Annotated in this window: 52 protein-coding genes (1 of these 52 cut by a window edge); 32 read left to right on the top strand and 20 right to left on the bottom strand. The window is 72.3% G+C overall.

Going from position 1 to position 55,138, the window contains the following annotated elements:
* The 4 genes from ACFO3Q_RS04530 to ACFO3Q_RS04515 form a co-directional block, all read left to right on the top strand.
* Positions 1–53: the end of a rhodanese-like domain-containing protein gene (locus tag ACFO3Q_RS04530; RefSeq protein ID WP_377003445.1), read on the top strand. It extends 385 nt beyond the left edge of the window; 53 of the gene's 438 nt are visible here — the last part of the coding sequence; its start codon lies beyond the left edge, outside the window; it ends in the stop codon at positions 51–53.
* Between the two features lie 87 nt (positions 54–140).
* The gene (gene secB, locus ACFO3Q_RS04525; RefSeq protein ID WP_377003444.1) at positions 141–668 is read left to right on the top strand and encodes a protein-export chaperone SecB; all 528 of its coding nucleotides are present in this window, start codon (positions 141–143) and stop codon (positions 666–668) included.
* Positions 669–701: 33 nt separating this feature from the next.
* On the top strand, positions 702–1,730 hold the full coding sequence (locus ACFO3Q_RS04520) for an NAD(P)H-dependent glycerol-3-phosphate dehydrogenase (protein WP_377003483.1): 1,029 nt from the start codon (positions 702–704) through the stop codon (positions 1,728–1,730).
* A 275-nt stretch (positions 1,731–2,005) separates the two neighbouring features.
* A complete protein-coding gene (locus ACFO3Q_RS04515; protein ID WP_377003443.1) occupies positions 2,006–2,551 on the top strand; it encodes a porin family protein in 546 nt (181 codons plus the stop codon).
* 79 nt (positions 2,552–2,630) lie between these two features.
* Here the strand turns inward: ACFO3Q_RS04515 and ACFO3Q_RS04510 are convergent, their stop codons facing one another.
* From ACFO3Q_RS04510 to ACFO3Q_RS04495, 4 genes are all read right to left on the bottom strand, one after another.
* Positions 2,631–3,233 carry an outer membrane beta-barrel protein gene (locus ACFO3Q_RS04510; protein WP_377003442.1) on the bottom strand — a complete coding sequence of 201 codons (603 nt, stop codon included), beginning with the start codon at positions 3,231–3,233 and terminating at the stop codon, positions 2,631–2,633.
* 372 nt (positions 3,234–3,605) lie between these two features.
* On the bottom strand, positions 3,606–4,070 hold the full coding sequence (locus ACFO3Q_RS04505; protein ID WP_377003441.1) for a tRNA (cytidine(34)-2'-O)-methyltransferase: 465 nt from the start codon (positions 4,068–4,070) through the stop codon (positions 3,606–3,608).
* 119 nt (positions 4,071–4,189) lie between these two features.
* Positions 4,190–4,486, bottom strand: a complete 297-nt coding sequence (locus ACFO3Q_RS04500) for a hypothetical protein (protein ID WP_377003440.1) — start codon at positions 4,484–4,486, stop codon at positions 4,190–4,192.
* Positions 4,487–4,939: 453 nt separating this feature from the next.
* Positions 4,940–5,629 (bottom strand): SDR family oxidoreductase, encoded by a 690-nt coding sequence (locus ACFO3Q_RS04495; RefSeq protein WP_377003439.1) that lies wholly within the window; start codon positions 5,627–5,629, stop codon positions 4,940–4,942.
* 114 nt (positions 5,630–5,743) lie between these two features.
* On the opposite strand from ACFO3Q_RS04495, the gene ACFO3Q_RS04490 reads away from it, so the two are divergent.
* The 8 genes from ACFO3Q_RS04490 (at position 5,744) to ACFO3Q_RS04455 (ending at position 15,989) form a co-directional block, all read left to right on the top strand.
* Positions 5,744–8,578: a M16 family metallopeptidase gene (locus ACFO3Q_RS04490; protein ID WP_377003438.1), complete on the top strand. Its 2,835-nt coding sequence runs from the start codon at positions 5,744–5,746 to the stop codon at positions 8,576–8,578.
* Positions 8,579–8,687: 109 nt separating this feature from the next.
* Positions 8,688–9,020 (top strand): DUF4156 domain-containing protein, encoded by a 333-nt coding sequence (locus tag ACFO3Q_RS04485; RefSeq protein WP_377003437.1) that lies wholly within the window; start codon positions 8,688–8,690, stop codon positions 9,018–9,020.
* Between the two features lie 154 nt (positions 9,021–9,174).
* The gene (locus tag ACFO3Q_RS04480; RefSeq protein WP_377003436.1) at positions 9,175–10,191 is read left to right on the top strand and encodes a 3-oxoacyl-ACP synthase III; all 1,017 of its coding nucleotides are present in this window, start codon (positions 9,175–9,177) and stop codon (positions 10,189–10,191) included.
* Positions 10,192–10,409: 218 nt separating this feature from the next.
* The gene (locus ACFO3Q_RS04475) at positions 10,410–10,802 is read left to right on the top strand and encodes a Fic/DOC family N-terminal domain-containing protein (protein ID WP_377003435.1); all 393 of its coding nucleotides are present in this window, start codon (positions 10,410–10,412) and stop codon (positions 10,800–10,802) included.
* Complete coding sequence (locus tag ACFO3Q_RS04470; protein ID WP_377003434.1) at positions 10,799–11,713, top strand: alpha/beta fold hydrolase; 915 nt, start codon at positions 10,799–10,801, stop codon at positions 11,711–11,713. Before ACFO3Q_RS04475 ends, ACFO3Q_RS04470 begins: the two co-directional genes overlap by 4 nt.
* A 79-nt stretch (positions 11,714–11,792) precedes the next feature.
* Positions 11,793–12,746, top strand: a complete 954-nt coding sequence (tal, locus tag ACFO3Q_RS04465) for a transaldolase (protein ID WP_377003482.1) — start codon at positions 11,793–11,795, stop codon at positions 12,744–12,746.
* A gap of 68 nt (positions 12,747–12,814) precedes the next feature.
* Positions 12,815–14,428, top strand: coding sequence for an olefin beta-lactone synthetase (gene oleC, locus ACFO3Q_RS04460; RefSeq protein ID WP_377003481.1), 1,614 nt, complete (start codon positions 12,815–12,817; stop codon positions 14,426–14,428).
* A gap of 10 nt (positions 14,429–14,438) precedes the next feature.
* Positions 14,439–15,989 (top strand): winged helix-turn-helix domain-containing protein, encoded by a 1,551-nt coding sequence (locus ACFO3Q_RS04455; RefSeq protein ID WP_377003433.1) that lies wholly within the window; start codon positions 14,439–14,441, stop codon positions 15,987–15,989.
* On the opposite strand, the gene ACFO3Q_RS04450 is transcribed toward ACFO3Q_RS04455, so the two are convergent.
* Positions 15,973–17,079 (bottom strand): serine hydrolase domain-containing protein, encoded by a 1,107-nt coding sequence (locus ACFO3Q_RS04450; RefSeq protein ID WP_377003432.1) that lies wholly within the window; start codon positions 17,077–17,079, stop codon positions 15,973–15,975. The two genes, ACFO3Q_RS04455 and ACFO3Q_RS04450, sit on opposite strands and share 17 nt — an antisense overlap.
* A gap of 207 nt (positions 17,080–17,286) precedes the next feature.
* Here ACFO3Q_RS04450 and oleD point away from each other — a divergent pair, with 207 nt between their 5' ends.
* The 6 genes from oleD to ACFO3Q_RS04420 all read left to right on the top strand — a co-directional run bounded on the left by oleD (position 17,287) and on the right by ACFO3Q_RS04420 (position 22,523).
* Complete coding sequence (oleD, locus tag ACFO3Q_RS04445) at positions 17,287–18,279, top strand: 2-alkyl-3-oxoalkanoate reductase (protein WP_377003431.1); 993 nt, start codon at positions 17,287–17,289, stop codon at positions 18,277–18,279.
* Between the two features lie 85 nt (positions 18,280–18,364).
* On the top strand, positions 18,365–19,021 hold the full coding sequence (locus ACFO3Q_RS04440; protein ID WP_377003430.1) for a ubiquinone biosynthesis accessory factor UbiJ: 657 nt from the start codon (positions 18,365–18,367) through the stop codon (positions 19,019–19,021).
* A gap of 5 nt (positions 19,022–19,026) precedes the next feature.
* Positions 19,027–20,703: a ubiquinone biosynthesis regulatory protein kinase UbiB gene (ubiB, locus tag ACFO3Q_RS04435; RefSeq protein WP_377003480.1), complete on the top strand. Its 1,677-nt coding sequence runs from the start codon at positions 19,027–19,029 to the stop codon at positions 20,701–20,703.
* Entirely contained in the window at positions 20,703–21,464 is a 762-nt protein-coding gene (locus tag ACFO3Q_RS04430; protein ID WP_377003429.1) for a pseudouridine synthase, read from the top strand. Before ubiB ends, ACFO3Q_RS04430 begins: the two co-directional genes overlap by 1 nt.
* Before the next feature lie 40 nt (positions 21,465–21,504).
* Positions 21,505–21,930 (top strand): alternative ribosome rescue aminoacyl-tRNA hydrolase ArfB, encoded by a 426-nt coding sequence (gene arfB / locus ACFO3Q_RS04425; protein ID WP_377003479.1) that lies wholly within the window; start codon positions 21,505–21,507, stop codon positions 21,928–21,930.
* On the top strand, positions 21,927–22,523 hold the full coding sequence (locus ACFO3Q_RS04420; protein WP_377003428.1) for a lysophospholipid acyltransferase family protein: 597 nt from the start codon (positions 21,927–21,929) through the stop codon (positions 22,521–22,523). The genes arfB and ACFO3Q_RS04420 overlap by 4 nt, the downstream gene beginning before the upstream one ends.
* A gap of 120 nt (positions 22,524–22,643) precedes the next feature.
* On the opposite strand, the gene ACFO3Q_RS04415 is transcribed toward ACFO3Q_RS04420, so the two are convergent.
* On the bottom strand, positions 22,644–23,597 hold the full coding sequence (locus ACFO3Q_RS04415; protein ID WP_377003427.1) for a LysR family transcriptional regulator: 954 nt from the start codon (positions 23,595–23,597) through the stop codon (positions 22,644–22,646).
* A gap of 133 nt (positions 23,598–23,730) precedes the next feature.
* On the opposite strand from ACFO3Q_RS04415, the gene aceA reads away from it, so the two are divergent.
* The 3 genes from aceA (at position 23,731) to ACFO3Q_RS04400 (ending at position 28,789) form a co-directional block, all read left to right on the top strand.
* Positions 23,731–25,017 carry an isocitrate lyase gene (gene aceA, locus ACFO3Q_RS04410; protein ID WP_377003426.1) on the top strand — a complete coding sequence of 429 codons (1,287 nt, stop codon included), beginning with the start codon at positions 23,731–23,733 and terminating at the stop codon, positions 25,015–25,017.
* 99 nt (positions 25,018–25,116) lie between these two features.
* Complete coding sequence (locus tag ACFO3Q_RS04405) at positions 25,117–26,127, top strand: GGDEF domain-containing protein (RefSeq protein ID WP_377003425.1); 1,011 nt, start codon at positions 25,117–25,119, stop codon at positions 26,125–26,127.
* Between the two features lie 67 nt (positions 26,128–26,194).
* Positions 26,195–28,789 (top strand): putative peptide modification system cyclase, encoded by a 2,595-nt coding sequence (locus ACFO3Q_RS04400; protein ID WP_377003424.1) that lies wholly within the window; start codon positions 26,195–26,197, stop codon positions 28,787–28,789.
* On the opposite strand, the gene ACFO3Q_RS04395 is transcribed toward ACFO3Q_RS04400, so the two are convergent.
* From ACFO3Q_RS04395 to ubiK, 5 genes are all read right to left on the bottom strand, one after another.
* Complete coding sequence (locus tag ACFO3Q_RS04395) at positions 28,779–29,021, bottom strand: NHLP-related RiPP peptide (protein ID WP_377003423.1); 243 nt, start codon at positions 29,019–29,021, stop codon at positions 28,779–28,781. The genes ACFO3Q_RS04400 and ACFO3Q_RS04395 overlap by 11 nt on opposite strands.
* Positions 29,018–30,253: a putative peptide maturation dehydrogenase gene (locus ACFO3Q_RS04390; protein WP_377003422.1), complete on the bottom strand. Its 1,236-nt coding sequence runs from the start codon at positions 30,251–30,253 to the stop codon at positions 29,018–29,020. The genes ACFO3Q_RS04395 and ACFO3Q_RS04390 overlap by 4 nt, the downstream gene beginning before the upstream one ends.
* A 100-nt stretch (positions 30,254–30,353) precedes the next feature.
* Positions 30,354–32,411 (bottom strand): S9 family peptidase, encoded by a 2,058-nt coding sequence (locus ACFO3Q_RS04385; protein WP_377003421.1) that lies wholly within the window; start codon positions 32,409–32,411, stop codon positions 30,354–30,356.
* Between the two features lie 131 nt (positions 32,412–32,542).
* Positions 32,543–34,051, bottom strand: a complete 1,509-nt coding sequence (locus ACFO3Q_RS04380; protein WP_377003420.1) for a YifB family Mg chelatase-like AAA ATPase — start codon at positions 34,049–34,051, stop codon at positions 32,543–32,545.
* A gap of 53 nt (positions 34,052–34,104) precedes the next feature.
* Positions 34,105–34,371, bottom strand: a complete 267-nt coding sequence (ubiK, locus tag ACFO3Q_RS04375; protein ID WP_377003419.1) for a ubiquinone biosynthesis accessory factor UbiK — start codon at positions 34,369–34,371, stop codon at positions 34,105–34,107.
* A 215-nt stretch (positions 34,372–34,586) separates the two neighbouring features.
* On the opposite strand from ubiK, the gene ACFO3Q_RS04370 reads away from it, so the two are divergent.
* Both ACFO3Q_RS04370 and ACFO3Q_RS04365 read left to right on the top strand, forming a co-directional pair.
* A complete protein-coding gene (locus ACFO3Q_RS04370; protein WP_377003418.1) occupies positions 34,587–34,925 on the top strand; it encodes a P-II family nitrogen regulator in 339 nt (112 codons plus the stop codon).
* A gap of 59 nt (positions 34,926–34,984) precedes the next feature.
* Positions 34,985–35,470 carry a hypothetical protein gene (locus tag ACFO3Q_RS04365; protein ID WP_377003417.1) on the top strand — a complete coding sequence of 162 codons (486 nt, stop codon included), beginning with the start codon at positions 34,985–34,987 and terminating at the stop codon, positions 35,468–35,470.
* Positions 35,471–35,493: 23 nt separating this feature from the next.
* Here ACFO3Q_RS04365 and speE read toward each other — a convergent pair whose 3' ends face one another.
* Entirely contained in the window at positions 35,494–36,342 is an 849-nt protein-coding gene (speE, locus tag ACFO3Q_RS04360) for a polyamine aminopropyltransferase (protein WP_377003416.1), read from the bottom strand.
* 231 nt (positions 36,343–36,573) lie between these two features.
* Here speE and speA point away from each other — a divergent pair, with 231 nt between their 5' ends.
* Positions 36,574–38,481, top strand: coding sequence for a biosynthetic arginine decarboxylase (gene speA, locus ACFO3Q_RS04355; RefSeq protein WP_377003415.1), 1,908 nt, complete (start codon positions 36,574–36,576; stop codon positions 38,479–38,481).
* Positions 38,478–38,753, top strand: a complete 276-nt coding sequence (locus ACFO3Q_RS04350; protein WP_377003414.1) for a YciI family protein — start codon at positions 38,478–38,480, stop codon at positions 38,751–38,753. The genes speA and ACFO3Q_RS04350 overlap by 4 nt, the downstream gene beginning before the upstream one ends.
* A gap of 15 nt (positions 38,754–38,768) precedes the next feature.
* On the opposite strand, the gene ACFO3Q_RS04345 is transcribed toward ACFO3Q_RS04350, so the two are convergent.
* From ACFO3Q_RS04345 to radC, 4 genes are all read right to left on the bottom strand, one after another.
* Positions 38,769–39,530: an SDR family NAD(P)-dependent oxidoreductase gene (locus tag ACFO3Q_RS04345; RefSeq protein WP_377003413.1), complete on the bottom strand. Its 762-nt coding sequence runs from the start codon at positions 39,528–39,530 to the stop codon at positions 38,769–38,771.
* 119 nt (positions 39,531–39,649) lie between these two features.
* Positions 39,650–40,330 carry an SPOR domain-containing protein gene (locus ACFO3Q_RS04340; protein WP_377003412.1) on the bottom strand — a complete coding sequence of 227 codons (681 nt, stop codon included), beginning with the start codon at positions 40,328–40,330 and terminating at the stop codon, positions 39,650–39,652.
* Complete coding sequence (gene argS, locus ACFO3Q_RS04335) at positions 40,330–42,018, bottom strand: arginine--tRNA ligase (protein ID WP_377003411.1); 1,689 nt, start codon at positions 42,016–42,018, stop codon at positions 40,330–40,332. The genes ACFO3Q_RS04340 and argS overlap by 1 nt, the downstream gene beginning before the upstream one ends.
* 252 nt (positions 42,019–42,270) lie before the next feature.
* Positions 42,271–42,945 carry a RadC family protein gene (radC, locus tag ACFO3Q_RS04330; protein WP_377003410.1) on the bottom strand — a complete coding sequence of 225 codons (675 nt, stop codon included), beginning with the start codon at positions 42,943–42,945 and terminating at the stop codon, positions 42,271–42,273.
* A 99-nt stretch (positions 42,946–43,044) separates the two neighbouring features.
* On the opposite strand from radC, the gene coaBC reads away from it, so the two are divergent.
* From coaBC to ACFO3Q_RS04315, 3 genes are all read left to right on the top strand, one after another.
* The gene (coaBC, locus tag ACFO3Q_RS04325; RefSeq protein ID WP_377003409.1) at positions 43,045–44,271 is read left to right on the top strand and encodes a bifunctional phosphopantothenoylcysteine decarboxylase/phosphopantothenate--cysteine ligase CoaBC; all 1,227 of its coding nucleotides are present in this window, start codon (positions 43,045–43,047) and stop codon (positions 44,269–44,271) included.
* Positions 44,268–44,729, top strand: a complete 462-nt coding sequence (gene dut, locus ACFO3Q_RS04320) for a dUTP diphosphatase (RefSeq protein ID WP_377003408.1) — start codon at positions 44,268–44,270, stop codon at positions 44,727–44,729. Before coaBC ends, dut begins: the two co-directional genes overlap by 4 nt.
* Before the next feature lie 64 nt (positions 44,730–44,793).
* Entirely contained in the window at positions 44,794–47,052 is a 2,259-nt protein-coding gene (locus ACFO3Q_RS04315) for a phosphomannomutase/phosphoglucomutase (RefSeq protein WP_377003407.1), read from the top strand.
* Positions 47,053–47,074: 22 nt separating this feature from the next.
* On the opposite strand, the gene ACFO3Q_RS04310 is transcribed toward ACFO3Q_RS04315, so the two are convergent.
* Entirely contained in the window at positions 47,075–47,695 is a 621-nt protein-coding gene (locus tag ACFO3Q_RS04310) for a DUF4124 domain-containing protein (protein WP_377003406.1), read from the bottom strand.
* Positions 47,696–47,723: 28 nt separating this feature from the next.
* A complete protein-coding gene (gene pyrE, locus ACFO3Q_RS04305; RefSeq protein ID WP_377003405.1) occupies positions 47,724–48,371 on the bottom strand; it encodes an orotate phosphoribosyltransferase in 648 nt (215 codons plus the stop codon).
* Positions 48,372–48,489: 118 nt separating this feature from the next.
* On the opposite strand from pyrE, the gene ACFO3Q_RS04300 reads away from it, so the two are divergent.
* Genes ACFO3Q_RS04300 through ACFO3Q_RS04290 form a run of 3 tightly spaced genes read left to right on the top strand, consistent with a single transcriptional unit; the run spans position 48,490 to position 50,817 of the window.
* Complete coding sequence (locus ACFO3Q_RS04300) at positions 48,490–49,263, top strand: exodeoxyribonuclease III (RefSeq protein ID WP_377003404.1); 774 nt, start codon at positions 48,490–48,492, stop codon at positions 49,261–49,263.
* Positions 49,260–50,555: an AmpG family muropeptide MFS transporter gene (locus tag ACFO3Q_RS04295; RefSeq protein ID WP_377003403.1), complete on the top strand. Its 1,296-nt coding sequence runs from the start codon at positions 49,260–49,262 to the stop codon at positions 50,553–50,555. The genes ACFO3Q_RS04300 and ACFO3Q_RS04295 overlap by 4 nt, the downstream gene beginning before the upstream one ends.
* Positions 50,556–50,565: 10 nt before the next feature.
* On the top strand, positions 50,566–50,817 hold the full coding sequence (locus ACFO3Q_RS04290) for a hypothetical protein (RefSeq protein WP_377003402.1): 252 nt from the start codon (positions 50,566–50,568) through the stop codon (positions 50,815–50,817).
* 34 nt (positions 50,818–50,851) lie between these two features.
* Here the strand turns inward: ACFO3Q_RS04290 and ACFO3Q_RS04285 are convergent, their stop codons facing one another.
* Positions 50,852–51,982, bottom strand: a complete 1,131-nt coding sequence (locus ACFO3Q_RS04285) for an anhydro-N-acetylmuramic acid kinase (protein WP_377003401.1) — start codon at positions 51,980–51,982, stop codon at positions 50,852–50,854.
* A gap of 76 nt (positions 51,983–52,058) precedes the next feature.
* The gene (locus tag ACFO3Q_RS04280) at positions 52,059–53,414 is read right to left on the bottom strand and encodes a peptidoglycan DD-metalloendopeptidase family protein (protein WP_377003400.1); all 1,356 of its coding nucleotides are present in this window, start codon (positions 53,412–53,414) and stop codon (positions 52,059–52,061) included.
* A gap of 224 nt (positions 53,415–53,638) precedes the next feature.
* Between ACFO3Q_RS04280 and tyrS the strand changes: the two genes are divergently transcribed.
* Entirely contained in the window at positions 53,639–54,850 is a 1,212-nt protein-coding gene (gene tyrS / locus ACFO3Q_RS04275; RefSeq protein WP_377003399.1) for a tyrosine--tRNA ligase, read from the top strand.
* Positions 54,851–55,138 lie beyond the last annotated feature (288 nt).

Genomic DNA, 55,138 nt, shown 5'->3' with positions numbered 1-55,138 from the left:
GGATCGCAGCCTGGCGCGCGGCGAACTTCCCGGTGGCCAAGGGCCGCGCCTGATCCCTTGCCGCCGGCGGCGGCTGTCATGGGGGCGTGGGATACTCCAGCCCCTCACCGTTCCAGAACATCTTTCCCGGAGAACCATCCATGGCCGACGAGACCACCAACGGCGCAGCCGCAGCCACCGACAACGCCCAGCAGCAGGGCGCCCAGTTCGCGGTGCAGAAGATCTACCTGAAGGACGTGTCCTTCGAGGCGCCGAACGCGCCGCAGATCTTCAACGAGCAGGGCCAGCCCAACCTGCAGCTCAACCTGTCGCAGGCGGTCAACAGCCCCGGCCAGGACGTCTACGAGGTCAGCCTGACCCTGACCCTGACCTGCACCGTCGGAGAGAAGAACGCCTACCTCGTCGAGGTGACCCAGGCCGGCATCTTCACCCTCGCGGGCTTCGAGCCGCGCGTGCTGGACGCGATGCTCGGCACGCAGTGCCCGGGCATCCTGTTCCCGTACGCGCGCCAGGCCATCACCGACCTGGTCCAGGGCGGCGGCTTCCCGCCGTTCTTCCTGCAGCCGATCAACTTCGACGCGCTCTACGCCGAGAGCCTGCGCCGCCGCGCCGAGCAGCAGCAGGCCCAGGGCGAGAGCGCGCAGCAGCCGCCGGCCGGCAACGCCTGATCGATGGCGGCAGTGGACACCCCGGGCGCCGGCATGGCCGCGGGCGATCACGTCGCGGTGGTGGGCGCGGGCTCCTGGGGCACCGCGCTCGCCGCGCTGATCGCGCGCAACGGGCGCCCGGTGCTGATGTGGGGCCGCAACCCGGCGCAGGTCGAGGACATCAACGTCCGGCACGAGAACGTCCGCTACATCCCGGGCGTGCCGCTGCCGGCGAACCTGCGCGCCACCACCGACCTCGCCGAGGCGGTGCGCGGCGCGCAGCTGGTGCTGGTCGTGGTGCCGAGCCACGCCTTCACCGAGACGCTGCGGGCCATCGTGCCCTTGCGTCCGGCGGCCGCCGGCGTGGCCTGGGCCACCAAGGGCTTCGAGCCCGGCTCCGGCCGCTTCCTGCACGAGGTCGCGCAGGACCTGCTGGGCACCGGCGTGCCCGTCGCGGCGGTCACCGGCCCCTCGTTCGCACGCGAGGTGGCGCAGGGGCTGCCGACGGCGGTGACCGTGCATTCGGACGCGGCCGCGTTCGCGCAGTCGGTGGCCGACGTGCTGCACGGGCCGGACTTCCGCGCCTACACCGGCGACGACATCCTCGGCGCCGAGCTGGGCGGTGCGATGAAGAACGTGCTCGCGGTCGCCACCGGCGTCGCCGACGGCATGGAGATGGGCACCAACGCCCGCGCCGGCCTGGTGACGCGCGGCCTCAACGAGATGCTGCGGCTCAACGTCGCGCTCGGTGGCCGGCCGGAGACGCTGATGGGCCTCGCCGGCCTCGGCGACCTGGTGCTCACCTGCACCGGCGATCTCTCGCGCAACCGCCGTCTCGGCCTTGCGCTGGGGCGCGGCAAGTCGATCGAGGAGGCGGTGGCGGAGATCGGCCAGGTGGTCGAGTCCGTGCAGACCGCCAACGAGGTCATGCGCCTGGGCTCGCGGCACGGCGTCGAACTGCCGATCTCGGCCCTGGTCCAGCGCGTGCTGCACCAGGAGATCACGCCGGCCGAAGGCGCCCGGCTGCTGCTCGCGCGCGAGCAGAAGCCGGAGTACGCCGAACCGCTCGTCCGCGACGCGTGACCCACCGCGGCCCGGGATCCCCGGGCCGTTCCTCTGCGTGGCATTGCCGCCTAGCGCTCCCGGCCTGCATCCCGGCTGAAGCGCGCCTCGCGCGCTTCGGCGTCGCGTCAGGTGCATGAATCGGCGCTGTCGCGCGCCTTCACATCCACGTTTAGCACGGTCTTAACGCCTGTAAGGTTCGCTCCGACCCGCGGGACGAACCCCTTCGTCATGCGGTCGCTCCCCCTCGTGCGGCGCCCCTGGCGCCGCCGGAAAACGCAGTACGGAGAACAAGCATGAAGATGACCAAGGCCCTGATTCCCGCGATCGCGATCGCACTCGCGCTGCCCGTGGCGGCGAACGCCGCCGACCGCGGCTTCTACCTGGGCGGCAAGGTCGGTGCGGCGTCCTACGAGGACCGCTGGATCGACGAGAACGACACCAGCTTCGGCGTGTACGGTGGCTTCCGGTTCAACCCCTACTTCGCGGTCGAGGGCATGTACACCGACTTCGGCAACATCCGCGGCAGCCTGACCCCGCCGGAACTCGGCCGCGGCAGCGTGGAGCCCCGCTCCTTCGGCGTCTCGGCGGTCGGCTTCCTGCCGATCGGCAACCAGTTCTCGCTGTTCGCGAACGCCGGCCTGCACTCCTGGGAGGCGGATCCGGACGAGCGCCTGCGCGAGGTGATCGGCAAGCGCTCGAGCACCGACCCGTTCTACGGCGTCGGCGCGCAGTTCGACTTCAACAGCAACTGGAGCATGCGCGCGCACTACCAGCGCTTCGAGTTCGGCGACGCCGACAACGACGAGATCAGCCTGGGCCTGCACTACACCTTCCGCTGATCGCCGGCGTCACGTCCGGAAACGAAAAAAGCGCCGGCAGCGATGCCGGCGCTTTTCTTCGTTGCGAGGGAGCGCGACGTCAGAAGCTGTATCGCACGCCCAGCATGTACTCGGTGCTGTCGCCGCCGAGTTCGACCTCGCCGGTGAGGCCCCAGTTCGGCGCGAAGCGCACGTGCGCGCCCACGGTCGCCGAGAAGTTGCCGTCGCCGTCCCAGTCGGAGTACAGGTCGCCGTCGGTGTAGTTCACCTTGACGAGGCCCTCGAACCACTCGGCCAGGGTGCCGCGCACGCCCACCGAGGCGCGCGTGTCGTAGCCGTGGGCGCGGCCCAGGTCCTCGACCTTCGCGCGGGTGCGGATGCGGGAGACTTCGGCGATGAGGTCGGCGCGCTCGGAGAGGAACAGGCGGTAGCCGCCGCCGAGCTGGTACTGGGTCACGTCGATGTCGAGGCCGAAGTCGTCGTTGCTGCCGCGGCGGACGCCGCCGAAGGCATAGAACGACTGGCCGATCGCGACGGAGCCGCGCAGCGCGGGGCCGTCGAAGTCGACGTCGCCGACGTTGTCGAGCTCCGCGTTCGCGTACTGCAGTTCGACGTAGGTGTAGCTGCGCGAGAAGTCCTGGGCCTGGACGGCTGCGCACGGCAGCGCCGCCAGCAGGAGGGCCGGCAGGATGGAACGATGCATGGTGTGTTTCTCCCTGTTTGTCCGTTTCTTCCCTGTCCACCGCGGCGAATCGCGGGGCGTAGAACGGCCGGCGATTCTAGAGCGTGTTGTGCGCTTTGGGGTGAGATGCGTGGGCCGTCAGCGGTGCGGAGCGGGTGTTGCAGGGCGCAGCCTTGGCTGGCCGCCAGGGCAAGCCCTGCGGCGCCGGCTCCGTGCCGCTGACGGCCCACCCGGAGGGAAGCGGCCTGGGGCACGCCGATACGGCGTTGCGCGCCTTGCCCAGGCTCCCGGCCTGCGCTGCGGCGCGCGCCTTGTCTCGGCGCACCCCAGGCCGCTTCGCATTCACCCAAAGCGCACAACACGCCCTAATGGCGGCGGCGGGAAATGAAAGGACTAGCGCCCGCCGGCGAAACCGTGCTGGCGCCAGGCCTCGAACACGGTGACCGCCACGGCGTTGGACAGGTTGAGGCTGCGGTTGTCCGGCCGCATCGGCAGCCGGATGCGCTGCTCGGCGGGCAGGGCTGCGATGAGTTCGTCCGGCAGGCCGCGCGTCTCGGGGCCGAACAGGAAGCTGTCGTTCTCGCGGTAGGCCGGCAGATCGTGGCGCACGCGGCCGCGGGTGGAGAGCGCGAACACGCGCGTCTCGCCGAGCGCGGCGACGCAGGCGGCATAGCTGGGATGCACCGCGATGCGGGCGAACTCGTGGTAGTCGAGGCCGGCGCGGCGCATGCGCGCATCGTCGAGCGCGAAGCCGAGCGGTTCGATCAGGTGCAGGCGGGCGCCGGTGTTGGCGCAGAGCCGGATCACGTTGCCGGTGTTGGGCGGGATCTCGGGCGAGAAGAGCAGGACGTTGAACATCCCGCGAGTCTAGGCAAACGGCGTGGTCGCGTGCGCCCTGCCGTCGATGCCGGCGTCAGGGCGCGCGGGAGGTGGACGTGACGGCCGCGACCGGCCGGGTCGGCGTGGGCACGTCCGGCTCAGCGGGCCGCGATGCGGCCGGCCTCGTCGATGACGATGAGGGCGAAGGCCGCGGCGAGCTCCGCCTCGGTCGGGCGCACCTGGATGGTCTCGAGCACCGGGATGTTCTGGGCGCGGGCACGGGCGACCCACTCGAGGTCGGCCGGGTCCGGCGTCACGGTGACGGTCGGGAGGGTGCGGACCGGCTGCGTCGCGGGGGCGGTCGCGGTGGACTCGGACTGGAAGTGGCCGCCGACGGCGGCGATGGCGGTGCCCAGGACGATGCTGGCGGCGACGATGGCGATCTTGGTGTTCATGGCGTGCTCCGGTGTCGTGGTGATGTGCTTGGCGGGTGTTGTAGTGAAGTATTACACCTAGGCTGGGGGTCGGCAATCCAGGGAGCGGCGCTCCGTTCAACTGATGTTAAGAATCAGGCTTGCGCTCACGGCCGAACCGTGAAGCAAGAGATGCGGGACGGCCCCGGAAGGTTGCATGGGCCGTCCTGCGGGGCGCGCAGAAACAGGAGCAGAGAACACAGGGCGCGGCCCCTATGTACGGTGCCTGCGCCCTAAGCCCCAAGCCCTAAGCCCTAAGCCCGATGCCCTGAGCCCGGTGCCCGGTGCCCGGTGCCCGGGCACGAGGCACGAGGCACGAGGCACGGGGCACGGGGCACGGGGCAGAGCATGGGGCAGGCACGCGAGCACAGGGGCATAGGACACACCGGGCACCGGCGCGGCCGCCGCGGGGCCTGCCGCTGCCCTTTGGCGCCGCTACCAGTCGATCGCCGCGCCGGTCCAGTCGCGGAACCGGCCGCTGTCTTCCTGCGGGGCTTCCGCGGCGAGGCGCAGCAGGCCGGCCACCGCATCGCGCGGATCGACCTCCGCGGTGGTGCCGCCCATGTCGGTGCGGACCCAGCCGGGGCTCACCGGGAACACCCGCACGCCGGCATCGGCCAGGGCGTGGGCGAGGAGGACGCTGACCATGTTCAGCGCGGCCTTCGACACCGAGTAGGTCGGGGTCAGGAAACCGTCCTTCAGCGCCATCGCGCCGAGGCGGGAGGACATGTTGACGACGCAGCCGCCCCGCGCGAGGCGCGGCGCCAGCGCCTGCGTGAGCAGGAAGGGGCCCATGGCGTTGATGCGGAAGCTGTCCTCGAACGCCGCCGCGCCGATGTCGCCAAAGCGCTCGTCGCGGTGCAGGATGCCGGCGTTGTTCACCAGCAGGTCGATGCCGTCCAGCAGGGCGCCCGCGCGCTCGGCGAAGGCCGCGATGCTCTCGGGCGCGCCGACGTCCAGCGGCAGCACGTGCAGGGCGTCCGGCTGCGCGGCCGCCAGCGCGTGGAGCGCGTCGCCCGCCGTGGGGCGACGGACGCCGGCGACCACGCGGTCGCCGCGGGCCAGCAGCTGGCGGACGAATTCGAGGCCGATGCCGCGGTTGGCGCCGGTGACGATGGCTCGCATGGGGATTCTCCTCGTGGTGGCTGTGCCGTTCGGCCCGGGTCGCGGCGCCGACGGCCCGCTAGCATGCCTGCCGCACATGCCGTGCGACGTGACCAGACGAAGGAATCGATCCGAATGAAGCTCTTTCCGCGCGCGCCCCGGACGGGCGCCCTGGCCCTCGCCCTCGGCGCCCTGCTCGGCAGCGCGCAGGCGGCCGAGGTCGACATCGCCTACGACGCCTTCACCCTGCCGAACGGCCTGCGGGTCATCGTCCATACCGACCGCAAGGCGCCGATCGTCGCCGTCAACGTCTGGTACCACGTCGGCGCCAAGAACGAGTACGCGGGCAAGACCGGCTTCGCCCACCTGTTCGAGCACCTGATGTTCCAGGGCAGCGAGAACTACCGCGGCGAGTTCTTCGAGCCCTTCGAGCTGGTCGGCGCGACCAACCAGAACGGCACCACCAACGCCGACCGCACCAACTACTTCCAGAACGTGCCCACCACGGCGGTGGACCTCGCGCTGTGGATGGAGTCCGACCGCATGGGCCACTTCGTCGGCGCGATCGACCAGGCCCTGCTCGACGAGCAGCGCGGCGTGGTCCAGAACGAGAAGCGCCAGGGCGAGAACCAGCCCTACGGGCGGGTGTGGGAGACGCTGGCCAGGGCACGCTACCCGGCGGGGCATCCCTATTCCTGGACCACCATCGGCTCGATGGCCGACCTCGACGCCGCGTCGCTGGACGACGTCAGGAACTGGTTCCACACCTGGTACGGCCCCAACAACGCGGTCCTCGTGCTCGCCGGCGACATCGACACCGACACGGCGCGCGCGAAGGTGGAGCGCTACTTCGGCGACATCCCCGCGGGACCGAGCATGGCGCAGCCGCCGGTGGACGTGGCCCGCCGCGACGCCTCGACCCGCGAGACCATGACCGACCGCGTCGCCCAGCCGCGCATCTACCGGGTCTGGAACACGGCGCAGTACGGCGAACCCGACGTGGCGCGCCTGCAGCTGTTCGCGCGGGTGCTCGGCGGCGGCGCCGCGTCGCGCCTGGACCGCCGGCTGGTGCACGAGCTCAAGCTCGCCGACGGCGTCTCCGCCTCGGCGTCCGCCGGCGAGCTGGCCGGCACCTTCATGGTGTACGCCGACGTCAAGCAGGGCGTGGAGCCGGAGCGCGTCGAGGCCGTCATCGAGGAGGAGCTCCAGCGCCTGCTCGCCGACGGCCCGACCGAGGACGAACTCGCCCAGGCCAGGACGGTGTACGAGGCGGCCTTCGTGCGCGGCGTGGAGCGCATCGGTGGCTTCGGCGGCAAGGCCGACCGGCTGGCGGAGTGCGCGGTGTTCACGGGCGACCCGGGCTGCTTCCGCGCCGTCCAGGCGACCATCCGCAGCGCGACGGCCGAGGAGGTGCGGGCGACCGCACGGGCCTGGCTCGACGGAGGCGACCACACGCTGGTCGTGGTCCCGGGCGAGCGTCCGCCGGCGCCGGTGGACGGCAGCACCGCCGACGATCCGGCCATGCCGCGGGGCCCCGACGGCGTACCGCCGCCGGATCCCCGCTACCGCACCATCGCCACCGACGTGGACCGCAGCAAGGGCCCGCCGGTGACCGATGCCTTCCCCGATCTGCGCTTCCCCGAGCTCGAGCGCGCCACCCTGTCCAACGGCATCCCGGTGATCCTGGCGCGCCGCCACGACGTCCCGGTGGTGCAGGTCAGCGCCGAGTTCGCCGGCGGCTACGCGGCCGACGCCGGGCGCAAGCTCGGCACCGCGAGCTTCACCATGGCGATGATGGACGAGGGCGCGGGCGAACTGGGCGCGCTCGATTTCGCCGCGCGCGCCGAGTCGCTGGGCGCCAGCATCGGCTCCGGCGCCGCGCTCGACGGCGCCAACGTCTATCTGTCCGCGCTCAAGGAGCGGCTCGACGAGTCGATGGCGCTGTTCGCGGACGTGGTGCGCCGCCCGCGCTTCGACGACAGCGAGATCGAGCGCGTGCGCGCAACCTGGATCGCCGGCATCGCGCAGGAGAAGACCCGCCCCAACAGCGTCGCGATGCGCCTGCTGCCGCCGCTGCTGTACGGCGACGGCCATCCCTACGCCATCCCGTTCACCGGCAGCGGGCACGAGGACTCGATCCGCGCGCTGGAGCGCGACGACCTCGTCGCCTTCCACCGCGACACGGTGCGCCCGGACAACGCGACCCTGATCGTCGTCGGCGACACCACGCGCGAGGAGATCCTCCCGCTGCTCGAGAAGCACTTCGCCGACTGGCGCGCCGAAGGCGATGGGCACGTCCGCGTCGACGTGCCGCAGGTCGGCGCGCCGCCCGCGCCGCGCGTGTTCCTGGTCGATCAGCCCGGTGCGATCCAGGCCACCATCCTGGTCGGCCAGCTCGTGCCCTCGACCATGGACCCGCAGGCGCTGGACTTCGACATCGCCAACGGCGTGCTCGGCGGACAGTTCTCGTCGCGTCTCAACATGAACCTGCGCGAGGACAAGAACTGGGCCTACGGCGCGTACAGCTTCGCCTCCGGCGCCCGCGGGCAGCGGCCGTGGATCGCCTTCGCCCCGGTGCAGATCGACCGCACGGCGGACGCCATCGCCGAGCTCCGCCGCGAGATCGCCGCCTACGCGAGCGGCGAGGCGCCGGCCGGCACGGCCGAGATCGAGCGGGTGAAGGCGGCGAACGTGCGCGGCATGCCGGGCTCGTACGAGACCGCCTCGTCGGTGCTGAGCGCGATCGGCGGCATCGTCCGCTTCGAGCGCCCGGACGACTACGTGACCACCCTGAAGACGCGCACCGAGAGCCTGCCGGAGGAGGCGGTCCACGCAGCCGCGCGCCGGCTGACGCCGGACGCGCTCACCTGGGTGATCGTGGGCGATCTCGACGAGATCGAGGCGCCCGTGCGCGAACTCGGCCTGGGCGAGGTCAGCGTGCTCGACGCCGACGGCCGGCGCATCCGCTGAGGACGATCGGGGGGCGGCGCGCGCCTGCGCCGCTCCCGTCCACCTCATTGCCGATTCAGCGGCGCCGGCGCCACAATCCGGCGCCTTCACGCAGTCACCGGAGAAAGCCATGCGTCCTGCTCTCGTCGCCGTCCTCCTCGTCGCGACCGCTGCCGGCGGCTGCGCCTGGGTGAAGATGGACCCCGCCGCCGCCAGCGTGCGGGTCGCGCGCGCGGAGCAGGACCTGAGCTACTGCCAGCGGCGCGGGGAGATCGGCGTGTCCGTGCGCGACCAGGTCGCCTTCTACGAGCGCAACGCCATCAAGGTGCGCGAGGAGCTGGAGACGCTGGCGCGCAACGAGGCGGTCGGCCTGCAGGCCGACACCATGCAGCCGCTCGGCGAGCCGGTGAACGGTGAGCAGCGCTTCGCCGCCTACGCCTGCGCCGGCGGCTCACCTCGCTGAACCGGCGCCCCGCAGGGGCAGGGAAGCGGGTTGTCGGCAACGGCCGCGGACCGCACTTCGACGGGATCGCCCGCCGCGCATGGCCTCCGCGCCATGCGACGCGCGCCCATATCCGCTAGGATTCCGCCTCTTTTTGCCCCACGGTGCCCCAGCCATGCTGTTCCAGCACGTCGCCATCGCCGGTCTCGCCCATGTGGACGCGCCGCATCGCCTCACCTCCGACGAGATCAACGCGCGGCTGAAGCCGACGCTCGACCGCCTCGGCATCCGGACGGACGTCCTGCAGGACGTGGCCGGCATCCATGCCCGCCGCCTGTGGGACGACGAGGTGAAGGCCTCCGACGCGGCGACCCTCGCCGGCGTGAAGGCGCTGGCGGACGCCGGCATCGATCCCGACCGCGTCGGCCTGCTGGTCAACACCTCGGTCAGCCGCGACTTCCTCGAGCCGTCCACGGCCAGCATCGTCGCCGGCAACCTCAAGCTGCCCGACACCTGCCAGAACTTCGACCTCGCCAACGCCTGCCTGGCCTTCGTCAACGGCATGGACGTGGCGGCGCGCATGATCGACCGCGGCGAGATCGACTACGCCCTGATCGTGGACGGCGAGACCGCCAACCTGGCCTACGAGAAGACCCTCGAGCGCCTGACCCGCGAGGACGCCACGGCCGAGGAGTTCCGCAACGAACTCGCGACCCTGACCCTGGGCTGCGGTGCCGCCGGCATGGTGCTCGCCCGCGCCGAGCTGGCGCCGAACGCGCCGCGCTACAAGGGCGGCGTGACCCGCTCCGCGACCGAGTGGAACGGCCTGTGCCGCGGCAACCTCGACCGCATGGTGACCGACACCCGGCTGCTGCTGATCGAGGGCCTGAAGCTGGCCCAGAAGACCTTCGTCGCCGCGAAGTCGGCGCTGGGCTGGGCGGTGGACGAGCTCGACGAGTTCGTCATCCACCAGGTCAGCCGCGCCCACACCAAGGCCTTCGTGGACGCCTTCGGCATCGACCCGAAGAAGGTCATGACCATCTTCGGCGAGCACGGCAACATCGGCCCGGCGTCGGTGCCGATCGTGCTGAGCAAGCTGCGCGAGATGGGCCGCCTGAAGAAGGGCAACCGCGTCGCCCTGCTGGGCATCGGCTCCGGCCTCAACTGCACCATGGCCGAGGTGGAGTGGTGACGGTCCACGAGCGGGGCCATCCCGCTCGATGTGCATAGAATCCTCCGGAAGACACGCACGTCAGGACCGACGTGTCGCTAGAATCCGGCGCTCCTTTATGGGAGGCCGCGGGATGCCGATCCCTCCTCTGCAGGACTTGGATCCGTGCGGCTTCGAGCGCCCGAGATTCCCGGAGCGCCCGAACGCCGCCGGCCGCGCGCTGGCGGAACCCGGGGGGCGTGGCAGCGACCATTCCGAACCAGGACATCCTGATCGGCACGCCGACCCTGCAGGAAGCAGGGGTCAACCCGGCCACCGAGAACATCGTCACGACGCGGGACGACCTCGGCCGCGAGGACGGTCCTGCCGACGCGGCCGGTACGGCGATCAGGGAGGTGCTGCGCCATCGGCACGCCCTGCGCGCGCGCTTCGAGCAGGTCCGCAGGGCCGGCCTGCCGACGCTGGACAGCATCCATCCCTTCGGCGACGGCACCGGCCGCATCGTGAACGCGCTCTACCTGGCGAAGGAGGCGCTGCTGGAGATCCCGGTGCCGCTGCAGCGCGACGCCTCCCCCGGCCGCCCGGGCCGAGCGACGATACCCGACACTGCACGAGCCACCCTGGTCCGATGACACCCACCGAACTCCCCGACTACCCCTTCACTCCCCAGCGCTTCGCGGTGCGTCCGGGCATCGCGATGTCCTACCTCGACGAGGGCCCGCGCGACGGCGAGGTGGTGCTGATGGTCCACGGCAATCCGTCGTGGAGCTATCTGTGGCGCAAGGCCGTGCTGGGCCTGCGCGACCGCTACCGGGTGATCGTGCCCGACCACGTCGGCATGGGGCTGTCGGACAAGCCCGACGACGGCGACCGGGCCGTGCCGCGCTACGACTACACGCTGGCCTCGCGCGTCGCCGATCTGGGCGCGCTGGTCGAGCACCTGGACCTCGGCGACCGCCTCACCCTCGCCGTGCACGACTGGGGCGGGATGATCGGCTTCGGCTGGGCGCAGGCGCAGCGCCACCGGGTGCGGCGGCTGGTGATCACCAACACCGCGGCCTTCCCGCTGCCCGCCGCCAAGCCGATGCCGTGGCAGCTGACCCTGGGGCGCGACTACAACCTGGGCGAGATCGCGGTGCGCGGATTCAACGCCTTCGCCGTCGGCGCCGCCCGCCTGGGCAGCGTCTCGCGGATCCCGCCGGCGGTGCGCAAGGCGTTCACCGCGCCCTACGATTCCTGGGCCAACCGCATCGCCGTGATCCGCTTCATGCAGGACATCCCGCTGTCGCCGAAGGACCGCGCCTTCGCGCTGGTCGAGGAGGTCGGCCGCACGCTGCCCGAGTACGCAGACCGCCCGGCCTTCATCGGCTGGGGGCTCAAGGACTTCGTGTTCGACCACCACTTCCTCGCCGGCTTCCGCGCCGCCCTGCCGCAGGCCGAGGTGCATGCCTTCGAGGACGCCGGCCACTACGTGCTGGAGGACAAGGCCGCGCAGCTGGTGCCGGCGATGCGCGCCTTCCTCGACCGCCACCCGCTGCCCTGACGCCGGCCCCGGCCCCGGGGCGCTATGCTCCGGGGTCCCGCCCATGCGGTGCGCCCACATGACCACCTCGCTCGCCTCCATGCTCAAGACCAAGAACCAGCTCGACCAGTTGCGTGACCTGACCACGGTGGTCGCCGACACCGGCGACATCGACGCCATCGCCCGGGTCCGCCCGGTGGACGCCACCACCAATCCCTCGCTGCTGCTGAAGGCCGCGGCGCTGCCGGCCTACGCCCCGCTGGTGGACGCGGCCCTGGCCCAGGCGCAGGGCGCGGACCGCGCGGCACGCGTGGCGGACGCCTGCGACCGGCTCTCCGTCGCGATCGGCAAGCGCATCCTCGAGATCGTGCCCGGCCGGGTCTCGACCGAGGTCGACGCGCGGCTGTCCTTCGACACCGATGCCACCGTGCGCAAGGCCGAGCACCTCGTCGCGCTGTACGCCGACGCGGGCGTGATGCCCGACCGCATCCTGATCAAGATCGCCTCCACCTGGGAGGGGATCCGCGCCGCCGAGCGTCTCGAGCGCGCCGGCATCCAGACCAACCTCACCCTGCTGTTCGCCTTCGAGCAGGCGGTCGCGGCGGCCGAGGCCGGCGCCTTCCTGATCTCGCCCTTCGTCGGCCGCATCACCGACTGGTACAAGGCACGCGGCGAGGTGCCGGCCACCCCGGACGAGGACCGCGGCGTGCAGTCCGTGCGGCGCATCTACGCCTGGTACAAGCGCCACGGCTTCCAGACCGTGGTGATGGGCGCGAGCTTCCGCAACATCGACCAGGTGCGTGCACTGGCCGGCTGCGACCGCCTGACGGTCAGCCCCGACCTGCTCGAGGCGCTGGCGAAGGAAACCGGCGAGCTGCCGCGCGCCCTGCACGACGACGGCGAACGCGCCGCGGCGCCGTCGCGGATCGGCGAGGCCGCGTTCCGCTGGGGCCTCAACGAGGACGCCATGGCGACCGAGAAGCTCGCCGACGGCATCCGCAACTTCGCCGCCGACCAGGTGAAGCTGGAGGCGGTGCTGGGCGCGCGTCTGTGACGGCGACCGGCGCGGGGGCCGCGCCGGAGACCGCGGGGCCCTGCAACATCGCGGCGGTGCTGCCGCGCATGGCCGCCGCCGATCCGGCGCGCATCGCCATGCGCTGCCCGGGCCGGCGCGACGTGCGCGGCTTCGCGCGCTACGACGTGGTGCTGACCTACGGCGATCTCGACCGCCGCTCCGACGCCATCGCCGCGGGCCTGGCGCGCTGCGGCCTGCGCCGCGGCATGCGCACCGTGGTGATGGTGCGGCCGGGACCCGAGTTCTTCCTGCTGATGTTCGCCCTGTTCAAGGCGGGCATCGTGCCGGTGCTGGTCGATCCCGGCATCGACAAGCGCGCGCTGAAGCAGTGCCTCGACGAGGCCGAGGCGCACGCCTTCATCGGCATTCCGCTCGCGCAGGTGGCGCGGGTCGTGCTGCGCTGGGCGCGCAGCGCGACGCTGACGGTCACCGTCGGCGCGCGGCTGCCCTGGGGCGGGCCGACCCTGGAGCAGGTGGAGCGCGCCGGCACCGGCGCGCCGCCGCAACTGGTGGCGACCGAGCCCGACGAGGTCGCCGCGATCCTGTTCACCTCGGGCTCCACCGGCGTGCCCAAGGGCGTCGTCTACCGCCACCGGCACTTCGTCGCCCAGATCGACATGCTGCGCGAGGCCTTCGGCATGCAGCCGGGCGGCGTGGACCTGCCGACCTTCCCGCCGTTCGCCCTGTTCGATCCGGCCCTGGGACTCACCAGCGTCATTCCCGACATGGACCCGACGCGGCCCGCCCAGGCCGATCCGCGGCGGCTGCTCGACGCGATCGCGCGCTTCGGCGCGGACCAGCTCTTCGGCTCGCCCGCCCTGATCAAGGTGCTCGCGGCCCACGGCCAGCCGCTGCCGACGATCCGGCGGGTGACCTCCGCCGGCGCGCCGGTGCCGCCCGACACGGTGGCCGCCATGCGCGCGCTGCTGCCGCCGGACGCGCAGCTGTGGACGCCCTACGGCGCGACCGAGTGCCTCCCGGTGGCGGTGATCGAGAGCCGCGAGCTGGCCGGCACACGCGCGATGACCGAGAACGGATTCGGCACCTGCATCGGGCATCCGGTCGCCGGCAACGTCGTGCGACTGATCCCCGTGGAGGATGCGGCCATCCTCGACTGGTCGGACACCCGCGAGGTGCCCGACGGCGAGATCGGCGAGATCACCGTGGCCGGCCCGGTCGCCACCGACACCTACTTCAACCGCCCCGAGGCGACGCGACTCGGCAAGATCCCCGAACTGCTGCCCGACGGCAGCACGCGCATCGTGCACCGCATGGGCGATCTGGCCTGGCGCGACGAGGAGGGCCGGCTGTGGTTCTGCGGGCGCAAGTCGCACCGCGTGGAGACTCCGGCCGGACCGCTCTACACCGAGCAGGTCGAGCCGGTGTTCAACCAGCACCCCGAGGTGCGGCGCACCGCCCTGGTCGGCGTGGGGCCGCGCGGCGCGCAGACCCCGGTGCTGTGCGTGGAGCTCGAACGCGGCGTGGACGGCGTCCGCCACTGGCGGCGCATCGAGGAGGAGCTGCTCCGGCTCGGCGGGCGGCATGCCGGGACCGCGTCGGTGCAGCGTTTCCTGCGCCATCCCCGATTCCCGGTGGACATCCGCCACAACGCCAAGATCGGGCGCGAGTCGCTCGCCGCCTGGGCGGCCAAGCGGGCCTGAATCCGTGGCTGTGTCGCCTGCGCACTATCGTCTCGACGATCTGCGCATCGATGTGGCTGCGCAGCGCGTGGTCCGGGATGGCGGCCAGGTGCTGGATGTGTCCGGACTCAGCTTCCGCCTGCTGCACTACCTGCTGGCGCAGGGCACGCGGGTGGTCGGCTTCGATGAGCTGATCGAGCAGGTCTGGGCGCCGGCGCTTGTCGGCGAGGACACCGTCACCCAGCGCGTGCGCCTGCTGCGTCAGGCGCTCGGCGACGACGGGCGTCGACCGCGCTATCTACGGTCCGTGCGCGGCAAGGGCTACCAGCTTTGCAGTGCCCCGCGGCCGGTCGATGCGCGCGCCCCCGACCGAGTGCGCTTTGCCGCGCTCGCTGCGCTGCCGCTGTTGGCCGTACTGGCGGCGGGCGTCTGGTGGGCATGGCCCCGGGAGGGAGCGTCGGATGCTTCGCCGCTGCTGCAGCGCCCCGACTACTATGCCGGCATCGGCCAGCGCGACGACAACGAGCGCGCGCTCGTGCTGTACCGGCAGCGGCTGCAGGAAGCGCCCGACGACGTACGGGCCATGCTTGGCCTGGCTCGGGTTCACGCCGCACGGTTGTGCCTGTACGGCGGCAGCATCGGCGATGCCGACCAGGCGCAGGCCTTCGCCGAGACGGTTGTCGCGCGGCAACCTCGCCTGGCCGCCGCGCACGCAGCGCTCGCGTACGCGCACGACTGCCGTGGCGAGGTGGCCACGGCGCTGGCCGGCTACGAGCGCGCGGTGGCACTGGATGCGGCCGCCGATGCCAGCCGCGCCTCGGCCGCGTACCTGTACGCGCGCCAAGGGCGGCTGGCCGAAGCGCTGACGGCCAACCTGGCCGTGCGGCGCCCCGAAGACGTGCGCTTCCTGGAGCTGCAGATCGCCTCGAACCTCGACCTGCTTGGCTACGTGGCCGCGGCGGAGGCGCGCTACAGGCGCAGTTTCCAGCTCTATCCGGACAACGTGTTCTCCAATCTCGCCTTGCCGACCTTTCTGTACCGGCATGGGCGCGTTGCCGAGGCGCAGGCAGCGCTGGACGAGGCGCTCGCGCGCGGCACCGATCACGCGGGGCTTCATCTGCTGAACGCTGAGCTGGCGTTGGGGCGAGGCGACGTGGTGGAGGCGCGCAGCGCTGTGCAGCACGCGCGTGCGCTCAAGCCGCATGCCAGCCTGCCGGCGACGCTGGCCTGGATCGTGGGGGCAGAGCCCCCACCGCCGATCCCGTTGGTGCGCGAACGCGCCGCCGCGCTGCGTGCGGGACTGGAGGACGGAGATCCGCTGGACGGGCTCGATGCGGCGCTGCTCGCTCTGCTTGCCGGCGACCGCGGTGCTGCGGTCGATGCGCTGGCTGCCGCGGTGGCGGCCGGGCATCGCGATGCGGGCTACCTGCTGGTGTCGCCGCTGTTCGCGGACCTGCACGGGGATCCCGGTTTCGCCCGGGTACTTGCACGGATCGATGCAGCCGTCGCGACGGACCGCGAACGCCTCCGCGTCGCCGGTCGCCTGCCGGCCGATGCGATCGCGATCACGGCAACGCGCTGAGAACGTAGTCCGAGAGCAACGCCCGGGTCTGTTCGTGCATGCCACGCTGGTTGTAGTGCGTGCGGGTCACGACGACGACCAGCTTTTCCTCCGGCACCAGGAAGACGGCGTTGCCGCCATTGCCCGACATGGCCCAGGCGTGCAGCCGCCGCGTGCCGGCGACGAGCGGGAAGCGCCACAGCTGGTAGCCGTAGTCGGCATCGAACGGAGTCTGCGCCCGGACCTGCGTCATCGCCCGTGTCCAGTCGCCGGACAGCACGCGGCGGCCCTGCCACTGCCCGTCGTCGACGATCAGCTGGCCCAGCCTGGCAAGGTCGCGGCTGCGATACTCGGTGCCGCCGCCACCCATGCCCGTGCCCTCGGACGCGCGCTTCCAGAGCGCATCCCGGATCCCCAGCGGCCGTTCCAGGACTTCTCTCGCGAATCGGGCCAGCGACATGCCGCTCACCCGTTCGAGGATGGCACCCAGCATGAAGCTGTTGGCCGTGCAGTAGGCGAAGGCGCGCCCGTGCGGACTGTCGGCCGGACGCGTCTGCCAGGGCGCATAGCCGCGCTCGGGCAGATCGAGCGCGAAGCCGACCCAGTCGGCGCTGAGGTACATGCGCTCCTCGTGGCCCGCCGAGTACGTGTTGTTGTCGTCGCACTCCCATTGCGCGCTCATCGTCAGCAGGTCCTCGACGGTGATCGCGTCCTTGAACGCACCTGGATGTGCGGGTCGGCGGTCGGGGAAGAACGCGAGAACCGGCGCCTCGACGCCATCGATCAGCCCGCGCTCGATCGCCGCACCGACCAGCAGCGCGGTCACGCTCTTGGTGAGCGAGCGGGTGTCGTGCGGCGTCGTGGGGTCCGCGCCATTGAAGTAGGCCTCGTGGACCAGCGCTCCGCGGTGGACGATCAGCACGCTGGTGGTGTTCGGTGCGGCTCCGCCGTCGATCGCCGCATCCAGCGCCGCGAGCCTGTCGGTGTCCCAGCCGAGGCGGGCGGGATCGGCGACGGGCCAGCCGTCGTCGAGCGGCGGGGGTGTCGCCATCGTGGCAGGCGCGGCGAACGCGAGGGTGGCGAGCAGGGCAAGGTGCGCGAGGCTGGGCATCGGGGACTACTCCGGACGGGGAGCGACCAGCCCACCAGAGCGCCGGATGAAGTGCCCGGAAGAGGCAATGAAGATTTCTGAAGTTCCCGAACATCAATATGTTGCGACGGGGCGTCCGGTCCGCTTTTCGCGTGGGGGATGTGGCTCCGCGTCGCCAGCCCGGCGTGTGCCGGCTATCGTGTGTGCTCCCGAGGATGTGGAGGTGGTATGCGGATACTCGTGACCGGCGGCGGCGGCTTTCTCGGCCAGGCGCTGTGCCGCGGCCTGGCGGAGCGCGGCCACACGGTGGTGAGCTTCAACCGCGGGCACTATCCCGCGCTCGATGCCCTGGGCGTGGTCCAGGTGCAGGGCGATCTCGCCGACGCGGACGCGGTCCGGGCCGCGGCGGCGGGCTGCGAGGCGGTCTTCCACAACGCCGCGAAGGCCGGCGCCTGGGGCAGCTACGCCAGCTACCACCGGCCGAACGTGCTCGGCACCGACAACGTGATCGCGGCCTGCCGCGCGCACGGCATCGGGCGGCTGGTGTACACCTCCTCGCCCAGCGTCACCCATCGCGCCACGCATCCCGTGGAGGGCGGCACGGCGGAGACCGTGCCCTACGGCGAGGGCCTCAAGGCCCCCTACGCCGCCACCAAGCGCATCGCCGAGGAGCGCGTGCTGGCCGCCAACGACGCCGGCCTCGCCACCGTCGCGCTGCGTCCGCGCCTGATCTGGGGGCCCGGCGACAACCAGCTGCTGCCGCGCCTGGTCGAGCGCGCCCGCGCCGGCCGGCTGCGCTTCGTCGGCGGCGGGCACAACCGCATCGACACCACCTACATCGACAACGCGGCGCAGGCGCACTTCGACGCGTTCGAGCGCCTGGCGCCCGGCGCCGCCTGCGCGGGACGCGCCTACTTCATCTCCAACGGCGAGCCGCGCAGCGTGCGCGACATCGTCAACGCGCTGCTCGCCGCGGCGGGCGCGCCCACGGTCGAGGCGAGCGTGCCCTTCGGGGTCGCCTACGCCGCCGGCGCGGTGATGGAGGGCGCGTGGGCGCTGCTGCCGCTCAAGGGCGAACCGCCGATGACGCGCTTCCTCGCCGAACAGCTGGCGACCACGCACTGGTACGACATGGCGCCGGCCACCCGCGACTTCGGCTACGTGCCGCGGGTGTCCATCGAGGAGGGGCTGCGCCGGCTCGCGGCGGCCTGGGCGCGCTGAGGAGGTCCCGCGGCGGCGCGTCGCCGCAGGCGCCCGGGACCTCCTTCACCCGGGCAGACGCACCGACAGGCCCTAGAATGCGGGCATGACCCGATCCCGCCCCGGTTTCACCCTGCCGTTCGCCTGGAAGCCGCTCGCCGGCCGCGCGCTGGAACGCGCGCTCGACCGCCTGGTCGACCTCGACCCGGACACGCGTGCCGCGCTGCCCGCGCTCGATGGCCGCCGGGTGACCCTGCGCCTGGAGTCGCCGGACATCGCCCTCGCGATCACCGTGCGCGGCGACCGCCTGGTCGTCGGGCCCGTGCGCGACAGCGATGCGGAGCCGGATCTGGCCGTGCGCACCACCCTCGCCGCGCTGCTGTCGCGGTTGGCGCCGACGGGCGGGGGGACGGCGGACGCCCGCCATCGCGTCCGCATCGCCGGCGACGCCGAACTCGCGCGGCGCCTGCAGCGGCTGGCCGCGAACTTCGATCCGGACTGGGCGCGTCCGTTCGCGCAGGTGTTCGGCGAGGTGCTGGGCCACCAGATCGCGCGCGCCGTGCAGGGGGCCCTGCGGCACGGCCTCGCCACCGCGAGGACGCTCGCGCGCGACGGCGCCGAGTTCGTGGTGGAGGAGTCGCGCGACGTGGTCGGGCGTGCGGAGCTCGCGGCCTTCAACGACGACGTCGACGCGCTGCGCGACCGCAGCGAGCGGCTGGCCGCGCGCGTGGCGCGCCTGGCGCGCGCCGGAGGCGGCGCATGAGGCGCCTGCAGCCGTGGCTGCGCGTGCTGCGCATCCTCCGCGTCCTGGTCCGCTACCGGCTCGATGCCCTGCTCGAAGGCACGCCGCTGGACCGCGGGTTCGCCCTGCTGCGCCCGTTCGTGCCGCGCGCTTCGGCGGAGGTGCAGGCGCTCTCGCGCGGGGCGCGCCTGCGCATGGCGCTGCAGGAACTGGGGCCGATCTTCGTCAAGTTCGGGCAGATCCTCTCGACCCGGCGCGACATCGTGCCGCCCGACCTCGCCGACGAGCTCGCCCTGCTGCAGGACCGGGTGGCGCCGTTTCCGGGGGAGGCGGCGCAGGCGCTGGTCGAGCGCGCGCTCGGTGCGCCCGTCGCGACCTTGTACGCCGAGTTCGACGTGCAGCCGCTGGCCTCGGCCTCGATCGCCCAGGTGCATGCCGCGCGGCTGCACGGCGTCGACGGCCAGCCCGGGCGCGAGGTGGTGGTCAAGGTGGTGCGGCCGACCATCGCACGCCAGATCGCGGGCGACATCGCCCTGCTGCGCGGCCTGGCGACGATCGCGGACCGCCACCACCCGAACGCGGACAAGATCCGCCCGCTGGAGGTGGTCGCCGAGATCGAGACCACGCTCGCGGCCGAGCTCGATCTGCAGCGCGAGGGCGCGAACGCCAGCGTGCTGCGCCGCAAGTGGCTGGGCTCGGACGACCTCTACGTGCCCGAGGTGTTCTGGACCCACACCGCCGAGACCGTGCTGACCCTGGAGCGGGTGCGCGGCATCCCCTCGGACGACATCGCCGCGCTGGACGCGGCGGGCATCGACCGCAGGGTGCTCGCCGCCAAGGGCGTGCGCGTGTTCTACACCCAGGTGTTCCGCGACAACTTCTTCCATGCCGATGCGCACGCCGGGAACATCTGGGTCGATGCCGATCCCGCGCGGCGCGCGGACCCGCGCTTCATCGCGCTCGACTTCGGGATCATGGGCCAGCTCTCGCCCGAGGATCAGTACTACCTCGCCGAGAACTTCTCCGCGATCTTCCGGCAGGACTACCGCCGCATCGCGGAGCTGCACGTCGAGGCGGGCTGGATGCCGGGGCACATCCGCATCGACGAGCTGGAAGCCGCGACCCGCGCGGTGTGCGAGCCCTACTTCACCCGGCCGCTGTCGGAGATCTCGCTGGGCGAGGTGCTGATGAAGCTCTTCCGCACCGCGCGCCGCTACGAACTCACCATCCAGCCCCAGCTCATCCTGCTGCAGAAGACCCTGCTCAACATCGAGGGGGTGGGGCGCCTGCTCGACCCGAAGCTCGACATCTGGGCCGAGGCCGAGCCGGTGCTCGCGCGCATCCTGCGCGAGCGCTACAGCCCGCGCCAGCTGCTGAAGGACCTGCGCCGGCGCATGCCGGAGCTGGTCACGCGCGGGCCGGAGATCCCGCACCTGCTCAACCAGTGGCTCACCCAGCAGGTCGAGGGGCGCCACGAGCTGCGCATGCGCTCGGTGGACCTGCAGCGGATCGCCAGCATGGCCGAGGTAGCCCAGCGCCACGTGGTCTACTCGATCGTGGGCGCGGGCCTGCTCATCACCGGCGCGGTGCTGCTCGGTTTCGAGGCCGGCGGGCCGCGCTGGTTCGGCGTGCCGCTGGTGAGCTGGCTGTGCGCGGGCGGCGCCTTCGCCGCCTTCTTCGCGGCCTGGCCGCGGCGGCGCTGATGCGGCAGGTCGCCGAGCCGGACGCGCCCTGGGCGCTGCCGGTGCTCCACGAGGACGCGGTCCTGGCCGTGGTCGACAAGCCGGCCGGCCTGATGGCCCATGCCAGTCCCATGGCGCGCGGCGAGAGCGACTTCGCGCTCGACCGCCTGCGCCGCCAGTTCGGGCGCGACGTGGTGCTCGCGCACCGGCTCGACCGGGCCACCAGCGGCTGCCTGCTGGTCGGCTTCGACCGCGCGGTCGCGGCCGAGCTGGGCCGCGCCTTCATGTCGCGCACCGTCGACAAGACCTATCTCGCGGTCTGCCGCGGCTGGCCGGAGGCGCGCTTCACCGTGGACCACCCGCTCGACGGCGGCCCCGGCAAGCCGGAAAAGAAGCCGGCCCTCACCCGCTTCGTGCGGCTGGCGACGGCGGAACTGCCGGTACCTTCGGGCGGCTTCGAGACCAGCCGCTTCGCCCTGCTGGCCTGCATGCCGGAGACCGGCCGCTGGCGGCAGATCCGCCGCCACCTCAAGCACGCCATGCACCACCTCGTCGGCGACAGCAGCCATGGCGACGGCCGCCGCAATCGCATCGCGCGCATGGAGCTGGGCGTGCACCGCATGCTGCTGCACGCCTGGACGCTGGGCTTCGTCCATCCGTCGAGCGGCGAGCGGGTCGAGGTGGTCGCACCGCCCGACGCCGAGTGGATGCGCCTGTTCGCGCGCCTCGGCTGGGCGCCGCCGCTGCCGCCGCAGGTCACCGCGTTCACGGGAGGTGCCTAGAATGCACGGCCACGTCCCGGCAGGACCCTGCACGCCCACCATGCTCGTCGTCGCCGACCGCCTGCGCATCCCCGACGAGGAACTGGTCGAGCGCTTCGTGCGCGCGAGCGGTCCGGGGGGCCAGAACGTCAACAAGGTCGCGACCGCGGTGGAGCTTCGCTTCGACGTCGCGGGGTCGGCGGCGCTGCCCGAGGCGGTGCGTGCGCGCCTGCTGGCCCGCCGCGACCGCCGCCTGACCGATGCGGGCGTGTTCGTGGTCAGCGCGCAGCGCTTCCGCACGCAGGAGCGCAACCGCGAGGACGCCCGCGCGCGCCTGGCGGCATTCATCGAGACCGGACTGCACGTGCCCAAGGTGCGCGTCGCCACCCGGCCGACGCGCGGCGCGAAGGAGCGCCGCCTCGCCGAGAAGAAGGGCCGCGCCCAGGTGAAGCGCGGCAGGACCGCAAGCTGGAGCAGTGAAGGATGAAGGTCGAGCCGCACATGATCCCGGTGCCGCCGCAGGTGCCGCAGAGCCGGTCGCGTTTCTGGCGCTGGGTCGGCGTGCGCGGGCTGGCGCTGATGGGCTGGCGCTTCGAGGGCGAGATTCCCGACATCCCGAAGGCGGTCGTGATCGTCGCGCCGCATTCCTCGAACTGGGACGGGCTGATCGGCTTCTTCGGCAAGCTGGCGCTGGGGCTGCGCATCACCTTCGTCGCCAAGCGGGAACTGTTCTTCTGGCCGGTGGGCGGCCTGCTCCGGCGCATGGGCTTCCTGCCGGTGGACCGGCGCGCGGCGGGCTCGCTGGTGCACCAGGTCGCCTCCCGGCTGCGCGCGGCCGACAGCATGTGGTTCGGCCTGACGCCGGAGGGCACGCGCAGCCGCGTGGAGAAGTGGAAGTCCGGCTTCTGGCACATCGCGCACGCCTCCGGCGTGCCCATCGTCTGCGCCTACTTCCACTATCCCGCGCGCACCATGGGCTTCGGGCCCGTGGTGCACACCAGCGACGATCCGGCGGCGGACATGGCGCGCATCCGCGCCTTCTACGTGCCCTGGATGGGCAAGCGCCGCGGCACGGTCTAGGGGCGGGCGGCGCCGTCGGGGCGTTCTCGCGGCCGGGTGCCCGCCGGAACGGCTTCGGCCGCGACCGCCCGCGGCACGGGGCGCTGCGTCCCCGGCTGACGCCTCTCCTGCGGAGGCCGCTCAGCGCTCCGAATCGCCGGGTTCGTCGTAGGCGCGGGTGAACAGTCCCGGCTTGACGATGTCGAGGAAGGCTCGCGCCGCCGGGCTCAGGTAGCGGCCCTTGCGCATCGCAACACCGTAGCTGCGCGCGGGGAAGTGCTCGCCCAGCGGGCGCACCGCGAGCCGTGCGGCGTCGGCCTCGCCGATGCAGATGGCGCTGACGATGCTGATGCCCTGGCCCATCGCCACGTACTGCTTGATGACCTCCCAGCCGCCGCCCACCTCCATGCCGACGGTGTAGGGCACGCGCGCGCGCCGGAACACGTCCTCCACCAGGCGCGGCGTGGTCAGGTGCTGGTGCGGGAGGATCAGGGGATGGGGCGAGAAGTCCTCGAGCCGGAGACGCGGGCGCTCCGCCAGCGGATGACCGAGCGGCGCGATGAGCACCGCCTCGTAGCTGTGCACCGGGGCGTAGGCGATGTCGCCGGGCACGTCGGGCACCGCGCCGACCGCGATGTCCACGGCGTCCTCGCGCAGCATCGCCAGCGCCTCGGGGCCGGTGACGGTGTGCAGGCGCAGCGCCACGTCCGGGCGGGCGGCGCGGAAGGCGGCCACCAGCGGCGGCATCAGGTAGAGCAGGGTGGAGTTGCCGCAGGCGATGTCCAGGCTGCCCGCGCTCATGTCGCGCAGCCGCGAGCGGAAGGTCTCCTCCAGTCCGTCGAGCCCGTCCACCAGGGGCCGCGCCAGCTCGTACAGGAGCTGGCCCTCGGCGGTGAGGTTCAGGCGCCGGCCGCTGCGCGCGAACAGCGGGACCCGGTAGCGCCGCTCCAGCGCCCGCAGCTGCAGGCTCACCGCCGGTTGGCTCAGGAAGAGCGCGTCCGCCGCCCGGCTCACGGAGCCCAGACGCGCCACCTGACAGAACGCACGCAGCGGTTTCAGGCGGTCGGACTTGTAGTAGTGGCGTGAATCGTTCATCCGGCGCGGCGCCAAGCCGATGATGGAAAAGGACTATAAGCCCTGCTGATGAAATCCATTCATACATTTGCTTTGTAAGCGCGTGGCGCCGGCGCGAGGCTCGCTGCGTTGCCATTCCAAAGAGGAGAGCACCATGACCCTGCAGACCGCCGAGCAGCTGGAGAAGGCCTGGAACGAGGACCCGCGCTGGGCCGGGATCCGCCGCAACTACACCGCCGCCGACGTCGTCCGCCTGCGCGGGACGGTGCACGTCGAGCACTCGCTGGCCCGCCTCGGCGCCGAGAAGCTCTGGAAGCACCTGCACACCGAGGACTTCGTCAACGCGCTCGGCGCCCTGACCGGCAACCAGGCGATGCAGCAGGTCAAGGCGGGGCTCAAGGCGATCTACCTGTCGGGCTGGCAGGTGGCGGCCGACGCGAACCTGGCCGGGCAGATGTACCCGGACCAGTCGCTGTACCCGGCCGATTCGGTGCCGGCCGTGGTCAGGCGCATCAACAACACCCTGCTGCGCGCCGACCAGCTGCAGCACGCCGAGGGCAAGGACGAGGTGGACTTCCTGCAGCCCATCGTCGCCGACGCCGAGGCCGGTTTCGGCGGCGTGCTCAACGCGTTCGAGCTGATGAAGGCGATGATCGAGGCCGGCGCCGCCGGCGTGCACTTCGAGGACCAGCTCGCCTCGGTGAAGAAGTGCGGCCACATGGGCGGCAAGGTGCTGGTGCCGACCCGCGAGGCCGTGGAGAAGCTCAATGCCGCGCGCCTCGCCGCGGACGTCATGGGCGTGCCGACCCTGCTGATCGCCCGCACCGACGCCGAGGCCGCCGACCTGCTCACGTCCGACATCGACGAGAACGACAGGCCCTTCTGCACCGGCGAGCGCACGGTGGAGGGCTTCTACAAGACCCGCAAAGGCCTGGACCAGGCCATCAGCCGCGGCCTCGCCTACGCGCCCTACGCCGACCTGGTGTGGTGCGAGACGGGCAAGCCGGACCTGGAGTTCGCGCGGAAGTTCGCCGAGGCCATCCACGCGAAGTTCCCCGGCAAGATGCTGGCCTACAACTGCTCGCCCAGCTTCAACTGGAAGAAGAACCTCGATGACGCCACCATCGCCAGGTTCCAGCGCGAGATCGCGAGCTACGGCTACCGGTTCCAGTTCATCACCCTGGCCGGCTTCCACGCGCTCAACTACTCCATGTTCCACCTCGCCCACGGCTACGCCCGCGAGCAGATGAAGGCCTTCGTCGAGCTGCAGGAAGCGGAGTTCGCCGCCGCCGAACGCGGCTTCACCGCGGTCAAGCACCAGCGCGAGGTCGGCACCGGCTACTTCGACGCCGTCACCCAGACGATCCAGCAGGGCCAGTCCTCGACGACCGCCCTGACCGGTTCCACCGAGGAGGAACAGTTCCATTCCAGCGCGGCCTGAGCCCCTCGCCCGCGGGCGGTGGCGTCCGGAGACGGAAGGTCGGGCGCTGCCGCCGGTTCGTCGTACACTCCGCGCACCTACGCCCGGGGGCAGTGCGCGGTGTCCGAGGACGCATCCATCGTCGATACGGCCGAACAGGCGGCGCGGCTGGCGCGTCCGCGGGTGCTGGAGCACGACGAGCGCGCGCTGTTCGGGGGCGCCGGGACGGAAGTCGCCTTCCTCGCGGGGGACGTGGTGTTCCGCCGCGGCGAGCACGGGCGCAGCATGTTCATCGTGGCCGCGGGCGAGGTCCGGCTCTGCTTCGGCGACGACTTCGCGGACAAGCTCCTGGAGCCGGGGCAGTACTTCGGCGAACTCGCCGTCTTCCTCGGCGACCACTACCGCACCGCGACCGTCATCGCCGAGACCGACTGCCGCCTGCGCGAGATCGACGCGGCCGCCTTCGACGCCCTGCTGGCCCGCGAGCCGGTGCGCGTCGCGCAGTTCATGCGCGCCAGCTTCTCCTACCTCGTCGCCGGCGAGAACCAGCTCCTGCACGGCCTGCGCCGCCGCAACGAGGACCTGATGCGCGCCCTCGACGCGCTCCGCCAGACCCGCAGCGAGCTGACCCTCGCGCAGCAGATGGTGCGCAGCGACGAGCTGACCGGGTTGGCCAACCGGCGCGGCCTGTACGCCTTCCTCGACGAGATCGCGGACCAGCAGCTGCCCGACCTGCGGCGCGCCCTGCTGCTGATCGACATCGACAACTTCAAGGCGATCAACGATCGCCGCGGCCACCTGGCGGGCGACAGCGCGCTGCGCGCCGTGGCCGAGGCGGTGCGCGCCCAGGCCGGTCCCTTCGACCTGCCGTGCCGCCTGGGCGGCGACGAGTTCGCGCTGGTGCTGGCGGTCGCCGACGAGGGCGATCTCGCCAACCGGGCGATCGGCCTGTGCGCCGCGGTACGCAACCTGCGCCTGCCGGCGCTGGGCGACATGCGGCTGACGGTGAGCGTCGGCGCGGTGTTCTGCCGGAACGACACCGGCTGGTCGGGCTGGTACAGCGAGGCCGACGCGGTGCTGCTGCGGGCGAAGGGCATGCGCGCCCCGGGCGGCGGCTGGCGCCTGGGCTGACGCGGGACGCGGGTGCGGTGCCTGCGCCGGGCGACGGCGCGAACGGAACCAGGATGGGCAGGGGGCGATGGACACGGGCTCGGTCATCGAGGAACGGCCTCCGGAGGCGGACGCGCCGAGCGCGCGGCTGTGCGTGGTCCTGGTCTGCGACCTCGTCGATTCCACGGCGCTGATCGAGCGCCTCGGCGACCTGCGCGGCGCGGCGCTGCTGCGTCGGCACGACCAGCTGGCGCGCGACCTCCTGGACCGGCACGGCGGCCAGGTCATCGACAAGAGCGACGGCTACCTCGCCCTGTTCGAGCGCCCGGTGCAGGCGGTGGCCTTCGCGCTGGACTACCAGCGCGCCCTGCACGAGTTCCAGACCGGCACCGAGCTGCCCCTGCGCGCGCGGGTCGGCATCCATGTCGGCGACATGGTGGTCTGGAGCAACCGCGCGGACGTGGTCGCCGCCGGCGGCAAGCCGGTGGAGGTGGAGGGGCTGGCCAAGCCCGTCGCGGCACGTCTGATGACGCTCGCGCTCCCCGGGCAGATCCTGCTGTCGGGCATGGCCTTCAACCTCGCGCAGCGCGCGGCCGCGGAACTGGAGACCGCGGTGACCTGGCGCACCCACGGCCGCTACCGCTTCAAGGGCACGCGCATGCCGATGCTGGTGCACGAGGTCGGGGAACCCGGGCTGGCGCCCCTGCGGGTGCCTCCCTCGCAGGACAAGGCGCGGCGCGAGGTGCCGCTCTGGCGCCGGCCGGCGACCTTCGCGCTGGAGGCCGTGGCCGCCGCGGTCCTGTTGACGGTGCTGTTCGTGACCCTCCACAGCACGCCCGCGATCGCCTTCCGCGAACGCGACTGGGTGGTGCTCGCCGACGTCCAGAACCTGACCGGCGACCCGCGTTTCGAGGACGCCCTGCAGACCGCCTTGCGCGTCAGTCTGGAGCAGTCGAACTACGTCAACGTCCTGCCCGACCTGCGCGTGCGCGACGCGTTGCAGCGGATGCAGCGTCCGCCCGACACCGCGCTCGACCGCAGCGTCGCCGCGGAGATCGCGCAGCGCGAGGGGGCCAGGGCGGTGGTGTTGCCGGTGGTGGCGGAAGTGGGCGGGCGGCTCGAGATGAGTCTGCAGGTCGTGCATCCGCAGACGGGCGCGGTGGTGCACACCGAAGTGCGCAGGGGCGATGGCGCGGATGCGCTCGTTGCCGCGCTCGGAGGCAGCGCCGATGCGCTTCGTGCCTATCTGGGCGAGCCGGGGGCCGCAGCCGAGCGCCTCATGCGCCTGGAGCAGATCACGACCGGCAACCTGGAAGCCTTGCGCGCGTACTCCCTCGCGCAGAAGGCCGCCGGGCGGGGTCTGGTCGAGGAGGCGGATGTGCACTTCCGTCAGGCCTTGACGCTGGATCCGGACTTCGCGATGGCGAAGATCGGGCTGGCGCGCCTGCTGCAGCTTCGTGGCGAAGTCGGGCAGGCGGCCGAGTGGTACGCGGACGCACTGCGTCACGAAGGCCGCCTGTCGCAGCGCGAGCGGCTGTACGCGGAGGCCCACGTTGGCACAATCCGGCACGAGGCGGGCTTCGCCGAGCGGTGGAAGGGGCTGGCAGAGCTCTATCCGGACTTCGAGGCGGCGGCGCTCAATGCGGCGCTGTACGCCCATGTGCAGGGGCGCTATGAAGACGTCCGCGAGTTCGGCCGCCGGACAGCAGCCCTCGGGCAGCGTGGCGTGGCCTTCGGGCTCTATCTGGAAGGACTTGCCACGGCGATCCTGGAGGGGCCGGAGGCGGCCGCAGAGCCATTCCAGCGCGCGGCGGCTCATGGGCTGCGGGGCTTCGAGCATTATCCCGCCGCGCTACAGGCGCTTCTCGGCGAGCACGAGGCAGCGGTCGCGCTGCTCGAGAAGAGCGCACCGGCGGGCGAGTACAAGGAGGCGGAGCATCTCTCGACCCTGTATGCCGTGCAGCTCAGCGCCGGCGCCGCCGATGAGGCACGTGCACTGCGCGAGCGCGTCGCGATGCTGCTTTCAGCCTCGGCCCACGCCTCCACGGAGACCGCACGGCGTACCGCCATGCTGCTGCTGATGACCCTGCACGCTACGGAGCGTCAGCGCGGCTCGACGCCTTCGGATGAGCCCGCGTGGCGCAGAATGCAGCAGCTTGCGCGTGTGATGGGCGCAGAGACCTACGAAGGCACGACGCATCGCGTCTACGCGGCCTATGCCGCGGCGAGCGTGGGGGAGCACGGCCTGGCGGCCGAGCTGATGGGGGAGGCAGAGCCCGGGATCGTCGACGCCCTGGCGTTCCTCAGGGATCTGCGCGCGGTCGTCGAGGCGTCGGCGGCGCGTGCCCGCGGTGATCTGGTCGCGGCGTCCGAGGCTCTCGCGTCGACGAGGACGCGGAGCACGCCGGTGCTTCGCGCGGAGCGCGCCGAACTGCTGCGGGCAGAAGGCGACGCCGCGGCGGCGTCCGCCGAGCTTGCTGCCCTGGCTCGCGATCCCGCCCGTGCCTGGTACGACTGGGGCGGCGAAGGCGTGTTCAGGGTCGAGAACGTGCTTCTTTGGCAGAACGCCGCGCACGGCGATGCCATCCCGTCGGGAGATGGCACCGGCCCGGAGCCTTCGACGTCGCCCGTGCTGGACGAGGAAGCTCAGCTGCCCGTCGGCACGCGCGAGGTCAGCATTTGAAGGGCAGGAACGACATCGTCACCGTCATGTCCTGAGCCATGGCATCGAGATTGGCGAGGATGTCGGCCTTCGACGGAAGCTCGACGCCGCCCGTGCGGGCCTGACGGGTGCCCGGATCGACCTGGATCCCGAGGCTGTCGAGGACAGCATAGGGGTCGGCCGCGAAGCGGTCGCGGAAGGCATCATCGGTAGCCAGCTTCTCGAGGAGTTCGCGGGCGGCGTCGGTCTTCATGCGGTCGGTTCCTGCAGTGGTTGTGAGGGCGGGTTCGGAGCCGGCGACCACGCGACCGCCGGTAGATGCAGCCAGGACGCATCCGCATGCGGAACGCCGATGCCGTTGATGCCGAGTGCGAACGCGCGCGTGGGCATGAGCTCCAGCGCACGGGCGATGTTCCCGTCGTTGATCGCTGCGGTGTAGAACGCCCCGAGCCCCGACTGGGCGGCCAGCAGATGGAGCGTCTGGCTCAGGTGTCCCGAATCCAGCAGCAGGACCTTGTAGGCCTTCGCGTGGCGCCGGTACTTCCAGAAGGTGCGCTCGGCCCGCGCGACATGCACCACGAGCGCGTGCGCATCGGCGAAGTAGTGCTGGCCGCTGGTGAAGCTGATGGCGAGTGCAGTCGCCTCCTCGTCCGACAGGCGGCGCAGGAGCGCGAGGCGGTGAGTGTCACCCTCGTAGTGGTAGAGACCGGGCGCCAGCCCCGCGACCCGCAGTGCGAGCACGTATGGCTCGATGGGGTGGAGGCTGCCGCCGGACGGACTGCTCTTGCGCACGCCGACGACGCCCGGGAGAAACTCGGCAACGCCAAGGACGCCGAAGGTGCCGTAGAGGATCTGCGCCAACGCATCGAGGCGCAGCGTCGCGGCGCGGTCGAAGTGCCGTGTCGTCGCGCGCCGTGCGAGGAGCGGCGCGAGTGCCCCTTCGAGAGCGGCATCGGGCAGCCTCACCCGCTCGGCGGTTTCGTCCACCGCACGGAAGAAGTGCTCGGGCGGGATCCCGTTGCGGCGGACCATGTCCTCGAACTGCTGCAGACGGTCGGCCGGCGTCTCGGCGTCGCCACCTTCCCCCTCCGCATCGGTCCACTCGCTCAGTGCATGGAAGACCGCCGCCTGCGGATGCCAGCCGACCCGGCGCAGGCTTTCCTCCCCCTCGCGCAGCGCCTGCGCGCCCGGCGTCCCGGCGTCGCTCAGCAGGCCGCCACGGTCGGCGAGCGCGCGGATCGCGGCGGCATCCAGCGGGCCGCGTTCGGCGAGCGCATCGACCTCCACCCAGGCGCGCGCGTCGAGCCCGGCGACGAGGGCGAGTTCGTCCCGGGACAGCGGAATGCGCCGGCCGGTCACGGCGCAGAGGAGATGGCAGTGCACCTCCGCGTCCAGCCGGACCTCGCCGCGCAGCAGCGCGCCGACGTCCGGCGTCAGCCGGTCGGCCACTTCGATCTGGCAGGGTTCCCGCCTGCGTACGCGCATGCAGGGCCCCCTACCCGGCGTTGCGACGCGCGAAGACTACGCGAGTTTCCGCACGCCGCGATGACCGCGCGGCCGGGACGGCGCTCCGCCCCGGCCCCGACTACCTGCGGATGCTCTGCCGGTGCGCCCGCAGCGCGTCCTCCAGCCCCGGCACGCCGTCGGCGCCGGCCGGTACGCTGATGCTCGAGCCGGAGAAGTCGTCGCCGATGGGCTGGGCGCGGCCGCCCAGGCATTCGGCGAGGAAGCCTTCCGTCACCGCGTTGAAGGCCTTGCTGTTCTCGGGCCGCGCGAAACCGTGGCCCTCGTCCGGGAACAGCACGTAGGTGACCGGGATCTCCTTGCTCTGCATCGCCTGCACGATCTGGTCGCTCTCGGCCTGCTTCACGCGTGGATCGTTGGCGCCCTGGCCGATCAGGAGCGGGCGCCTGATGCGGTCGACGTGGGTGAGCGGCGAGCGCTCGGTCAGCAGCGCGCGGCCTTCCTCGGTCCGCGGATCGCCCACGCGTCGCGCGAGCTGCTCGAAGAAGCTCGCCCAGTACGGCGGCACCGTCGCCAGCAGCGTGTTGAGGTTCGACGGGCCGACGATGTCCACGCCGCAGCGGAAGACGTCGGGCGTGAAGGCGAGGCCGGCGAGCGTCGCGTAGCCGCCGTAGCTGCCGCCCATGATCGCCACCCGGTCGCGCTCGGTCACGCCGTTGTCGACCGCCCACTGCACCGCGTCGATGAGGTCGTCGTGCATCTTCCGGCCCCACTCCCGGTCGCCGGCGGCGATGAAGTCCTTGCCGAAGCCCGCGGAGCCGCGGAAGTTGACCGACAGCACCGCGTAGCCGCGGTTGGCCAGCCACTGGTCGTAGCTGCTGTAGCCGTATTCGTCGCGCGCCCAGGGCCCGCCGTGCACCAGCAGCACCATGGGGACGGGGCGGTCGGCGCGGCCGTCGCGGTCGAGGTCGGCGCCCGGCGGCAGGGTCAGATAGCTCACCAGGGTGAGGCCGTCGCGCGCACGGATCTCCTTCGGCCACATCGGGACCAGCGGCTTGCCGTCGAGGGCGGGTCGGGCGGAGAACAGCCGGGTGAGTTCGCCGCTGGGGCGGTCGTAGCGGTAGTAGACCAGCGGCGCCTCGGCCGCCGAATAGGCGACGATCCAGGTGCGGTCGTCGAGGGTCCGGGTGTTGATCGAGGCCTCGCCCGGGCCCAGCGCCTCCAGGCGCTCCAGGTCGGCGGCGATGGCCGGGTCGAGCACCTTCCATTCCTCGCGCAGGTAGTTGACCGACGCGGCCTGCACGCGCCCGGTCCGCGGGTCGGTCAGGGCCTGCCCGATGTCCGCGCGCGGGTCCTCGGCGACCAGGGTGCGCCGGCCGCTGCCCATGTCGATGGCGAACAGCGCGGAGGTGTTGCGCTCGCGCGAATCGACGAGATACAGGGTGCCGCCGTCGGTGGTGAAGCGGGTCGGCTGGGTGGTCAGCGCGTCCTCGAAGGGGATGGTGTCGCTGCGCGACCATCCGCCGCGTCCGTCCGGCACGAGGATGTCGTTGCCGCCGTCCGGACGCGCCTTGATCGCCAGGCGCACGGCGTACTCCGCATCGGCGAGGTAGCTGGCGAACTCCATGGTGTTGCGCTCGACCAGGGTGCGCGCGCCGCTGGCCAGGTCCACGCGGTAGAGGTCGTGCCAGCGCGGGTCGCGGTCGTTCATGCCGACCAGGATCTCGTCCGGCCGGAGGTGGCTGACCCCCACGACCTGCGCGGTGGTGTTCTCGTAGGGCGTCAGGTCGCGCGCCTGTCCGCTGGCGATGTCGACCGCGTAGAGATGGAAGTCCTCGTCGCCGCCGGTGTCGCGCAGGTAGAGCAGCACGTCCGGGCGGTAGGTCCAGAAGTAGTTGCGGATGCCGCGGGCGTCGTCGCGGGTGACGGGCCGCGCACGCGCGGGATCGTCCGCCGGCGCCACCCACACGTTCATGACGCCGTCGAGCGGCGCGATCCAGCTCAGCGTCCTGCCGTCCGGACTGAGCTGCACGCCCGCGCGCTCCGGATTGCCGAACAGCGCGTCGCGCGGGATGAGCTCCACGTCGCCGTGGCCGGGAGCGACCTCGTGCGCGTGGGCGGCGGGCAGGGCGAGCAGGAATGCCGCGCAGAGCGGCGCGAGACGGAGACGCAGGCGCATGGGTGGAGCCTCCAGGTGTGGGTTGGGCGCGGGTCCGCGTTCCTTGCGGCGGCGGTCGCAGGATCCTTATGCCGCAAGGACCGGCATGCCGCCCAGTCCCGGCGCCATGCCCGGTGCGGACGTCGTCGCGCTCATCCCGGTCCGCGGTCGAGCCGACGGTAGCCGATGGCCTCGGACAGGTGGGCGGTGCCGATGTCCCCGGCCTCTGCGAGGTCCGCGATGGTGCGCGCCATGCGCAGGATGCGGTGGGTGGCGCGCGCCGACAGGCGCAGGCTGTCGAGCGCCCGCTCCAGCAGGGCCTGGTCGCGTGGCGCCAGGCGGCACGCCAGCTCCGTCTCGCGCTGGCCGAGGGCTGCGTTGAGCCTGCCGGCGCGTGCGAGCTGGCGCGCGCGCGCCGCCGCCACGCGCGCCGCGACCACCGCCGATGCCTCGCCCGGCGGCGCGTCCGTCCGCAGTTCCGAGGGACGCAGGCGCGGCACTTCCACGTGCAGGTCGATGCGGTCGAGCAGCGGGCCCGAGAGCCGCGCGCGGTACCGGGCGATCTGGTCCGGGCTGCAGCGGCAGCGCCCCGACGGGTCGCCGGCGTGACCGCAGGGGCAGGGGTTCATGGCCGCGACGAGCTGGAAGCGGGCCGGGAACTCGGCCTGCCGCGCCGCGCGCGAGATCGTGACGCGGCCCGATTCGAGCGGTTCGCGCAGCACCTCCAGCGCACTGCGCTGCCATTCCGCGAGCTCGTCCAGGAACAGCACGCCGTTGTGGGCGAGGGAGATCTCGCCGGGCCGCGGCTGCGCACCGCCACCGACCAGCGCGACCGCGCTGGCCGTGTGGTGCGGCGCCCGGAACGGGCGTTGGCGCCAGCGCGCCGGATCGAGTCCGTGCCCGCTGACCGAGGCCACCGCGGCGGTCTCCAGCGCTTCGGATTCCGACGCGGGCGGCAGCAGGCCGGGCAGGCGCGAGGCCAGCAGGGTCTTGCCGCAGCCCGGCGGGCCGATGAGCAGCAGGTGGTGGCCTCCGGCCGCGGCCACCTCCAGGGCGCGCCGCGCATGCGCCTGCCCGCGCACGTCGGCCAGGTCCGGATGCTGCGCCGGGACGGCTGCCGCGGCTTCCCGGGCGACCGGTGCCAGCGTCCTGCGCGCCTGCAGGTGGGCGCAGACCTCGAGCAGGGTCCGGGCGCCGTAGACGCACGCGCCGCCCACCAGGGCGGCTTCCGCGGCGCTGGCCTGCGGCAGCACGATGGCCCGCGCCTCGGCGGTCGCGGCGATGGCGGCGGGCAGCACGCCCTCGACGTGGCGAAGCTCGCCGGTCAGCGCCAGTTCGCCGACGAACTCCAGCTCGCGCAGCGCCTCGTTCGGGATCTGGCCGCTGGCTGCGAGGATGCCCAGCGCGATGGGCAGGTCGAAGCGGCCGCCTTCCTTGGGCAGGTCGGCGGGCGCCAGGTTGACGGTGATCCTGCGCGCCGGGAATTCGAGCTGGGCGCACTGGATGGCGGCGCGGACGCGGTCCTTGCTCTCGCGGACCGCGGCCTCGGGCAGGCCGACGATGGACAGGTTGGGCAGCCCGCCGGCGAGATGCACCTCCACGCGGACCGCGGGTGCCTGCACGCCGCGGCGTGCGCGGCTGTGCACGAGGGCGAGACTCATGCGCGAACTCCGTTTCTGCCTCCGCATGCCGTCCGTGGCATGCGGGCGCTGGATCAGGGGCGGGGGGCGGTGCCGTCGCCGAGGCGCGCCTCGAGCGCGGCCACGGCCTGTTCGAGCGCCTCCACCTTCTCGCGGGTGCGCAGCAGGACGGCGCGCTGCACCTCGTACTCCTCGCGGGTCACCAGGTCCAGCCTGGACAGGCCCGCCTGCAGGGTCGCCTTGAAGTTCTGCTGCAGCCCGTCGCCGGCCTCGCGCAGGCCGGGCGGTACCGCCTCGCTGAGGCGGCGGGCGAGGTCGTCGAGGGTCTTGAGGTCGATCATGGCGTGCGTCTGCGGGAGAGGGGGCAACGGTGCCGGAGCGGGCGCCGCCGCGGCATCGGAGGCCATCGCCGGGCGGGGTAGGAAAACCATGCGTCCGGGCGCGGGCGTCACCGGGCCCGGAGAACCCGCGATTCGAGCACGCGCGCGCGCGCCGATGCAATCGCGGGCCGCGCGGGCCCATACTCTCGCCCGGTCCTGCAGCGAGGTGCTCCACGATGAAGATGGTCATGGCGGTCATCAAGCCGTTCAAGCTCGACGACGTGCGCGAGGCGCTCTCCGACGTCGGCGTCACCGGCATCACGGTGACCGAGGTGAAGGGCTTCGGTCGCCAGAAGGGCCACACCGAGCTCTACCGCGGCGCGGAATACGTGGTCGACTTCCTGCCCAAGATCAAGCTGGAGGTCGCGGTCACCGACGACCAGGCCGAACGGGTGGTCGACGCCATCCTGCAGTCGGCCAGCAGCGGCAAGATCGGCGACGGCAAGGTCTTCGTCTACGACCTCGAGCGCGCGGTCCGCATCCGCACGGGCGAGCTGGATGCGGATGCGCTATAACGGCGCGTCTCGGTCGCTCGGGCCGGGCCGGTTCGTCAACGCAGTGCAGGGAGAGCAGTATGAAGACGTTCAAGATCGCGGCCTTCGCCGCAATGATGGCCTGCGCCTCGGCCGCAGGCGCACAGCAGATGCTGGTGGAGACCGACGCGGAGAAGATCCTCACGCAGCAGCGGCAGATTCGTACGGACCTGGAATCAGGAACCGGGCGCTATGCGGATACAAAATCGCATACGCGTGCGGCCATTCTGCGTGAGCAGGACGTGGTCTTCCGCCTTCTCGACGGCAGGAGCTCGTCCACCGAGCTCCGGCGCGACGATCAGATGGCGCTGTTCAACTCCCTCGAGGCGATCGCCGCGCTCATCAACGATGCTGAAGATGAACGCATGATCTGCGAGCGGCAGCGCGTCGTGGGAAGTAATCGGCGCGAGCGCGTATGCAAGACGGTTGCGCAGATCCGAATGGAACGCGAAGCTGCTGAGCGTGCTACTACTCGGCACGACAACAACTGCCCGGACTGCACAGCGACAGGATTTCGCAGGTTCTAAGCAGAGCTTCCTGCCTGCGTCGCTCAGTCCCCCAGCTCCTCGGCCAGGTACGGCGGCGTCGCCAGCGCGCCGCGGTGGATGGCGGCGGTGTAGTAGCGGGTCGCGAAGCCGGGCGACTCGGCATCGGCGCGGAAGGTCTCGAAGCCTTCCTCGCCCTTGCGCGCGAGGGTGCAGCTCCACCAGCCGGTGGGGTAGCAGGGCTGGGGGAAGGGCAGGGTCTTCAGCGCGCCGAAGCCGGCGTCGCGCATCGCCTGGCGCATGTCCTTCATGAGCTGCACGAGCGCCAGCGGCGACTCGGACTGCTGGACGAGGATGCCGCCGGGGCGCAGGGCCTTCAGGCAGCTTTCGTAGAAGGCGCGGTTGAACAGGCCCTCGGCCGGCCCGACCGGGTCGGTGGAGTCGACGATGACCACGTCGACGCTCTCCGCGCCGAGGTTCGCCATGTAGGCGATGCCGTCGTCGAACAGCAGCTCGGCGCGCGGATCGCCGTTGGACTCGCACAGTTCGGGGAAGTACTTCTCCGCCATGCGCGTCACCTGCTCGTCGATGTCGCACTGCACCGCCTTCTTCACGCCGCGGTGCTTGAGCACCTCGCGCAGGGTGCCGCAGTCGCCGCCGCCGATGATGACGACCGACTGCGGGTCCGGGTGGGCGAACAGCGCCGGGTGCGACATCATCTCGTGGTAGAGGAAGTTGTCGCGCGTGGTCAGCATGACCGCCCCGTCGATCACCATCAGGTTGCCCCAGTCGGTGGTCTCGTAGATCTCGATCTTCTGGAAGTCCGACTGCACCTGGTCGAGCTTGCGGGTGACGCGGAAGCCGATGGACGAGCCGGTGTGCTCGAAGTCCTCGCGGAACCAGGTGTCGGACATGGGGGGCGCTCCGGTGCGTGGCGAAATGGCTGCGGATTGTAGCGGAGCCGGTCTGCGGAACGCGCCATGCGGCTCGAGCCGGACGCGCTGGGCCGTGCGCGGATGCGGCGCCGACGCCGCGCGCGCTCCGGGGCGCACGACACGGCCTGAAGGCCCGCCCGCGCGCTCACGGTCCGCGCCCGGCACGGCCGCTACACTACGCGCCCCTTGCGCTTCCGGAACCCGCCGCCCATGTCCTGGTCGATCGACCGCGCCCGCCAGACCTACTCGATCCCGCACTGGTCGGAGGGCTATTTCGACGTCGGCGAGGACGGCCGCATGCTGGTGCGGCCGCGCGGCGCCGACGGCCCGGCCCTCGCGCTGGCCGACGTGGTCGAGCGCGCCCAGGCGGATGGGCTGAAGCTGCCCCTGCTGGCGCGCTTCTCCGACGTGCTCGGCGACCGTCTCGCCCGGCTGCAGGGCGCCTTCGCCCGCGCCATGGTCGACGCCGAGTACGGCGGCGGCTATACCGCGGTCTTCCCGATCAAGGTCAACCAGCACCGCGCGGTGGCGGGAGAGCTGGCCGAGTTCGGCCAGCGCAACAGCCCGGGCCCGGCCGTCGGCTTCGGCCTGGAGGCCGGCTCGAAGCCGGAGCTGATGGCCGTGCTGGCGCTGGCGGCGCCGGACTCGCTGGTGGTGTGCAACGGCTACAAGGACCGCGAGTACATCCGCCTGGCGCTGATCGGCCGCCGGCTCGGCATCCGCGTGTGCATCGTGATCGAAAAGCCCTCGGAGCTCGCACTGGTGATCGAGGAGTCCCGGGCTCTCGACGTCAGGCCGATGCTCGGCGTGCGCATGCGCCTGGCCTCGCTGGGCGCGGGCAAGTGGCAGAACTCCGGCGGCGACAAGGCCAAGTTCGGCCTGTCGCCGCGGCAGCTGGTCGACCTGACCGAGCGCCTGCGCGCGGCCGGGCTCGCCGACACGCTGGAGCTGCTGCATTTCCACATGGGCTCGCAGATCTCGAACGTGCGCGACATCGCCAGCGGCATGCGCGAGGCGGTGCGCTACTTCGTCGAGGTGTCCGGCCTCGGCTTCCCGATCCGCTACATGGACGTCGGCGGCGGCCTGGGCGTGGACTACGAGGGCACGCGCTCGCGCAGCTTCTGTTCGATCAACTACGGCCTGGACCAGTACGCGGCCAACATCGTGCAGCCGCTGGCCGAGGCCTGCGCCGAGCACGGGCTCGCGCCGCCGCGCATCGTGACCGAGTGCGGACGCGCCATGACCGCCCACCACGCGGTGCTGATCGCCAACGTCAGCGAGGTCGAGCGCGCGCCGGAGGGCGCGGTGCCGCCGCCCGAGGAAGGGGAGTCGGCGGTGCTGCGCCACCTGCGCGAGCTGCACGCCGACCTCGACGCGCGCCCGGCCGTGGAGTTGTTCCACGAGGCCCAGCACCATCTCGCCGAGGGCCAGACGCTGTACGCCCACGGCCAGATCGACCTGGTGCAGCGCGCGCGCATCGACGACCTGTTCTACGCCATCGCGCACGGGGTGCGCGCCCGGCTGAAGAGCGAGGAGAAGGGCCACCGCGCCGTACTCGACGAACTCGACGAGCGCCTGGTCGACAAGTACTTCGTGAACTTCTCGGTGTTCGAGTCGGTGCCGGACGTCTGGGCCATCGACCAGGTGTTCCCGATCGTCCCCATCGCGCGCCTGGACGAGGCGCCGACCCGGCGCGGCGTCATCGCCGACCTGACCTGCGATTCGGACGGCCGCATCGACGACTACGTGGACGACGGCGACCTCGACACCTCGATGGCGCTGCACGCGCCGCGCCCGGGCGAGAGCTACCGGATCGGCTTCTTCATGGTCGGCGCCTACCAGGACACGCTCGGCGACATCCACAACCTCTTCGGGGACACCGACACGGTGAACGTGCGCCTGACCGACGACGGCTACGATCTGGTGCGTTCGCGTCGCGGCGATACCTCGGACGTGATGCTCGACTACGTCGGCTACGACCTCGGCGCCCTCCGCGCCGCCTACCGCGAGAAGATCGCCGCAGCGGACCTGCCGACGGAGGAGGCGCGGGCATTCGAGGCCGCGCTCGAGACCGGCCTCACCGGCTACACCTACCTGGCGGACGAGCCGCAGGCGTGAGCGACGCGCTGGCGCCAGGCACGTATTTCCTCGTGCTCGCGATGCGCACGCCCGCTTTCGATCCCGCGGTCGGGCCGCGGCATCGCGTCTTCCTCGACGCGCTCGCGGCCGAGCGCCGGCTCGCCGCCACCGGTGGCTTCTCCGACGGGAGCGGCGGGGCCTACCTGCTCAGGGCCGCCGACCTGGACGAGGCCACGGCCATCGCCCACCGCGACCCGCTGCACCTCGAGGGTGCGTCGGTGCTTTCGGTCCGCGAGTGGGTGGTGCGCTGAGGGCGCTGTCCGGCGCTATGCCGGGTCGCCGCCGCGCGCGACCTGGAAGCCGGCGAAGGACTGGCTCACCGGCATCAGCTCGATGCGGTTGATGTTGAGGTGCGGCGGGAGGTTGGCGATCCACAGCAGGGTGTCGGCGATGTCCTCGGCCGTCATCGGGGTCGCGCCCCGGTAGAGGGCGTCCGAGGCCGCGCGGTCGCCGCCGGTGCGGACCAGGGTGAACTCGGTCTCGGCCATGCCGGGTTCGATCGAGGTCACCCGCACCCCGGTGCCGTGCAGGTCGGCGCGCAGGCCGAGCGAGAACTGCTGCACGAAGGCCTTGGTCCCGCCGTAGACGTTGCCGCCCGGATAGGGGTAGGTCGCCGCGACCGAGCTCATGTTGACGATGGCGCCGCGGCGTTCGATCAGACCGGGCAGCAGGCGGTGCGTGAGCGCCACGAGCGCGGACACGTTGGTGTCGATCATGGTGCGCCACTGCGCCAGGTCCGCCTTCTGGGCCGGTGCGGTGCCCAGCGCCAGGCCGGCGTTGTTGACCAGCAGGTCGATGCCCGCGAAGGCGGGCGGCAGGGCGTCCAGCGCGGCGTGCATGGCCGCCTCGTCCCGGATGTCGAAGGCGGCGGGATGGACGCGGTCTGCGCCATGGCGCTCCACCAGCGGCGCAAGCCGCTCGGCGCGGCGACCGGTCGCCACGACCCGCCAGCCGTCCGCCACGAAGCGCTCGACCGCCGCCGCGCCGAAGCCGGACGTTGCGCCGGTGATGAGTGCGGTGCGTGACATGGCGGCCTCGTGCGTTCGCGGAGAGGCCGCGACTGTAGCGGCCTGCCCGTCGGGCGCCAACAGCACGCGGATACGACGACGGCGCCGGTGGGCGCCGTCGTGGCTGCGAGCGTGGGCGTTCAGCGCGCCCGGACGGCGACGGCCGGGATTCCTCCGCTCTCCAGCGTGCCCTTCGCCCGCGCCAGCGCTTCGGCGCTGGGGAAGGGGCCGAGGCGGACCCGGTGGACGGTGTCGCCGTTGATGGTGGCCGCTTCGACTCGGGCCGACAGGCCCATGAGCGCGATGCGCGCCTTCAGCGCCTCGGCCTCGGCCGGGGCGCGGAAGGCGCCGGCCTGCAGCACGTAGGCCTCGTTGTTGGGCGCGGTCGGTGCGGGGGGCGGCGGCTGCGGTGCGGACGGCGTGTCGGGCGCAGTGGCCTCGGCCTCCGCCGCGGCCAGGCGCTCGGCGGCCGCGCGCTGCTGCGCGGCGCGCGCTTCGGCCTCCTGGCGTGCGCGGGCCTCGACCTCCGCGTCCGGCACCACCACCTCGCGCTCGGCCAGCACGGTGTAGAAGTCGTAGCGCGGCCGGCGCGGGGCGTCCTGCGCCACCGGGGCCTCCTCGATCGCCGGGGCCGGCGCCTGCGCCTGGGGATTGGGACGCGGTCCGGCGTCGGGCTCGCCGCCGAGGCGGGTCATCGCCACCACCGCGACCACCAGGCCGATCAGGATGCCGCCGACCAGCAGCAGCCAGCCCGGGACGCCGCCACCGCCGCCCTTGCCGCCGTTGCGGCGGGCCTGCGACTTGCCTCGCCGTGCCGCCATCACATCCTCTCCGGGGCGCTGACGCCCAGCAGGTCCAGCCCGTTGCGGATCACCTGGCGCGTGGCCAGCGCGAGCGCGATGCGCGCGTTGCGCACGTCGGCATCGTCCACGAGGAACTGCCCGGCGTGGTACCAGGTGTGGAAGGCGTTCGCCAGTTCGCGCAGCCAGCCCGCGATCAGGTGCGGCTCCAGCGCCTGCGCCGCGCTCTCGACCAGCTCGGGATAGCGCGACAGCTCGATCATCAGCGCCTGCTCCTCCGCGGTGGTCAGGCGGTCGAGCCTCGAAAGTCCGGCCGCGACGTCCAGGGCGATGCCGCGCTCGTCCGCCTGGCGCAGCACGCTGCACACCCGCGCGTGCGCGTACTGGATGTAGTAGACCGGATTGTCGTTGGACTGCGAGCGCGCCAGGTCGATGTCGAAGGTGAGCTGCGAGTCGGCCTTGCGCGCGATCAGGAAGTAGCGGGTGGCATCGCGGCCGGCCTCGTCGATGAGGTCGCGCAGGGTGACGTAGCTGCCGGCGCGCTTGGACAGCTTCACCTCCTCGCCGCCGCGCATCACCGTGACCATCTGGTGCAGGACGTACTCCGGCCAGCCCTTCGGGATGCCGATGTCGAGCGCCTGCAGGCCCGCGCGCACGCGCGCCAGCGAGCCGTGGTGGTCGGCGCCGAGCTCCGTGATCGCGCGCACGTAGCCGCGTTCCCACTTGGTCTGGTGGTAGGCCACGTCCGGCACGAAGTAGGTGTAGCTGCCGTCGGACTTGCGCATCACGCGGTCCTTGTCGTCGCCGAAGTCCGTGGACTTCAGCCACAGGGCGCCGCCCTCCTCGTAGGTGTGGCCGGCGGCGACGAGCTCCTGCACCGTCTTCTCCACCCGGCCGTCGGTGTAGAGCGAGGACTCCAGGTAGTAGACGTCGAAGCCGACGCCGAAGGCGGCCAGGTCCTCGGTCTGCTCGTGGCGGAGCACCGCCACGGCGAAGCGGCGGATGGCGTCGAGATCGTCCACGTCGCCCGACGCGACCACGTCGCGCCCGTCGGCATGGGCCGTCTCGCGGGCGAGGAAGGCGCGCGCGACCTCCTTGATGTACTCGCCGCGGTAGCCGTCGGCGGGCCAGCTGGGATCGTCCGGGTCGAGCCCGCGTGCGCGCGCCTGCACGGACAGCGCCAGGTTGTTGATCTGCGCGCCGGCGTCGTTGTAGTAGAACTCGCGCACCACGTCCCAGCCCGCCGCGGCCAGCAGGCGCGCGAGCGAATCGCCGATCGCCGCGGCGCGGCCATGCCCGACGTGCAGCGGCCCGGTCGGGTTGGCGGAGACGAACTCGATGCCCACGCGCTGGCTGCCGCCGAGGGTGCTGCGGCCGTAGGCATCGCCGGCGGCGTGGATGCGGCGGATCTCCGCGTGCCAGGCCTCGGGCGCGAGGTGCACGTTGATGAAGCCGGGCCCGGCGACCTCGACCCTGGCGATGGACGGAGAGGCCGGCAGCGCCGCGACCAGTTTCTCCGCCAGGTCGCGCGGCCTGGCGCGTGCCGGCTTCGCCAGCAGCATGGCCAGGTTGGCGGCGTAGTCGCCGTGCTCGCGCGAGCGCGTGCGCTCGACCACGAAATCGGGCGTGGCCAGGTCGGCAGGGACGGCGCCATCGCGGCGCAGGGTGTCGAGCGCGGTGGCGAGCAGCTCGCGCAGCTGGGACTTCACGTGGGCGATCCGGAACTGAAAGCGACCGCATAGTCTAGCGGGTCCGCGGGCTCGCCGCCGGTGTCACGCGGGTGCAACCCCTCTGGTCCAGACTGCCGCCCGTCGCAGGGATGCGGCCATCTCCGTCTCTCTCTCCAGGGGTGTGTTCGCCCGCCGCCGCGCGCGGAAGGGGCATGGGGCCGGCGCCGTGCCGGCCCTCCTTTTTTTTTCTTTCCCCACGGACGCCCCGTGGCGGCCGCGCCGGCGCGCCGCTCAGACCCAGCCGCGCGTCGCCAGCGAGACAGGCGGGCCGTCGCCGACGACGAAATGATCCAGGACGCGGACGTCCACCAGGGCCAGCGCCGACTTCAGCCGCAGGGTGACCGCACGGTCGGCCGCGCTGGGCTCGCTGCTCCCGCTGGGATGGTTGTGCCCCAGCATCAGCGCGGCGGCGTTGTGGGCGAGCGCGCGCTTCACGACCTCGCGCGCATGGACCTCGGCGCCGTCGATGGTGCCGCGGAACAGCTCCTCGAAGGCGATGACCCGATGGCGCGTGTCGAGGAACAGCACTGCGAACACCTCGTGCGGCAGCCCGCGCAGGCGGCGTGCGAAGTAGGCCCCGGCGCGCGCGGGATCGGTCAACGCCTCGCCGCGGGCGAGGTCGGCCGCCAGGTGGCGGGTCCCCAGCTCCAGCGCCGCGGTCAGGCTGCAGGCCCGCGCCGGCCCGAGCCCGCGCAGCCCCGCCAGGGCGGCCGGACCCGCGTCCAGCAGGCGGCGCAGCGGGCCGTGCTCGGCGAGCAGGCGGCGCGCGGTCGCCACGGCGTCCTCCCCCCGCAGTCCCGAGCCCAGGAAGATGGCGAGCAGCTCGGCGTCGCTCAGGGCGGCCGCGCCGCGGGCCAGCAGTTTCTCGCGTGGGCGTTCGTGCGCCGGCCATTCGTGGATGTGCATGGGCGGCAGTGTCCTGCGCACGCGGCGAGGGTGCCGTCGGGGTGCCCGCGGGCCCTGGAGTAAGCTAGCGCCCCCTTCCGAAGTAGGAATCCCCCGCAGGTGAGCGCTCTCGAGTCGGACCGCGTCCTGGTGTGCGTGGGCGGCGGCATCGCCGCCTACAAGGCCGCCGAACTCGTGCGCCGCCTGCGCGACGCCGGCGCGGAGGTGCAGGTGGCGATGACCGAGGCCGCCGGGCACTTCGTCGGCACCGCGACCTTCCAGGCCCTCTCCGGCCGCAGCGTGCGCACCACGCTGTGGGACGCCCAGGCCGAGGCGGCCATGGGCCACATCGAACTCGCGCGCTGGGCGACGCGGGTCGTGGTGGCGCCGGCCACCGCGGATCTCCTCGCCCGGCTCGCCCAGGGCATGGCGGACGACCTGGTGACCACGCTCTGCCTGGCCACGACCGCCCCCATCGCGGTCGCCCCGGCGATGAACAACCGCATGTGGGCGCACCCCGCCACGCAGGCCAACGTGGCCACGCTGCGGGCGCGTGGCGTGCAGGTCCTCGGCCCGGACGACGGCCCGCAGGCCTGCGGCGAGTTCGGCCCGGGCCGCCTGATGGAGCCCGACGCCATCGTCGCCGCGCTGCGGGGCACGACGGAGCCGGCGCTGGCCGCGCATCCGCAGGTGCTGGCGGGACGCCGCGTGGTGGTGAGCGCCGGCCCGACCTTCGAGGACATCGATCCGGTGCGCTACCTCGGCAACCGCAGCTCCGGGAAGATGGGCTTCGCCATTGCCGAGGCCGCGCGCGAGCTGGGCGCCGAGGTGGTGCTCGTGGCCGGTCCGGTGCACTTGCCGACGCCGCCGGGTGTGACCCGCGTCGACGTCCGCTCGGCGCGGCAGATGCGCGACGCGGTGATCGCCGCCCTGGCGCCGCAGGCCGACCTCTACGTCGGCGCGGCGGCGGTGGCCGACTATTCGCCGGTGCAGGGCGCGGACCACAAGATCAAGAAGACCAGCGCGACCCTCACCCTCGAACTCGCGCGCACGCCGGACATCCTCGCCGAGGTCGCACAGCGCACGCCGCGCCCGCGCCTGGTGGTGGGCTTCGCTGCGGAGACGCAGAACCTGGCCGCCTATGCGCGCGGCAAGCTCTACGCCAAGAACGTCGACGTCATCGCGGCGAACGCGGTCAGCGGCGCCGAGAGCGCCTTCGAGCGCGACGACAACGCCCTGCACGTGTTCTGGGACCAGGGCGAGACCGAGATCGCGCGCGCGCCCAAGCGCGACGTCGCCCGGCGCCTGCTCGCGCTCGTCGCCGAGCGGCTGGAGGCGGGCGCATGAGCGGCGCGACGATCGAGCTGAAGATCCTCGACCCGCGCCTCGGCACCGAGGTGCCGCTGCCCGCGTACGCCACGCCGATGTCCGCGGGCATGGACCTGCGCGCCATGCCGGAGGCGCCGGTGGAGCTCGCGCCCGGCGCCACCGCACTGCTTCCGACCGGCCTCGCCATCCACATCGGCGACCCCGGCCTGTGCGCGACCATCCTGCCGCGCTCCGGGCTCGGTCACCGCCACGGCATCGTGCTCGGCAACCTGGTCGGCCTGATCGACGCGGACTACCAGGGCCCGCTGATGGTCAGCGTCTGGAACCGCAGCGACACCGCCTTTACGATCGCGCCGGGGGACCGGATCGCGCAGCTCGTGCTGCTTCCGGTGGCGAGGGCCGCATTCCGGGTGGTCGACACCTTCGAAGCCAGCGAGCGCGGCGAAGGCGGGTTCGGTCACACCGGCGTGCGCTGACAGGGGGCAGGACATGGGGAAGGGAGTGGACCCGCGCGCCGCGCTGGGTCGGTTGTCGGGGGCCATGGATCGGCTGCTGCCGGTCTTCGCGCTGATCGCGCTCGGGCTTGCGGCGGTCTTCGTGGTGGACGGCGTCCAGCAGGGGTCGGCCGAGCGGATCGCCGCCGACGTGGACGCCGCGCGCGATCGCGCCGCCGCCACGGTCGGTGCGCGGCTGCAGGCGCTGCACGAGCGCTTCCAGGCGCGCAGCGAGGCGCCCGAGGTCGGCGCCGCGCTGGCCGCCGACGATCTCGAGGCCGCCGCCGCGGCCTTCGCCGCCGGCTGGAGCGAGGCCGAGGTGCAGATGCTGCCGCCGGATCTGGGCGCGGCCTACGCGGAACCCGAGGCCTTCGGCTACGGCAGGCTCGCCCTGCTCGAGTCGGTCCTGGCCGACAACGCCGTCCGCAGCGCCGTCGTGCGCGACGGGGCGGGCGCGCGGCTGGCCATGGCCGGTCCGCTGCTCCTCGACGGCAGCGTCCGTGCGATCGCCTACGCGAAGCTGCCGATCGATGCGCTCGGGTTCCCGCCGGGCCTGCCGGGGCCTGGCTATCTCGCGCTGCGCCAGCGCGCGCACACCGTGGCGGTCGCCGGCGATGCCGCGCTCGCCCCCTACAGCGAGGCGCGCGCGGTCCCCGTCGGCGACAGCGGCCTGCGCGTCGTCGCGGCGGCACCCGCCGCGGTCAGCGGCTACCTGGGCCTCGGCCGCACCTCGGAATTCGTCCTCGGCGGCGCCCTCGCGCTGGCAGGCATCGCCCTGCTGCTGGGCCGTCGGCGCCTGGCGGCGCGCGACAGCAGCCCGGAGGCACCGGCACCGACCCTGGCGGAGGCGCTCGAGCGCGCGCCGGTCGAAGCGCCCGCACCCGCGCCGGTGGCCGCGGCCCCGGCGAAGCCGGCGGAACAGGGCGTCGCGCTGGATCGCGGCATCTTCCGCGCCTACGACATCCGCGGCGTCGTCGGGCGCACGCTGGATGCCGGGATCGCCCGCGCCATCGGCCAGGCCATCGGCACCGTCATGCACGAGCAGTCGCTGCGCGAGGTCGTGGTGGGCCGCGACGGTCGGCTCTCGGGCCCGGGCCTGTCGGACGCGCTCATCGAGGGCCTGCGCGCCGCCGGCCGCGACGTGCTCGACATCGGCCTCGCGCCGACGCCGGTGGTCTACTTCGGCGCCTTCCACCTGCGTGCGGGCTCCTGCGTCGCCATCACCGGCAGCCACAACCCGGCGGACTACAACGGCTTCAAGATCGTGATCGGCGGGCAGACCCTCGCCAACGAGGCGATCGAAGACCTGTTCACGCGCATCGACCAGCAGCGCCTGCACGCGGCCGACGCGCCCGGCAGCCTGACCCGCCGCGACGTCTCCGCCGACTACGTCGCGCGCATCGCCGGGGACGTGATGCTGGACCGCCCGCTGCGCGTGGTGGTGGACGCCGGCAGCGGCGTGGCCGGCATGATCGCGCCGCAGGTGCTGGAGACCATCGGCGCGGAGGTCGATCCGCTGTACTGCGAGGTCGACGGCAGCTTCCCGCACCATCACCCCGATCCCGGCGACCCGAAGAACCTGGTCGACCTGATCGAGATCGTGAAGCGCCAGGACGCCGACCTCGGCCTCGCCTTCGACGGCGACGGCGACCGCCTCGGCGTGGTCACCCGGCGCGGCGAGATCATCTATCCGGACCGCCTGCTGATGCTGTTCGCGGCCGACGTGCTCGAGCGCAACCCCGGTGCCGCGGTGATCTACGACGTCAAGTGCACCGGCCACCTGGGTCCGCACATCCTGCGCAGCGGCGGCAGCCCGATGATGTGGAAGACCGGGCACTCGCTGATCAAGGCGAAGATGCGCGAGACCGGCGCGGAACTCGCCGGCGAGATGAGCGGGCACTTCTTCTTCAAGGAACGCTGGTACGGCTTCGACGACGGCATCTACGCCGCGGCGCGCCTGCTCGAGATCGTCGCGGCGCAGGACCGCGCGCCCGAGGAGCTGTTCGACGAACTGCCCACCGGCGTGGCCACGCCCGAGCTCAAGGTCGACACCGCCGAGGGCGCGAACCACGCCTTCGTCGAACGCTTCAGCGAGGCGGCGACGTTCGAGGGCGCCCGCGTGAGCACCATCGACGGCGTGCGCGCCGACTGGCCCGACGGGTTCGGCCTGTTGCGCGCCTCCAACACCACGCCGATCCTGGTGCTGCGCTTCGAGGGCCGCGACGAGGCGGCGCTGGCCCGCATACAGGACCTGTTCCGCGAGCGCATGCTCGCCGTCGATCCGACCCTGGTGCTGCCCTTCTGAGGCCGCCGGCCGCGCGCCGCGCTCAGCGCGCGCGCGCCGCCTGCAGTTCGCGGTAGCGCGCCAGGGTGTCGCGGTACTCGAGGTCGAGCGCGGCGCGCTCGGCCTCGCGCTGGTTCAGCGCGAGCAGCTGGTCGTCGAGCTGGGCCCGCTGGATCACCACGGACTCGCGCGTCCGTGCGGGCACCGCCCGGCCGGCCAGTTCCTGGTCCGCGGCGTGGCCCAGCAGGCTCATGAGGCTCTGCCGCTGGGCGTCGATGCCGATGCGCGTCGCCTTGAGCGTTTCCTCGAGCAGGCCGACACGCTCGTCGTAGGCGCGACGGAGGTCGGCCTCGGTGGGGTAGGAGCCCAGCAGCACGCCGTCGCGCTGGATCGCCTTCTCCTGCAGCTGCGCGGCCTGCGCGCGGCGCCGGGCCTCGGCCTCCGCTTCGGCGCGCTCCTCCGGGGTCAGCGCGCGCTCCACCTCGCCGGTGACCAGGCCGCTGGCGAAACTGATCTCGCGCCGCGCGCGGTCGACCTCTTCCGGCGGAAGGTGGTCGCTGTACCGGACCTGGCCGTCCCCATCCACCCAGCGGTAGAGCTTCTGTGCGTGGGCAACGCCCGCCGCCGCGAGCGCGACGGCGATGCAGCCGACGATGATGCGCATCTCGATGTCCCCCCGGACCGCAGCGGCGTCACGCGCTGCCGTACTGCGCACGATACGCGACCAGGCGCTCCCGGTGCAGCGCCAGCTCCGGCCGTTCGTCGGCGTAGGCGAGCAGTGCGTCGAGACCCGCCACCGCGACCACCGGCAGCCCGAAGTCCGCGGTGACCTCCTGGGCGGCCGAGCGCTCACCCTGCATGCCGCGCTCCTGGCGGTCGAGCGCGATCAGGACGCCCGCCGGAACGCCGCCGGCCGCGCGGATGTGGCCGAGCGCCTCGCGGACGGCGGTGCCGGCGGTGATCACGTCGTCCACGATGAGTACCCGCCTTCCCGCGAGCGGCGCGCCGATGAGAGTGCCGCCCTCGCCGTGGGCCTTGGCCTCCTTGCGGTTGAAGGCCAGCGGCAGGTCGCGCCCGCGGGCCGCGAGCGCCACGCCCAGCGCGGTCGCCAGAGGAATGCCCTTGTAGGCGGGCCCGAAGGCGACCTCGACCTCGAGGCCGGAGGCGGCGAGCGCGTCCGCGTAGCAGGCCCCGAGCGCGGCCAGCGCCGCGCCCGAGTCGAAACGGCCGGCATTGAAGAAGTACGGGCTCACGCGGCCCGACTTGAGCGTGAAGTCGCCGAAGCGCAGGACCTCGCGCTCCAGCGCGAGGTCGAGAAAGCGGCGTTGGTGGTCGAGCACGACGGTTCCCGGCGGTGAGGGGGCGCCATTCTGCCGCAAGCGCCGCCGGGCCCGCCCGGGCTGGGCCCGCCCGCGCGCGCCGCGTAAGCTTCGGGGCCGGTTCCCGTGTTTCCCCCGCATGCGCATCGTCAGCTTCAATGCCAACGGCCTCCGCTCCGCCGCGAGCAAGGGCTTCTTCGAGTGGTTCGCCGCGCAGGACGCGGACATCCTCTGCCTGCAGGAGACCAAGGCGCAGGAGCACCAGTTGCGCATGCCCGAGTACCTGCCCGCCGGCTACACCGCCTACTTCCGCGACGCCACGACCAAGAAGGGCTACAGCGGTGTCGGCATCTACACCCGGCGCGAGCCCGACGAGGTCCGCACCGCGCTCGGGCGGCCGGACTTCGACGAGGAGGGCCGCTACATCGAGGCGCGCTACGGCAACCTCAGCGTGGTGTCCTTCTACATTCCGTCCGGCTCGTCGGGGGAGGTCAGGCAGGCGTACAAGTTCGAGATCATGGCCTGGCTGAAGCCCATCCTCGACGAGTGGCTGGCCAGCGGCCGCGACTACGTGCTGTGCGGCGACTGGAACATCGTGCGCAGCGCGCTCGACATCCGGAACTGGAAGTCCAACCAGAAGAACTCCGGCTGCCTGCCGCCCGAGCGCGACTGGCTCAACGGCCTGTGCGCCGACGCCGGCGGCTGGGTCGATGCCTACCGCGCGCTCCATCCCGACGGCCAGGACTACACCTGGTGGTCGGCCCGGGGCGCCGCGCGCGCCAACAACGTCGGGTGGCGCATCGACTACCAGCTGGTCACGCCGTCGCTGCGGCCGCGCCTGCGCGGCTGCAGCATCCATCCCGAGCCGCGGTTCTCCGACCACGCGCCGTTCGTGGTCGACTACGCCGAATGAGCGCGTCCGCGACCCACCGGGGCTGGCGCGGCGTCGTCGCGGCCTTCGGTACCCCCTCCGCACTGACCCTGTTCCTGTTCGGGTTCGGCTGCGGCCTGCCCTTCCTGCTGGTCGGCTACACCCTGTCGATCTGGCTCCGCGACAGCGGCTGGGACCTCGGCCCGATCGGGCTGGTCAGCTACATCACCTTCTTCTACGTCTTCAAGTTCCTGTGGGCGCCGCTGCTCGATACCCGACGCGCCCCGGTGTTCGGCGTGCTCGGGCGACGGCGCGGCTGGCTGGCCGTCTCGCAGATCTTCCTGCTCCTCGGCCTGGCGGCCATGGGCCTGGTGGGACCCGGCGTCTCCGTGCCGCTGTTTCTGTGCATGGTCGCGCTGACGGCCCTGGCCGGCGCCAGCCAGGACATCATGGTCGATGCCTATCGCATCGAGATCGCGCCGCTGGAGGCGCAGGGCGCGCTCGCGGCGACCTACATCCTCGGTTATCGCATCGGCCTCATCTGCGGCGGCTCGCTGGCCCTGTACCTCGCCGAGTTCGGCGGCTGGGGCACGGCCTACCTGGTGATGGCCGCCCTGGTGCTGCCGCCGCTGCTGGCGACCCTGCTCTCCAGGGAGCCGGTCGCCCCGGCGCGCACGGGCGCCGAGCGCCCGTCCTTCGGCGAGGCCTACGTGCAGCCGGTGCTCGCCTTCTTCCGGCACAAGGGCGTCTGGTTCGGCCTGGCGCTGCTCGCCTTCGTCGGGCTGTTCAAGCTGCCGGACCAGATGCTCGGCGTGATCGCGGGTCCGTTCTACCGGGACTCGGGCTTCAGCAAGAGCGAGATCGGGACGGTGTCCGGGCTCTACGGCGTCTGGATCGGCATCGCCGGCGCCTTCCTCGGCGGCATCGCGGTCGCCGCCTGGGGCATGCGCCTGCCGCTGGTGCTCGCGGCCTTCGGGGTCGCGCTGTCGAACCTGCTGTTCATCCTGATGGCGCTGTATCCCGGCGAACTGTGGACCTTCGTGCTGACCATCAGCGGCGACAACATCGCCCAGGGATTCGCCGGGACCGTCCTGGTGGCCTTCATGTCGAGCCTGGTGGACCGGAGCTACACGGCCACGCAGTACGCCCTGCTCAGCTCGCTGGCCAACCTTCCGGGCAAGCTGATCGGCGGCGTCTCCGGCTACATGGCCGGGAGCTGGGGGTATTCGGGCTTCTTCGTGTTCAGCACGCTCTCGATCGTGCCGACCCTGCTCGTGCTCGCCTGGCTGTGGCCGCGCATCTCGGGCGCCGGCACGTCTGCGGAACGGAGCTGACGGAGACACCATGGCCGACATCCTGCTGCGGGACATCGACCCCCAGATGACCGAGCGCATCATGGCCATCGCGCGGGAGCGCGACTGGCCGATCCAGGACGTGGTCCTGCATCTTCTGAGGCAGAGCCTGGGGCTCGCCGAGCCGCTGGCGCCGGTGCCGGGCGACATCGCGCGCCTGTCGGGGGCCTGGGAGGACAGCGAATCGCGTGCGTTCGGCGATGCCCTGCGCGCCCTGGAAAGCCTGCCGACGCCCGACCCGTGACGTCGCCGCCGGCGGTCGCCGCCGCCCGGCCGTCCTAGTCGCGGGGAACGCCGGCCGGGTGGATCGCGCCGAGCACGCGCGGGCCGCGCGCGCCGGTCACCTCCGGGCGGTTGCCGGGGCGGCCGGCGAGCGTCTCGCGCGCCAGCCACGCGAAGCCCATGGCCTCGACGAAGTCCGGGTCGAGGCCGAACGCCGCGGTGGACGCCACCTCGACGTCCGGCAGGTGCGCCGCGAGCCGCGCCATCAGCGTGCGGTTGTGGACGCCGCCGCCGCAGACCAGCAGACGCGCCGTCCCGGGCTGCTCGCGCCGCAGCGCATCGGCGACGGTCCGGGCGCTCAGCTCGCACAGGGTGGCCTGGACGTCGGCCGGCGCCCGCACGGCGCCCCGAAGATGCGTCTCCAGCCAGCCGAGATGGAACTGGTCGCGCCCGGTGCTCCTGGGCGGCGGGAGCGCGAACCATGGCTCGGCGAGCAGCGCGTCCAGCAGGCCGTCGTCGATCGAGCCGCTCGCCGCCCACGCACCGCCGGCGTCGTAGCCGGCACCGGTATGCCGCTGGCACCAGGCGTCCATCAGGCCGTTGGCGGGGCCGGTGTCGAAGCCGCGGACCGGCCCCGCCGGCGGAAGCAGAGTGAGGTTGCCGATGCCGCCCAGGTTGAGCACGGCGCGCGGCTCCTCCGGGTGGGCGAGCACGGCGGCGTGGAAGGCGGGCATCAGCGGGGCGCCATGCCCGCCCGCGGCCACGTCGCGGCGGCGGAAGTCGGCCACGGTGGCGATCCCGGTGCGCTCCGCGAGCACTGCCGCATCGCCCACCTGCATCGAGAACGGCCAGGGCGGGAGCACGCGGTGCCGGAGCGTCTGTCCGTGCGAGCCGATGGCGACGACCGCCGAAGGCGCTACCCCCGCCGTCTCCAGCAGGGCCAGCGCGGCGTCCGCGAAGGCGTGGCCGATGCGCACGTCGAGCTCGCCCAGCGTGTCCAGGTCGATCCGTCCGTCCTGCTGCGAGTGCGCCAGCACCGCCGCGTGCAGTTCCGGCACGTACGGCACCGTCCGCGCCGCGACCAGGACAGGGCGCGCGCCGAAGCGCACCAGGGCCGCGTCGATGCCGTCGGCGCTGGTGCCGGAGATCAGGCCGAGGTAGAGCGGAGCGGGTGCCTGGCTGTCCATGCGTTCTCCCGGAAGCCGGATACGGCGCGGGCCGGAAGAATCCGGCCCGCGCGAGGATGCGATGCGGTGTCGTGCGTCAGTTGAGCGAGGTGCTGGCCTCGCGTGCCGCCAGATGGCGCCCCTCGAGCATCTCGAGCTGCGCCAGCGCCGGCCCGGCCACCGCCCGGAACTGCGCCATCGCAGCGCCCTTCAGGGGCTCCGGCGGCGGCATGGTCACCGTGGTCGGATCGCGGTGCTGCCCGTTCACGCGGAACTCGTAGTGCAGGTGCGGGCCGGTGGCCAGGCCCGACATGCCGACGTAGCCGATGACGGCGCCCTGGCTCACGCGCTGGCCGGTCTTGTACCTGCCCAGCCGCGACATGTGCGCGTACAGCGTGGTGTGGCCGTTGCCGTGATCGACGATCACCGTGCGGCCGTAGCCGCCCCGGTTGCCCGCGAAGGCGATGCGCCCGTCGCCGGCCGCCATGATCGGGGTGCCGGTGGGCGCGGCATAGTCCACGCCGTTGTGCATGCGCATCTTGCCGAGGATCGGGTGGCGCCGCGCGCCGAAGGTGGAGCTGATGCGGGCGAACTCCACCGGCATGCGCATGAAGCTCTTCTTGAGCGGGCGCCCGTCGGCGCTGAAGTACTCGCTCTTGCCGTCGCGCTCGAAGCGCACCGCGGTGTAGCGCTTGCCGCGATTGGTGAAGCTGGCGGCGACGATGTCGCCGGTGCGCAGGCGCTCGCCGTCGCGCCAGACTTCCTCGTAGATCACGCTGAAGTGGTCGCCCTCGCGGAGGTCCTGGCCGAAGTCGATGTCGTAGGAGAAGACGTTGGCCATCGTGTTGACGATGGCGTTGGACACGCCGGCGCGCGCGGCGGCGGCATAGAGCGAGCTGGTGATCTCGCCGCTGGCCACGAGGGTGCGGCGCTCGAGCTCGCGCTCGGTGACGTTCTCCTTGATCCCGCCGTCCTCGAGCACCAGTTCGACGTGCTCGTTCTCGCCGCGGGCGAAGCGCAGCGCGCGCAGCTCGCCGGGCTCGGGCACGTCGAACGCGAACTCGTCGCCTGCGCGCACCCGCGTGAGCGCCTCGCGCGCACCGGGGTGCTGGAGCAGGCGGTGCAGCGTGTTCGCAGACAGGCCGAGGTCGGAGAACACACCGCCCAGCGTCTGACCCTGTGCGATCTGGACCGTGCGCCAGGTGTCGACCGGCGCCTCCTCCGCGATGGGATCCTCCTCGATCGGGAGCACGCTGCGTGGCGGCAGGGGGAGGGCGATCGCCCGCGTCACCTGCTCCGGCTCGGCGGCAGGCGGCGCCGCGGAGAAGCCCGGCACGATGGCGGCGACGAGGACGCCGACGCAGCCGATGAGGCTCGCCGTCGCCCAGTGGTCGCGGGTCCAGCGGCCACGGAAGGTCGTGATCGGGGTCCTCGGGGTTCGCGTACCCTTCATCGAGGGTTGCGTCGCTGGCGTCTGGCGCGCAGCGGCGCCGTGATCGAAGGTGTCGCGTTCGGTCACTGTTCGTTCCGGTGAAGGCGGCGTCGGCAGGTACCATAACGAGGTTCAAAAGCCCTCGTCAAACCCTTGTATCGCTTAGGTTTTTTGCCGGCGGCACTTAACTTCGATTTAACTCCGTCTTAACCTCGCGTCGCATTTCTCATCACAATCCATCGACCATGACCGAAATTCACAGCGCCCTCGACCTAATCGCGCGCGGGGCACACGACATCGTGAAGCGCGAGGAGCTGGAGGCGCGCCTGCGCCTGGGGCGCCCCCTGCGGGTGAAGGCGGGCTTCGACCCGACCGCCCCCGACCTGCATCTCGGTCACACGGTCCTGCTCAACAAGATGAGGCAGTTCCAGGACCTGGGGCACACCGTGATCTTCCTGATCGGCGACTTCACCGGGATGATCGGCGACCCGACGGGCAAGAACGTCACCCGCAGGCCGCTGACGCGGGAGGACGTCGAGGCCAACGCCCGGACCTACGAGGCGCAGGTCTACAAGGTGCTCGACCGCGATCGGACCGAGGTGCGCTTCAACTCCGAATGGTTCGGACGCATGGGCGCGGCCGACATGATCCGGCTCGCCTCGCAGCACACGGTGGCCCGGATGCTGGAGCGCGACGACTTCTCCAAGCGCTTCCACGGCCAGCAGCCGATCGCGATCCACGAGTTCCTCTACCCGCTGGTGCAGGGGCACGACTCGGTCGCGCTGCAGGCGGACGTCGAACTCGGCGGGACGGACCAGACCTTCAACCTGCTGATGGGCCGCGCGCTGCAGGAGCACGCCGGGCAGCCGCCGCAGGTCGTCCTGACCATGCCGTTGCTGGAGGGCCTGGACGGCGTCAACAAGATGTCCAAGTCGCTCGGCAACTACATAGGTGTGGACGAGCCGGCGATCGACATCGTCACCAAGACGCTCAAGATCGGGGACGATCTGATGTGGCGCTGGTTCGAGCTGCTGAGCTTCGAGGTCTCGATGGCCGAGCTCGCGCGCATGCGCGTCGAGGTCGAGGCCGGCCAGCTCAATCCGCGCGATGCCAAGCTGCGGCTGGCGCGCGAACTCGCCGCCCGCTTCCACGGCGCTGCCGCGGCGGACCAGGCCATCGCGGGCTGGCACGCAGTGGTCCGGGGCGAAGGCGACACCTCCCTGCTTCCCCTGTCCGAGATCCCCGTGCCCGCGGACGGCCTGCGCGTGGCGGCCCTGCTGACGGCCGCGGGCCTGACGCCCTCCAACTCCGAGGCCATGCGCAAGCTCAGGGAGCGTGCTGTACGGATCGACGGGGCCGTGGTCGAGGACCCCCAGCGCGTGCTCGGCCCGGGCTTCGAGGGCGTGTTGCAGGTCGGCAAGCGCAGCTTCGCCCGCGTCGCCCTCCGGCCTTCCTGACCCGGCCGGATGAGCGGACGCACAACGCCGGTGAAAAAACTTTCAAGAAAGTAGTGGCAAATCTGCAATGACCCTGTAAGATGCGCGGCTCGCTGAGGCGCCACCGACGAAAGGTCGGCAGGCTCCGAGGCGGGCCCCCGGGAGGGGCCGCCCGTTCGATCTGCTGGCATGAGGGACCGGACGGGGTGACGAAAGAAACTTCGTCACAGGGTGTTGACGAGCCGCGAATCTCATGTATGATGAGCGGCTCCCCGGGGCGAGAGTCGCGGGGCCGGAAGAGGGAAGCGA

Origin of the sequence: Coralloluteibacterium thermophilum (assembly GCF_042654365.1) — a bacterium.
Classification (GTDB): Bacteria; Pseudomonadota; Gammaproteobacteria; order Xanthomonadales; family Xanthomonadaceae; genus Coralloluteibacterium; species Coralloluteibacterium thermophilum.
This window is presented reverse-complemented; position numbering and strand designations above follow the sequence as displayed.

What these genes read in the sequence shown, in the direction of transcription:
- ACFO3Q_RS04430 (WP_377003429.1), top strand. Translation starts at nt 20,703, where the DNA reads ATGCGGCAGGTCGCCGAGCCGGACGCGCCCTGGGCGCTGCCGGTGCTC.
- ACFO3Q_RS04285 (WP_377003401.1), bottom strand. Translation starts at nt 51,982, where the DNA reads ATGGACAGCCAGGCACCCGCTCCGCTCTACCTCGGCCTGATCTCCGGC.
- ACFO3Q_RS04295 (WP_377003403.1), top strand. Translation starts at nt 49,260, where the DNA reads ATGAGCGCGTCCGCGACCCACCGGGGCTGGCGCGGCGTCGTCGCGGCC.
- ACFO3Q_RS04280 (WP_377003400.1), bottom strand. Translation starts at nt 53,414, where the DNA reads ATGAAGGGTACGCGAACCCCGAGGACCCCGATCACGACCTTCCGTGGC.
- ACFO3Q_RS04500 (WP_377003440.1), bottom strand. Translation starts at nt 4,486, where the DNA reads ATGAACACCAAGATCGCCATCGTCGCCGCCAGCATCGTCCTGGGCACC.
- arfB (WP_377003479.1), top strand. Translation starts at nt 21,505, where the DNA reads ATGCTCGTCGTCGCCGACCGCCTGCGCATCCCCGACGAGGAACTGGTC.
- oleD (WP_377003431.1), top strand. Translation starts at nt 17,287, where the DNA reads ATGCGGATACTCGTGACCGGCGGCGGCGGCTTTCTCGGCCAGGCGCTG.
- ACFO3Q_RS04370 (WP_377003418.1), top strand. Translation starts at nt 34,587, where the DNA reads ATGAAGATGGTCATGGCGGTCATCAAGCCGTTCAAGCTCGACGACGTG.
- ACFO3Q_RS04380 (WP_377003420.1), bottom strand. Translation starts at nt 34,051, where the DNA reads ATGAGTCTCGCCCTCGTGCACAGCCGCGCACGCCGCGGCGTGCAGGCA.
- ACFO3Q_RS04290 (WP_377003402.1), top strand. Translation starts at nt 50,566, where the DNA reads ATGGCCGACATCCTGCTGCGGGACATCGACCCCCAGATGACCGAGCGC.
- ACFO3Q_RS04510 (WP_377003442.1), bottom strand. Translation starts at nt 3,233, where the DNA reads ATGCATCGTTCCATCCTGCCGGCCCTCCTGCTGGCGGCGCTGCCGTGC.
- radC (WP_377003410.1), bottom strand. Translation starts at nt 42,945, where the DNA reads ATGCACATCCACGAATGGCCGGCGCACGAACGCCCACGCGAGAAACTG.
- ACFO3Q_RS04365 (WP_377003417.1), top strand. Translation starts at nt 34,985, where the DNA reads ATGAAGACGTTCAAGATCGCGGCCTTCGCCGCAATGATGGCCTGCGCC.
- ACFO3Q_RS04505 (WP_377003441.1), bottom strand. Translation starts at nt 4,070, where the DNA reads ATGTTCAACGTCCTGCTCTTCTCGCCCGAGATCCCGCCCAACACCGGC.
- ACFO3Q_RS04515 (WP_377003443.1), top strand. Translation starts at nt 2,006, where the DNA reads ATGAAGATGACCAAGGCCCTGATTCCCGCGATCGCGATCGCACTCGCG.
- ACFO3Q_RS04420 (WP_377003428.1), top strand. Translation starts at nt 21,927, where the DNA reads ATGAAGGTCGAGCCGCACATGATCCCGGTGCCGCCGCAGGTGCCGCAG.
- ACFO3Q_RS04300 (WP_377003404.1), top strand. Translation starts at nt 48,490, where the DNA reads ATGCGCATCGTCAGCTTCAATGCCAACGGCCTCCGCTCCGCCGCGAGC.
- ACFO3Q_RS04395 (WP_377003423.1), bottom strand. Translation starts at nt 29,021, where the DNA reads ATGAAGACCGACGCCGCCCGCGAACTCCTCGAGAAGCTGGCTACCGAT.
- ACFO3Q_RS04495 (WP_377003439.1), bottom strand. Translation starts at nt 5,629, where the DNA reads ATGCGAGCCATCGTCACCGGCGCCAACCGCGGCATCGGCCTCGAATTC.
- tyrS (WP_377003399.1), top strand. Translation starts at nt 53,639, where the DNA reads ATGACCGAAATTCACAGCGCCCTCGACCTAATCGCGCGCGGGGCACAC.
- ACFO3Q_RS04340 (WP_377003412.1), bottom strand. Translation starts at nt 40,330, where the DNA reads ATGGCGGCACGGCGAGGCAAGTCGCAGGCCCGCCGCAACGGCGGCAAG.
- secB (WP_377003444.1), top strand. Translation starts at nt 141, where the DNA reads ATGGCCGACGAGACCACCAACGGCGCAGCCGCAGCCACCGACAACGCC.
- ACFO3Q_RS04390 (WP_377003422.1), bottom strand. Translation starts at nt 30,253, where the DNA reads ATGCGCGTACGCAGGCGGGAACCCTGCCAGATCGAAGTGGCCGACCGG.
- ACFO3Q_RS04480 (WP_377003436.1), top strand. Translation starts at nt 9,175, where the DNA reads ATGCTGTTCCAGCACGTCGCCATCGCCGGTCTCGCCCATGTGGACGCG.
- aceA (WP_377003426.1), top strand. Translation starts at nt 23,731, where the DNA reads ATGACCCTGCAGACCGCCGAGCAGCTGGAGAAGGCCTGGAACGAGGAC.
- dut (WP_377003408.1), top strand. Translation starts at nt 44,268, where the DNA reads ATGAGCGGCGCGACGATCGAGCTGAAGATCCTCGACCCGCGCCTCGGC.
- ACFO3Q_RS04490 (WP_377003438.1), top strand. Translation starts at nt 5,744, where the DNA reads ATGAAGCTCTTTCCGCGCGCGCCCCGGACGGGCGCCCTGGCCCTCGCC.
- ACFO3Q_RS04310 (WP_377003406.1), bottom strand. Translation starts at nt 47,695, where the DNA reads ATGCGCATCATCGTCGGCTGCATCGCCGTCGCGCTCGCGGCGGCGGGC.
- ACFO3Q_RS04520 (WP_377003483.1), top strand. Translation starts at nt 702, where the DNA reads ATGGCCGCGGGCGATCACGTCGCGGTGGTGGGCGCGGGCTCCTGGGGC.
- ACFO3Q_RS04470 (WP_377003434.1), top strand. Translation starts at nt 10,799, where the DNA reads ATGACACCCACCGAACTCCCCGACTACCCCTTCACTCCCCAGCGCTTC.
- speE (WP_377003416.1), bottom strand. Translation starts at nt 36,342, where the DNA reads ATGTCCGACACCTGGTTCCGCGAGGACTTCGAGCACACCGGCTCGTCC.
- ubiK (WP_377003419.1), bottom strand. Translation starts at nt 34,371, where the DNA reads ATGATCGACCTCAAGACCCTCGACGACCTCGCCCGCCGCCTCAGCGAG.
- ACFO3Q_RS04400 (WP_377003424.1), top strand. Translation starts at nt 26,195, where the DNA reads ATGGACACGGGCTCGGTCATCGAGGAACGGCCTCCGGAGGCGGACGCG.
- ACFO3Q_RS04415 (WP_377003427.1), bottom strand. Translation starts at nt 23,597, where the DNA reads ATGAACGATTCACGCCACTACTACAAGTCCGACCGCCTGAAACCGCTG.
- tal (WP_377003482.1), top strand. Translation starts at nt 11,793, where the DNA reads ATGCTCAAGACCAAGAACCAGCTCGACCAGTTGCGTGACCTGACCACG.
- ACFO3Q_RS04385 (WP_377003421.1), bottom strand. Translation starts at nt 32,411, where the DNA reads ATGCGCCTGCGTCTCCGTCTCGCGCCGCTCTGCGCGGCATTCCTGCTC.
- ACFO3Q_RS04485 (WP_377003437.1), top strand. Translation starts at nt 8,688, where the DNA reads ATGCGTCCTGCTCTCGTCGCCGTCCTCCTCGTCGCGACCGCTGCCGGC.
- ACFO3Q_RS04315 (WP_377003407.1), top strand. Translation starts at nt 44,794, where the DNA reads ATGGATCGGCTGCTGCCGGTCTTCGCGCTGATCGCGCTCGGGCTTGCG.
- ACFO3Q_RS04440 (WP_377003430.1), top strand. Translation starts at nt 18,365, where the DNA reads ATGACCCGATCCCGCCCCGGTTTCACCCTGCCGTTCGCCTGGAAGCCG.
- ACFO3Q_RS04345 (WP_377003413.1), bottom strand. Translation starts at nt 39,530, where the DNA reads ATGTCACGCACCGCACTCATCACCGGCGCAACGTCCGGCTTCGGCGCG.
- oleC (WP_377003481.1), top strand. Translation starts at nt 12,815, where the DNA reads ATGGCCGCCGCCGATCCGGCGCGCATCGCCATGCGCTGCCCGGGCCGG.
- speA (WP_377003415.1), top strand. Translation starts at nt 36,574, where the DNA reads ATGTCCTGGTCGATCGACCGCGCCCGCCAGACCTACTCGATCCCGCAC.
- ACFO3Q_RS04450 (WP_377003432.1), bottom strand. Translation starts at nt 17,079, where the DNA reads ATGCCCAGCCTCGCGCACCTTGCCCTGCTCGCCACCCTCGCGTTCGCC.